Below are 55,443 nucleotides of genomic sequence, written 5' to 3'. Positions count from 1 at the left end.
TGTCATTTATTTTCTTATCTTATAAGTTGAACAAATATATCGAGTAATACAATTTTATTTATAGTAAAACAGTGTCAGGGTGATCTGCCGTGGCACTGTTTGTAAAACAGTGTCAGGGTGATCTGCCGTGGCACTGTTTGTATCTTCATCTGGGTTACTTTTAGTTGATAAATATATATGCTTTCTTTTTTTGCTTTTTCAAAAAGCTTTAGCAAAAATTTTTGGCTATCTTCAAATATCACTTTTTTTGTGTCTTTTTAATTTATTCTCTTTTTGTTATATTCCAGAAATCTGTATACTTTATGGATTGTGTATTATACAAAAGCACAGCTGTCCAAAATTGTTCACTTCAAAATTTGACAGGTCATTTTGATGTATGCTACAATATATTTGGCAAATTAATGTCAAAATGTAATGAAGTAAACATTATATAAAGAAAGGGTTTTTGAATGAACAATTATTGTTTAACAATGTGGCAGAAGAGCCGATAATATGCAGTGAGTGTGGAAAGGATATCGGGTGGGAAAAGGTAAGTATAGAACAAACACCTGTAAAGGTCGCTCCAGAGTTACTGCGGAGAGATATTGGTATAAAAGAGGGCGAAACTACCGAGATAACTTTAAGTGACAGAGAAATAGATGATATCCGAATATATTTTGAGGAACAACGCTCTTGGCATACTTTTGATATATATAGAATGTATGATTATAAAATGACACACCCTGGCAGCAGGATAAGAGCAAGGGTAACGTCTGTAAAAATGGAACTTGTCGAAAGACCAGACTTTGATAGGATACACAAGAGCATTTTAGTTATATGTTCAATATTAGGTATCTTATTTGTGGCATTGAAAGCAGAACGAATTTATTTTAGCTTATGGTGTTTTGACCGGCAGTATAGCATTTAAAATGTGTCTTAAATGTATAAGCACAATAAAAGAATCAAAGAATGTTCTTCTTTTTGGCGGTGAACGGCTAACGCTGTATGTGGATAAAAACATAAAATGTGAACACTGTGGCTGTGAAATAAATCATCAATATGATCATAAGCACTCTATTGCTTGGACAAGTGATCCTGAAATGAAGCTTATAAAACAAAAGATAAATAAGATATCAAAAACAAAGTGTACATATGGTATGCTGGATAGAAGAAATGATATTAAGCTTTTATCTTGTGAGGATATGGAGGATATAATAAAGCTCCAGCAGGATTTTTCTAAAAAAGAAAGAATAAAAAACGCTGAAGCTTTGAAAGACATAAAAGATATGATAAATAACAATGAGTGTTCGGCTTATCTTGTGTTTGATGAGGATATTAGTGAGTTTGAAAAAAGATGATCAAATAATATAAGATGCAGCTATTTATGTAAAATAAAAGGTATCACCGATGTTAAACTGACTTTCTTGAAAAGTGTTTGGATTAAAACTGTATCGTATACGCTAACTGCAAGCGAGTGAACATTAAGGAATACCACAGAAAACTCAGGCAGGCTCAGCACGAATTAAAGGTGTTCGTTGAGGAGCATAATGAGGTGCTGCATAGGGATCATAGCAGGGAGAAGTATTATGGCGGCGGTGTTGACAAAAACGAAAAATATGGTATAATGAATGTAGGAAGTGAAGCAATGTATAGAAAAGCCAGAGCAGGCTATATTGAGCCTATGCCGAAGAAACAGTTACATAAAATCGAAAAGGCGTTTAAGGCTCAGGGCGGTCTTATCCAGTATGGTGAAGAAACAGACGCTTACCTAAAAAGTAAGAATGCTGAGGCTATCACTTACAATGACAAGACCATATTGCTTAAACAAAATCCAGGGAGAGCCAGCGTTTTTGAAGAACTTATCCACGCAACACAATATCGCAACGGAGAAAATGACGGAAGTTATGTTTTAAGACTTAATTGCGAGATTGAGGCGCAGAAAAAGCTTTTACGAAACAACAAGGCTTATAAGTTGACAGAAGCTGAGGTCGAACAAACAAAAATTGCTTTGCAACAGTATGAAAGTGAATTAAAGGCATATAATGAAAAAGGAGGCGACTGATATGTTTAAAGTTCTTGATGTATTTAAAATCGGCGATATGTTGTCTGTTACTTTGGACGGCAAGTGTGAAATGCTCAAAAATGGTACAAAGTTGTACGATAAGAGTGGCAGGACATATGAAGTCGTTTCAGTAGCAATGACAAGATACAATGACCCGTCAGATATTGCAAAAAGTACAACTGTGCTGTTGAAAGCTTGCGATATCGAAACAGGTTCGGAACTCTTTATCGCATAAACAAAAAAACGGCATAAATAATTTTACCGCTTGACTAAGGTCGGGCGGTATTTTTATACCCCAATATCGGAACTAAGCACCTTAACAGGGTGCTTTTTCATACACAAACTAGCCATAAGGGATTTTCTCGACAAGGATATATATTTTCATTGTTACAAAAAATGTTCTGCTAGGTCAGATGCTATGAATATAATAGAAATCCACCAAAGGTGAGAATGAAATCCACCCCTATTTTGCGTGCTTTGCAGGCTAAAGGTGAGAATGAAATCCACCCCCTGTTTTACGTACTTTGCAGGCTAAAGGTGAGAACGTATTTCATGAGATGTGAAAGCGCATTCCACGAGATGTGAGAGTGTATTCCATGAGATGTGAGAGCGCATTCCACGAGATGTGAGAGTGTATTCCAACAGATGTGAAAGCGCATTCCACGAGATGTGAGAGCGCATTCCATGAGAAGTGAGAGTGTATTCCAACAGATGTGAGAGCACATTCCACGAGATGTGAGAGTGTATTCCACGAGATGAAATCCGCCCCACAAATTTCAACTATTTAGCTAAATATCAAACCATAGCAAAAATAAGAACAAATTCGTAAAGTATATCTAATAGTATTGTATTTTATACCGTCTTATAGTATAATGTACATATGACAAAAGCCGTAAACCAACTAAAAACAGGACGAATATATGAAGAAATTACTTATTACTATTTGTGTGGCAGTGGGCGTATATTTTGCATTTAGCAATACAATTGATGAATTTCTGTATCCAGAGAAAAGACCGGGATTGAATACATACGATACATACACCACAACAACACAGCAGACCACTACCGCAGTTACTCAGCAAACACCCATAGTCACTGATGAGGACGGATATGAGCCTCGTGACGACCGAAAGCCTGACTATGTTCAGCCTGCAGACCCCACATGGTCGAAAAGGACTTTTAACTGGACGAGCTATGACAAACGATATACCTTTGAAATATCAATGAATATTCAGGACGATATGTATGAATATTATCATAGTCTTTTGAGATACTCATATGTGAAAGATTATCATAACTATGTAAGTGACGACAATAATCATAAGCTCGTAAAACAGCTTGCAGACGAAATAAAAAGCCTTTGCGACCAATGCGGTTATGGCGAATCTGAGACTATAAGAGAAACTGCAAATTTCGTGCAGAGCATAGAGTATGTTGACGACATGACCTCAACGGGATATACTGATTTTCCAAAATATCCTCTGGAAACGCTTTATGACCAGTGCGGTGATTGTGAGGACTCGTCCATACTTTTGGGTGCTTTGCTCAAAGAGCTTGGCTATGGCTGCATTTTTATCGAGCTTCCTGAACACGTTGCAATAGGAGTAAAGGCGACAGACGATGCCCCCGGCACGTACTATGATTACAATGGAAGCCATTATCTTTACATAGAAACTACCAACTCCGGCTGGGATATCGGAACGCTTCCTGATGATTTCAATGAGGAAAAGGCTAAGATATACGATGTGTGGTAAAATTTCAAAAGCCCACAGATGCGATCAATGTGATCGGGTCTGTGGGCTTTTTTATTATATTAGGTATCTGAGATTTATCTAATTACAAAATAGAAATCTTGTGTCTGTTATTTTCTATCCTTAAAGAAATCCGCCCATTCGGGATTTTCTTTGTCAAAAATCTGTTTCTGCTCTTTTGTTAATTTATAAGGATAATCATGGAACATATTAAATTCAGTGGTTTTGTCAAAGCTGAATATCCAAACTCCGATAACTGTAGGGTCATCTTTCCACCAAATAGTATCGGTTTCTTTGTTTTTGTACCATATGTTTGGCATTGCACTTGACCTCTTTTCATAAATCACATTCTCTTGCAATTTCAGTACATTCAATCTCAAACTGAATTACCAAGTCTTAGATTATCAACGCTGAAATACGTGGCTTCAAAAATTCAAATGTCATATTAATTTTTGCAAACTATTTTTTCTATCCTGCAACAATGACTCTTATTATCATCATAACTGATCCTCTCTTCTTGTCGATTTTTTTGTTGCTTTTATTATATCATTTTTCTGTAGCAAAAACAAGGTGCAGAAAAGTTTATTGTATGAGAAATACACTATCAAATATCTCGCAAAAAAATATAAAAAAAAAGAATATATCATAATTGTGCCGAATTGGTTCAGTAAACTGTACTAAGTGGGTGCTATAATATATACAGAAGCTTGAAAAGGGAATAAAATCAAAAAAACACACCGCAGACCATTTTGGAACAGTAAACAGAACCTTAAAGGTGCTATAATAAGCACATAAGGTCAAGACAGAGTTGATACGGAGGTAAGGCTATGAAAAAGAACACAAAGATTTTTAACACAGAGGTCATTGAGAGATTGGCATTGTCAGATAACATTCCGCCATTTGACGAGCAAAGAAATGGTACTCAGGTCATCATGATCGAGGATGGCAAAAAGACGGTGATATATGATGATTATTCTATGTACTGTGACGCTGACGCAAGAAAGTGGAGAGTAGAGGCATACAACAGGACGGACGGCAGAAAGTATGATAGATTGTGTATGTGCGGAGGCGTTTATCCTACAAGAAAAAGGGCTATAGCTGAGATAGACAGATTTGCATACAGAGGTAAAAATCTGGTGTTCTTTGTCCTGCCAATAGATTTTACATATGACAAAAAGGCTATGATATGGCAGGGCGAGGAGCAGTACTCATGCGATGATAAGCTAGTCCTTGCAACTAAAAAAGAGCTTGTGGAAGAAAGCAAAAAGCGCATGAAATTTATGACAGACAGAATGGGGAGTGGAAGAATAAACAGAAAGAAGCTCACAAAAGCGGAAGCAGAGGCTCTGGCGGCGTTTGATGAGTTTCAGAAGTATCGTGAGGATAAGTGTTATCCATATGCTATCATAGGTGGCAATGCAGTGCTTTATGTTAGTCCGTACAAAAACGATTGGAAAGCCGAGCGTGAGTGCCTGGATATGAAAGGCGACGGCATAGACGGCTGTGTTTCAGCCTTTGTGTATAACAGTATCACCCCTGAAACAAGCGAGAAAGGAGATATTTTTTTCAAGATAATTTCAAATACTATAATTCGTGTGGCATAGCTGATTGACAGGGATATATTCCCTGTGATACAATATAATTATAGAGATAATTGTTATAGGAGGGCAAACTATGGCAGAAAAGGAAAATATAAAAGATAAGCTTGAAAATCTGAAAAAAATGCTCTACCTAGTTATGCGTAAGGTCAAAACAAGATCTGAGGACATGGAAAAACTGATAGCTAAATACGACCAAACTAATGATACAAAAGGAGAAAAGCATGAAAATATACTGCATGAGTGATATCCACGGCTGTTATTCAGCACTTTGCGACGCTTTGGAGCTTGTCATTGACCACCTTGACGAGCCTGACACAAAGCTTATCTTTCTGGGAGATTATATCCACGGCGGCGAGGACAATATAGCTGTGCTTAAAAAGATAATGGGCTTGCAGAATATATATGGTCATAGGAAGGTGGTGGCGCTTCTTGGCAATCACGAGGAAATGGTGATGAGCGGTTTTTCTTCGGTCAATGAAATGCTAGGCAGCGGTGAATATGATGACTCTGATGACTCGTATAGATATTGGTTTGAACGTCTGCCGAGATACCATGTTGAGGGCAACACTATCTTTGTCCACGCAGGCATTGACGAGGATTCGGGCAATGCTTGGGAATACTGCACCGAGGATTATATTTTTACAGAGCAGTATCCCCACAGGCTTGGCAAGATACACGGACTTGACAAAAAGGTGGTGGCAGGGCATGTCCACACCAGCAGTATAGCAGGCGACCGCAGATTTAACGATATCTACTATGACGGAGCGAGTCACTACTACATTGACGGAGATGTGCTCAGCACAGGAGATATAAATGTTCTTATGGTAGACACTGACACTGATAAGTATTATAAAGTAACAGAGAATTACAATATTCCTATTGAGCCTTATGACAGTGAAGCTTGGTAGACTATTGTATGCCGTCTTAAAACCCAATATAACACTAACGTCCCCAAGTTTTCCTCGGGGACGTTTTTTCTTTGTCAACTGCCATGAAAAGAGTTAATTAAAAATTCAGAACTTTTGTTCGATTTTCTATTGTAAAACAGAAAGTTTCGTGGTATACTATTATACATAAAGGAAAAAGGCGGTGATGCTATGGAAAAGACCTATGTTGCAATAGACCTGAAATCTTTTTATGCTTCGGTGGAGTGCGTGGAAAGGCAGCTTGACCCATTGAATACAAACCTTGTGGTGGCTGATGAGAGCCGAACGGAGAAAACTATATGTCTTGCAGTGTCACCGTCACTGAAAAGCTTTGGTATTTCAGGCAGGGCAAGGCTTTTTGAGGTCATTCAGCGTGTGGAGCAGGTCAATAAGGAGCGTTTGCAGAAAGCTCCTAAAAGACAGTTTGCAAAGAAAAGCTATATCTATTCGGAGCTGTCTGACCCTGCCTGCGAGCTTGATTATATCGTGGCAACTCCGCAAATGGCGAAATATTTGGCTGTGAGTGCAAAAATATACGGGATTTATCTGAAATATGTGTCACCAGAGGATATTTTCGCCTATTCTATCGACGAGGTCTTTATTGACGCAACGGGCTATCTCGGGCTTTATAACGTTGACGGACGTGGCTTTGCACAAATGCTCATTTTGGACGTGCTGAAAACTACAGGTATAACTGCCACAGCAGGCGTTGGAACGAATATGTATCTGTGCAAGGTGGCTATGGATATTGTGGCAAAGCATATCCCTGCGGATAAAAACGGCGTCCGTATCGCAGAGCTGAACGAACAGCTTTACAAAGAAACGCTGTGGGGGCATACCCCTATCACGGACTTTTGGCGTGTGGGCGCAGGCACAGCGAGCCGCCTTGAAAAGCTTGGTATTTACACCATGGGGGATATCTCACGCTGGTCGCTGGACCATTATCTTATAGGGAAGCTTTACAAGGTTTTCGGCAAAAATACCGAGCTTCTTATCGACCACGCATGGGGTATCGAGCCTACCGCCATACCTGACGTGAAGTCATACCGCCCCTCAAACAACAGCATTTCCTCTGGGCAGGTCTTGCAAGGGCCGTGTAATTATGAGCACACAAGGCTTATCCTGTGGGAAATGGCTGATATGCTGTCCCTTGATCTTGTGGATAAGGGCGTTGTAACAAATCAGATCGTTCTCACTGTGGGGTATGATAAAGAAAGCTTGGCAGACGGTCACTATACGGGCGAGGTGGTTTGCGACCACTATGGCAGGAAGATACCAAAGCACGCCCATGGCACTCAAAATCTAGGCAGGCACACTTCCTCGACCAGAAAAATAATAGACGCAACCATGGCTCTTTTTGACAGAATTATCGACAAGACTTTGCTTGCAAGACGGCTTAATCTGACTGCCTGTAATGTCATAAGAGAAGAGGATATCCCCGAAGCTGAGAGCTATGAGCAGATAAGCTTGTTTGATATGGCGGAAGCGGCAAATGCTGATAACAACGCAGAAGAAAAAGAAAGGGCATTGCAGGAAGCAATGCTCTTGATAAAGCACAAATATGGGAAAAATGCCATTTTGAAAGGCACGAACTATACCGAGGGAGCTACGGCAAGAGAGCGCAACCGCAGTATAGGCGGTCACAAGGCATGAAAGGTGGGGCTTACAATGTACGACAATTATTATGATATAAAGCAGTTTTCACGTCCGCACTATGACGATCATCCGCAAATGTCTATATCAGACAGGGCGGCGCAGTTCAGCCCTTTTGCAGCTTTGACAGGCTATGATGCTGCTGTTGATGAAACCGCAAGATACACCGAAATCAGGGAGGAGCTGACAGAGGACGAGGTAAACAGGCTAAATGACGATCTCAACCGCCTGCTTGATATGCTTGACGAACGCCCTGAGATAAGGGTGACATATTTTGTTCCCGATAAGAGAAAAAGTGGTGGCAGTTATCAGACCAAGACAGGCATAGTGAGAATTTATGACAGCTATACTAATGAGCTTGTTTTTATGGACAAGACTAGGATAGCTGTGGAGGATATGTGTTTGGTGGAGTTTGTGGAGGAGAGAGGGAAAATACAGTAGAATAAACATTATTTGCTGGTTTTTTTGAATTCAGATATTTGCCGTAATGTTTTTGCGTTCTTTTTTTGTGTAAAAATGCGGAATAAGAAACGGATAGCCGTATGTTTAGGACGGTCTATCCGTGTTTGGGTATATTCAGTTACTAAGCTAAATCAGAATTTGCAATACTGGTCTATATCATACTCACCATCAATGAGAACATAATCAAGTCCGAACATCCTGCATTGCTGAAGGTTATACTGATTAGCTTCTTTAATAGATTCAATCGTGAAGTCAGCATCATGCATTCTATTTTCTATTACATTCTCGTTTTTGATAATATCATCAAAATGACAGCTGATGTAATTATCGCTCATAATCAGACATATAAATCTGATTTGAGGTATATATTCTTCATCAAAGCTATCTTTCCAGTTGAACGGGATATAGCACCCCTCTACGATCATGTTTTGCTCGTTCTTAATTGCAGTCTTTATCATTTCTTTTATAATTTCCCATAGATAGTCTGTTAACTTATCATCATCATAAGGTGTTAGGTCTGTCTGTCCGCTTCTGATAAGTCCCATTTTCAGGTGGTCTATTGACAAATATGGGTATTGATACTTTTCAAGCAGCTTTTGCGCTAGCAATGTTTTGCCAGTATGGGAAGCACCTGTTATTAAAACAATCATTTTATACCTCTAAATTCCGATTTAAGCGAGGAAGCCGCATTGCCCCTCAATTATTCTTATTATACCAAACAGCCCCGAAAAAGTCAATTCGTAAGCCCTTTTTTTACGCCCTTTTCATTGCAATATACCGCCATTTGTGCTATAATCAGGATATAGGGCAGAGTGGAGGTGAATCGCAATGGATAACGAAAACGAAGAATTAGTAAACTGTGTATTATACAAGAAAATCAAACGGGTGGAGAGCGCAGAAATTTCTATCAGCAAGACCATGATAAAATCGGCTCAACAGGATAATGACGGCAATTGATGATCATATTAAATGAATAGGAGGGTTTTACTTGACCGTTGATACAAAAGAGGTAGTTACTACTATAGCCTATATGATAGGCGTCCGAATGTCAGCTCTGACCGTGAGTTACGGTGAATGTTCCGAACTTATCGAGAAGCTCCAAGCCGACAAAGACGCTACTACCATACGATATTTATGTAAGCTGCGAACCGTACTGATGCAGAAATTCAAAAAGACCGATGATCTGATGCGGTTTCAGCTCAAAAATTTGCATAACATAGAATGGTACGATACGGATAATATCAAACAGCTTGAAAAATGGGGATTTACCATTATCCAAGCGAATTGCCGTTCAGAGAAGTATATGCAGGAATTTACAAGGCTCATCAATGAAAATATCGACAAATGCTCTCAACTATTCTACGATTGGCTGAATTGGGAGTATATCAGAGATCTGTTCTTTGTCCCGAAATACAATAAGAACGGTGTAATGAAAGCCGAGTTCAATAAATATATGGCGAATATCGAACATTACCCATTTCAGATGTATATTCACTGGCAACCTGCCGAAGTCGGGAGCATCATCTATTCCGACCGTAAGTTTTTGAAGATCATCTACGGTCAGCATAATGACAGCTTCACCGATTATACGAAATATCGGGACGCAGATGATGAAACACGAAACAATATCTATAATTTTATTGACAGCACTGAGAAAACAGCTATAGCTGTCGATTGTGAGAACTCTGATCCATACAAGCTTTATAGTGTTCTGAAAGGCTTGAATCAGGAGGAGCTTGCTAAGATCGAGAAGATCACGCTATATGACGATCCGAACACTACCGCAGGCTGGGATTGGCTCCCTAAATTCACGCAGATACCCGTTGAACATATAGAGATCGACCGAGTGACAGACAGAAAGTCACTGGTCGATGTGCGAATGACCGCAAGCGTAGTCACGGACTTCTACCGTGACGGGATAACATCTTTTATTATTGTGTCAAGTGATTCGGACTTTTGGGGACTTATCGAGAGCCTGCCGAAAGCAAAGTTTCTCGTTATGTACGAATACGAGAAGTGTGGAACGGCGATCAAAAACGCCCTCGCACAGCATGGCATCTATTATTGTGCCATTGATGATTTCTGCACCGCAGGCACGGAGGAGTTGAAACGTGCTGTACTCTTTGCAGAGCTTGAAAAGCATTTGCCCTCACTCATTGGAGAGAATCCTCTGGAGCTTACTCACAAGATATATGAAGCCACAAAAGTGACCGCTACCATGAAAGAAATGGAGAACTTTTGCAATAGATATGTCAAGACATTGCGTCTGAAGGTGAACTCCGAAGGAAAATTCGTGATAGAGATCCAAACAATCTAAGGAAAACTCGCATGGCTTTCTATCAATATCATTAAGCTAATAAAATCAAGAAATAAAATTGCGTGAAAATATCTAAGCCCCACGGTGTATTTAAGGTCATCAGAAGAAAAAAAGATCTTCAGATAAATTTGTAGCAATTACTTCATAGCTGTCATCTGATATTTTAAAGCGAACAATCCGTACAGGCAACTCATAAATAACAGTAGGCTCTGATTTTTTTTGAAGGAAGAAAATCAAAGGTACAGTTAAAACTTTTTTTGCATAAAAAAGACTTCATACTGCTGTGAAACAGTATGAAGTCTGAAAAAAATCTTAGATCACCAGCAGTAGCATACAGAGTAGATCGTTACTGTGCCGTTTGCTGCACCTGCATGGATCTGATCCAGCTTTCCGCCGAAATCGGAAGTGCCGAATGCTGACTTGCAGTTGTTGTAAGAATACTTTGCGTAGTAGTGTCCGTTTGCTGTGCCTGTTTCGCTTGTTGAAACCTTTGCCCACTCTGCTCCGCCTGACCAGCTCTGAAGAACAAATTCTACCTGATTCTGTGTTCCTGAGTATTCAACGTAGAAGTAGCCGTTTGACTGAATGTCATATGCGTTGAAGCTTCCGCCATTCTTTGAAGTCATTGCTGAAACAGCCTGACCCCATGCTGCAGCAGTTGAAGAACCCCAGAAGATCGATTTGTAATTGCTGCCTGAGCTGCTTGAAGAAGATGAAGATGAGGAAGAACCTGATGTTGATTCAAGATACCAAAGCTGGCACTTTCCGCCCCAGTAGCTCCACTGGTTAATGTTTGCTCCGTCAGCTGTGTTCTGTTCGTAAACGTCAAGGCATGAGTAGCAGTCTGAGATCTTTGTCTTGATAGCATAAGCGTCGCCGATCTTTACAAGCTGGAATTTCTGACAGTCACCGCCGTGATACTGCCACTGGTTGATGTTAGCACCATTGTCCCTGCTCCAGTTGTATACGTCAAGACAGCTTTTGTAATTTGATGCACCTGTGTAAATAGTGTAATAGCCGTTTCCGTCGCTTACAAGCTTGAATTTCTGATTGTTTCCGCCTGTACCTCTGTACTGCTGAACGTTTGTGCCGTTGTCAGCTTTTGCCTTGTATACGTCAAGATACTTGCCGCTGAGTGCGCTCTTGATGTAATATGTTCCGTCAAGTCCGAGAACTCCGCCGTTAGAATCTGTTGAAGTTCCTGAAGAAGAACCGCCGGAAGAGCTTCCTGAACCGCTGTAAACTGAGCAAGTCTTAGAAGTTGCCTTAATTCCGTTTGAACCGTTGATAAGTGTATTTCCCCATGAAGAAAGGCTTGAGCCGTCCCATGAGTGTGCAATGTCGAGGTAGCTCATGTCAGAGTTGTTGCCCTTCCATGACCAGCCAAGATAGCCTACGCCCTTGCTTGTGCAGTAGCTCATGATAGTAGCCTCATCAACGTCGCCGTTTGTGTGCTGACCGCCGAACTCGCCGATAACAACAGGCACACCGATGTTGAGTGCGTTATCAATGTTGTTTCTTACAGTTGATGCGTTTCCGCCTGCGTATTCATACATATGAATGGAGAATATGGTGTTCTTCTGTGAGTCTGCGTTGAAAACAGACTTACCGTAATCCTTGATGCTGTCAGGATACTGTCCCCAGCCTGCGCAGTCTACCATAAGCATATTTGTAATGCCTGCGTTTCTTACAGATTGGATAGCAGACTTGTAGCCGTCAGCCCATGCACTTCCGTTCCATGTGCCGCACCACTCGTTTGCGATGTTTACGATAACATATTTCTCAGTACCGCTGAGAACGTTCTTCATTTCCTTCCAGTAGTCAACGCACTTGTTAAGATCATAAGTGCTGTCGCTGCCTGTTGCGTCATGTACTTCAAGAATGCATATCAGCTTGTTTGACTTGCACCAGCTGATGATGTTCTTTACTTCCTGTGCGCTTGTTTTTGTGTACTTTGAGCCGTTTGCAAGTACGACTCTTACGGTATTTGCGCCGTTGTTTGCAGCGCCCTTGATAGAAGTTTCAGTCTTCTCTGTGTACCATGCATGAGCAATGTTCACGCCACGCATAACGAACTTGTTTCCGCTAGCGTCATAGATACTAGTACCGCTTACATAAAATCCTGATGCCGCCTCTGCGGTCGGTGTTGTCATAAAACCGAAGCAGGTTATTACGGCAAACATTACAGCAACAAAAGTCTGTAATGCCTTTACAGAAAAAGTTTTGTTCTGTACCATAAAAAGCTCCTCTTATACAATTAATTTTTAAATACCGGTATTCTAAGGCAGCACTGTATTATCCTCGTGCGTTGCTGCCTTAACTCTGTCAACGTAAAACATTATATTATTAAAAGTATAATAAGTCAACTTAAATATTTGAGTAAAACGTTTACACAAATAATTTTCGTATTTTAGCACAACTTTTCGTAGGCTAATTGAACAATATGACTAATTTTTATCACATATGCAGTATAATATGTTGTATGTACACAAAACTCTGCTTTTAAATTTCAGAAAATTAAGAAACTTTTTGAAACAAAAATCGGTATATACGCTGCGTTGAGCATATATACCGATATAAAATTTACTTTATATTGATTCTCTCAAGCCGTCAGAATATATCTTTTTTTGTTCTCGTACAAATTCAGAGATCATAATCAGACCTCCTTATTCTTGTGTGGTATCACCGTATTTTACATCCTCCACTTCACGATCTAACTGAATGTCATGAGGCTTTCTATTTGTTGTATTTTATCTTGACATTGTCACATCTTTGTGATAAAATTAGTAATATATGAGAAAACTATAGTGGAAAGGAAAAATAATATGAAGTTATTTAAGCGGACGCTTACGACGGCAGTGGCAGTGTGTCTTGCACTGCAAAGTGCAGTGGTATGCTTCGGAGCTGAGGCAGAGGAGCAAATTCCTGCTGGCGGAGAGGAAGTCGGTCTTTATACGTCGGAGAACGATGAAGCCATTCAGTTGACTGAGGATATGTATAGCAGTTGGTATGAAGGCGATCAGACGTATGACGGCACGGAAAAGACGCTTTATGGCTATTCACTTATGGACAGCAACAATTATTACCGGCTCACTGAGGACGAGGACTATGTTGTTACTTATGAGAATAATATAAACGTAGGTACTGCGACGGCTACTTCACTGGTATAGGCAATTACACAGGAAGCTTTACAAAGAATTTCAATATCGTGCCAGCTGATATTTATAGTGCGGATATTGACTGCGAGTATGAGCAGAGCTACTGTGCCGGTAAACCTGTTCAGCCAAAACCTATTGTTACATACAATGATATTGTGCTTGCTGAGGGCGTTGACTATGAGATCGAATATGAGGACGACTGTGGCGAGCTTGGCGGGCATTATGCTTATATTAAAGGTATCGGCAACTTTAATGGAACCGATTCCTTTGAGTATAACGTTGTAGAGGCTGAAATATCCAGCGAGAATATTTCTGTGGATACTAGCTGCACCTACACGGGTTATGCTCAGACTCCTGCACCTGTTGTTACAGTTAGTGGTGCGGTGCTAAGACGTGGCGTTGATTATAATGTATCATACACAAACAATGTGAATGCCGGAACAGGCTATATGACCATAGCAGGAATGAACGGCTATACAGGATATGTGACAGTGCCTTTTACTATCAGCCCGAAAGCTGTTTCTGAGGTCGAGATACTAAAGATAGCTGATGTGGATTATACCGGCAAAGCTGTCAGACCGAGCCTTTTTGTCAAGGCGGACGGAAATATGATCAAGAGTTCCGACTATACTGTAACATATTACAATAACACAAATATAGGCACTGCGACCGCTGTTGTTACTCTTGGCGGAAACTACGAAAGCAGGTACCCTGTTTCGACAACATTCAAGATCATCCTTGGAAAGCCAAAGGGATTTAAGGCTACCGCTGACTCTACCACTTCTGTAAAGCTTAGCTGGAACAAGATCGGCAATTGCAAATACAGGGTTTATCGCTATGATCCAAAGAAAAAGACCTACAAGCGTCTGACGGTCACGAGTTCCACAAGCTATACTGACAAGAAGCTTTCAGAGGCAACGAGTTATACTTATGCCGTAAAGCTTGAATACAACTCTAAGACCGGCCCTTATATAACAGTAAAAGGCAACACGAAGTTATCCACACCGAAAATGACGGTAAAGGCTTATAATAAGAAAGTCACGATAAGCTGGAAGAAGAACACAAAGGCTGATGGATATCAGATATACTGGTGCAAGGGCGATGAGTGGACTATCCCACATAACGATTACTATAGTATGCCAAAGGATTGCTATAACGATTATGTTCAGCTCAAGAAGATAACAAAGAACAGCACAACCTCCTATACAAAATCAGACCTTTCAGGTTCAAAGAATTATCACTTCAAAATGAGGGCTTATAAGACCATAAACGGAAAGGTGGTTTACAGTAGCTGGACGGGTATCCAATGCAAGATAAACACTGTTTCAAGACTTAATGCGGCAACAAAGAAGAGCCACAGCACTTATAAGATCTACAACGTTCAGGGCAAGAAAACAAAGACCTCGACGCACACTCTTACAGCAGAGGAGAAGAAGATACTTAAAAACTTTGCCTCAAAGCATTTCAAGAAAGATTGGTCGGCGGCAAAGAAGGTCGAATATACTGCGGATTGGATAAGAAAGAATTTGAAATATGGCAGGATACCGACAGGCTCGCATAGCAAGAATATCTTTGTTTACAAAGAAGGTCAATGTTCTGATTACAATGGCGCACTGGTGGAAATGATGGTTTATCTCGGCTATGACGCAAACCTTGTTATGGGCAACCGCAAGGGCGGAGGACAGCACTTCTGGGGCGAGATAAAGATAGACGGAGTGACTTATCTGCTGGAAGTCGGAGAAAAGGTCTATGACAGTCCACAATGGAATTACAAGTGGCAGTTTATGTGCCTTAAATATTCTGAGGCTGACGGCGGTTACAAGAAAAACGGAAAGCTATACTAAAACGAAATGCTCTGCGGAGAGTGTGATTCCGCAGAGCATTTTTTTGCTTTAATAAATTTGTGATACCTAACTTTTCAGTCGCTCTTTTTTTGTTTTATGATGGCGAAAAAATCTTATGATACTTCTTGCCAAAACCCTTTCAATATATTATAATGTATTTAGAAGATCATATTTGAAAGGAACATATGGAAAATGAAAAACATTGTTACAGCCCTGATGCAGTTTGTGATACTTGTGGTCGCACTTATCATTGTGACCTTTGCTATACCTAAGATCGCAGGAAATGATGACAGATATGATAAGTACATAGCTGAAAACTCAAAGCAGACCGTCACTGTGGGAAGTGCCTTTGGCGTTGTCAAAGACGGTGAAAAGGCTTCATATACTGATATTGACAACAGCCTGAAAAATATATTTAGTAAAGTAACTCCACTGCAAAAGCCTGTGAATAAAGTCCTGAACAAGCAGATAAGCTTCAAGCAGGCACAATATTTTGAATACTATTGGCTCACTGCACTTATCTCAGGCGTACTTTGCTGGATATTTGCGGCAGGCTTTCCGTTTAGGATAGGGCGAAAGGGCTTCAATGTGTTTGGTTCTGTGTATAATAACTTTTCAAAAGTTGTCCTCCTTGAAGATGAGATGACCCGTGAGGAATATGAGGTCGATCTAGGTATGACTATATGGGGACCTTTGTGGATAATCCTTATTGCTCTGCGTGCGACCTTTGCTGTTACATGGGGCTTTATTCTGCCTTTTGTGATAGCCGCCAATCTTGCCATAGGCATTATAAGAATAGTTGGAAATGTTATTATCGTCAGCGTCCGTGGTGCTGCCGCCGATGCAAAAAGGCACAGCCTCTCGCAAAAGCTTGACAAAACGACCTTTTCTATTTATCCTGAGGGCGGATATTTCAGAGTAGAGCAGGATCAGGACAATGGTCAGGGCGTATATGTGAAAAATTATTGGAACGCTGTTGCGGCAAAGGCATTGTTTGAAAGCGAAGCCGGAAATAAGTCTTTCAGCAAGGAGGATTCTGAGGAGAATATTCTTCGTGGAGATATAAAAGAGAAGAAGTTTTATGAAACATATCGTTTGCTCAGCCGTATAAAGGGTCTTTTCAATAATGATATCAAGAGTAAAAAAGCAATTATCACCGCTTCATTAAAGAATAAAGAGGGTGGCTATGAATACAGATTTATTGCCGACTCAGAATTATATCATGTGTATATGGTGGGTGATGAAAAGGCAGAAAACCTTAGCCATAAGGATCTGAAAATAGATTTTAATGCCGCCATGCTTCTTGACCTGCTTGATTTTGACCGAAAGGGTCAAAGATATGATCATAATGATTTTCTTAATTTGTATTACGCTGATAGTGATGAATTTACGGCTAAGCTTATGAATTATAATCATAAGCTGATAGCAAAGTTTGGCAGAAACAGATATGACGAGTATTTTGAACAGCACAAACAGCAGATAATCGAACACCGCCGATATAAAAAGCTTTCGGCTGTGGGAGAGGACGATGAGTGAGATAATAAGTATTTGATATAATAATAAGCCTCCCACGGAATTGTTTCTGTGGGAGGCTTTGCTTTCCGTACACCAAATCACCTACCGCTTGTGCAAGTTTTTTGCCGTTTGTGCAAATATTATTGACTTTTTGTTAAGAATCATAGATAATTATTATAAATATTCATGCTGTTAATTAGAGATGCTTGTTAAACAATGAAAATGAGAGTAATAGAAAACTCAGCGAAAGTGCTTGTGCAGACGATGAGCTATGATACTGAAACAGTTGAGTGAGCAATGGCGGACACTATGGCGACTGTCATAATGTCAGATGAAGAGAGGTGAAATATGGATAAAAAGGTAAAAGCTTTTTTTGCAGCTATGGGAATTGCCACGGCGTTGTTAGTGTCTGTTTCTGCATCTGCGGATAATTCTGACTCAAAAGTGCAGGTGAGCATCGACATCACTTGGGACTCTTTGGAGTTTACCTATACAGACGGGCAGTGGGATCCTGAGACCCACTCATATAAAGGTGGCGGTTGGTCTGACAGCGGCGGAAATTTTACTTTGACAAACACAGGGAATGTGGGTGTTATGGCGGATTTTTCATACAAACAAGCAGAGGGCATGGACGAGATAAAAGGCTATTTTTCAAGCAGTGAGCTAATAGTGCCTATCTCAGAAAGTAAGAATTGTAAGTTGAGCCTGTCAGGTAAACCAACAGAGCATTTTGAAAGCAAGACTATCGGCACTGTTACAGTGAATGTCACTACCGATGATTCGGGAGATGCAGGCGACAGTACGATAACAGGCTGGTATAAGGATGAGGAAACCGGCGATTGGTACTATTATGATAAGAACGGCAAATTGGTCACAGGTTGGTTTAAGGACGGCGGAAATGAATGGTATTATGCCGATGAAGACGGCAAGCTTGTCAGAGGTTGGTTCAATGACGGTGGAAATGATGGGCGTTATTCTGGTGATGACGGAAAATTGCACTCAGATTGGGTCAAAGTGAATGACGATTGGTACTATTTTGACTGAGACGGTTCAATAGCAAAGAACACCACTATTGACGGACGGTATATTGGACTTGACGGCAGGTGGGACGGATACGGCGAAACACCAAATATGTAAGTAAAAAAAATCAATTATAAAAAAGGAGAACTCACTTATGAAAAAGACAATTTCTATCACAATGGCATTTGCACTTGTGGCAACACTCAGCACGGCGGCGTTTGCAGCGGCGGCTGATGACGCTGACATCAAAAAGGATATCGGCGTAAATGCAAAGTATGTTGAGGATATCAAGACTTCAAAAACTATCAGTGCCGACGTTGTGTGGGGCGAAATGGAGTTCACATACAGCGTGAACGGAACAAAGACTTGGAACGCTAAAACCCACGAATATGACATTGATACCAAGTGCGAATGGTCTGCAAAGGGCAATGATATAAGCGTTACAAACCATTCCAATGCGGCAATCGACGTTGATTTTACATACCAGCCTCTTGATGAATACAGCGTTGTAAAAGGCACATTCACAAATGACGAATTTACCATACCCACAGCCGAGGGCAAGGCTGTTAATGATGAAAGCCTTACAGTAAGCACGGCTCTTACCCTAAGCGGCGAGCTTCATCAGATGTTACCGCTCTTACAAAAGTAGGAAACGTAGCGGTAAATATTGCAGAAGCTTCGGAAAATGCAGATACAGATGTAAAAACAGTTTCATCATATAACGACCTTGTTAGCGCAGTGGCAGCAGGCGGAAAGATAAAGCTTGATGACGATATCACACTGAAAAGCCGCATAAACTGCAAAAAGAACACTGTTATCGAACTCGACCTTAACGGTCACACTATCACAGGACAGATAATGAACAATGGCGCAGATTGTACTATCAAAAACGGCACTCTTAACGGCGACGAAGGTCCGATAATGGTGCAGGGCGGCACAACAAATCTTATAGGCTGTAAGATATCCACAAAATATACTCCTGTTTATGTTTCGAGGGGTACTGCAAATATAACTGACTGCACTCTTACAAATGAAGATGCGAATAAAAGCGTAGTTATCAATAATACAGGTACAGTAAATATCAGCGGTACTACAAATATTTCAAGTACGATCTACAAAAATCCAAACAGCAAATATCTGCCTCACGTTCTTGCAGGCACATATAATTTTGACCCGACCGACTTTGTTGACAGCGAGAAGTTTACTATAACTCAGAGCGGTGAAAACTGGATAGTTGCGGAAAAATCGCAGAGAAGATAATAAGTTTTGACGATTCAGGGGTCTCATGATGAATAAGCAAAAAAGATGACGGCAAATTGATAGTATCTGTGCTGGCGGTTTGCTTTGCGGTGACGCTGCTTGTTATGATATATGCACTTTGCAGACCGCAGACAAAGCCCAAAGCAGAGTTTGTTCCACCCCCTTTTGAAAGCGAAGCACAGCAGGGCGTGCCTGATGTTCCGGAGGAGTTTGGCTACAGTTCTCCTGACAGGGACGATATGAGCTATGATTTCGCAGTGTGCGGAAAAAGGCTGGGATAGTATGAAGCCTGAAGAAAAATACGAACATATTTTCAAATGCATTTCCGAGATATGCTTTGATTATTTTCTGTCAACAAAGACGCAGGAACTTCTCAAGGTAAATATCAATAATACATTTTCACAGCTTATTGACGAAGTTGTCGAAGAAAGAAATCAAGAAATCCACGAGAGATTCAAGGAAAAGGCTGAAAAATATATTTCAGAGTAATAGCTTTTTGACAAAACGAGCGTATACCGATTTGGTATACGCTTGTTTTGATTATACCGTGATCATTATTACGGCACTATAAGTGCCGTTTGTTGAATTATAAATAGTTTGATATGTGACAAATAACGTACTAGACGTAACGGCGAAAGCGTGTTATACTATAAATATAGAGAAGATGAGTATGAAAGGAGTGGGCAACATGGAAAGCGGTCGTGTTCAGGTTAGCTTTTTGGGAATGTCTTTTAATCACCAGATGTCCTGGATAGATGAAACTGTCTCACATATAGTTACACATAATTTACAACCAAAGATAAGGGCAGAAGGTAGGAAAGCCTATGGTCAAAAGGGCTACACACACGCTTTGAAAAGAATATTTGAAGTAATAAAGAGCGACCCAAAGAATATAACGAACCTGGATGAGATTGTAAAGGCGGAAAGGAAGCTGAAGGACTATCTATATGACGGGAAGTTTTCAGATGATGAAATGCTAAGCTGTTGGGGTAAATACACACAAAACTATATGAATGAGTTGTAGGATATGTGATTATAAGAGGAGAGGTTATTTTAATGTCAAAGAAGAAGTTGAATATTCCATTGTCGGAGTTTATAAATTTAAAGGAGAAAAAACCAGAGGATATGACAGGCTGTGTCGTGCTATATAAGAATGGCGGGTTAGACGTAGCAACTTGGCATTCGCATGCCTACAACCCAGATGATGAGCCAGGGTATTTCAAACAGGGGTGTTTCTATATGGGGAAAGAAAATATAGTGGCGTGGCTTTCGATAAATGATTATGTTATTGACATGAATGATTCAGACTGATAATGGGGGAGATATGATGTACTTTTATCAAGTGCTCCAAAGCTGCGATGAATTTAAGGTTGTCAGCGAATTTTTAGCGATGATCAAAAGCTCTGAAAAATGCTCTGCCAATCAGAGGATAAGAGAGACTATAAAGGCTTTGCCTCAGATAACTCCCAACAAATCGGACAATGAAGTTTTATATATTGAGGAGCTTAAAGAAGCACAGGAAGAGGGCGAAAATTTTTATAATGTTTATCTGCTCGATAGATCGAATAACGAAACTTACAGCATAGAGGCGGTTCCTTGGGATGAGGTCTTAGGTTATACCGTCGATGAAGCAAGCATTGCAAAGTATGGTGATGTTAAATTCACAGCGTTGGTTTTATATGAGATGACGTATTTTGGTTTTTCTGAGAAACAGATACAGAATACTATCAAAGCTTTTAATGATGAGGATATTTTCTATTCACGTGCTTACCTTGAAAACGTTTGTAAAGAGATAAACTATATCACGGAAAAAGATATCGACAAGATGTATGACCTAGCCCAGACGATCGTCAGAGATCTGATGATATATCACACTTCCAGATATCTTCATAATGTTCCGCTGCTTGTATCTCTTTGTCGAAGAGACGTTATGATCACCGAGGTTGAAGAATATTCCTGCGCAGAGATACTCGAAGCGACTGAGCAGATAAACGATATCGCTGTCAGACTATTTAGAGATGGCAGACTGATCTTTCACCACGGTGTTCCTGCTGTATATGCCGCCGCACAAAGCGTTTGCGATGAGTATCTTTTGAAAATATTTGCAAGAGCCGTGAGAAGCGAAATGATGGTATATGCAGGAGTGCGCATTCACGAAGCAGATGAACATTATCTGGTATTCAGAGAAAACAATGGAAGTAAAGAATGGCTCGGCGTTTATTGGAACAAGGAAAGGTTTGGCAAAGACATAATAGCCTATACCACAGCGCCGAATTATGCGCAAGATATCAGTTTTTGCAGTCTTTAGGCAATACAATGAGGTGCAATGGCAAGTGAAATTTATTACTGAAACAGATATTGAGAAAATGCTGATCTTAGCAGAAGATGTGGCAGATAAACTAGATATGCGCTATATGTTCTATGATGAAGAGGGCAGGGAAGAAGTCGATAACGCCGTGCAAAGATTTATGAAAGACCCCAATGCTGAGCTTTTCCACAAGCTTTACAGAGAGCATTTAAGCGAGCGTGACTCATCAAATTTAACAGCTGAGGATATCCGCAAAAAGATCGAACCGAACGTTCATAAGGCTTTGGGGCTTTTTAGAAACGGCACAGGAACGCTTGGCAGATGTGACTATGCGGCAGCGAAAACTGTTTCTGACGAATATCTGCTCAACTTGCTTGCCTGTGAAGTCCGTGATAAAATGCGCATATTTGACGCACAACGCTTTTCCGACGCCTGCAAGATAAAAGGCTATCTGCTGGTTGAAAAATGTAACGAGAACGAGAAGCCTATATGTATAAAATTCTCTCTTGCCGACATCAGAGAAAAGTACAAAGAATATCTTGCAGATGAAGATAGTAAAGAGCTTTTGGTATACTGTTTTGAGACCATAAAAAACGATCACCGCCAGAAAAGAACGCTGCTTGATATCAGCGATCTGGGACTTTGATGAGAAAATTATAATATAGGAGGTCATATTTATTGAAAATATATGCAATAAGCGATATACACGGCTGTTTTATACCTTTTCTTTATGCGCTGGATATCATTTTGGAACATCTTGAAGAGCCGGATACAAAGCTTGTCTTGCTTGGCGACTATATCCACGGCGGCGATGAAAGTCGACAGGTGTTTGATAAGATAATGAATCTACAGGCGAAATACGGAACAGATAAAGTTATCACACTAATGGGAAATCACGAAGATTTTGTGCTGGAGGGCTTTTCTAGTATCGACAATGTGTATGTAGGCTATTTAAGTGATCAAGACCATTGCGATACTAAATATATCCGCTGGATGGAAAATTTGCCGAAGTATTATGTTGAGGGCAATACGATATTTGTCCACGCAGGTATCAACGAAGAAGCAGCCGATGAGTGGAAGTGGGAAACAAGCGAATATGAATTTTGCAAAAATATCCACATCAGCTTGGCAAGATAGCTGGGCTTGATAAGAAAGTCGTGGCAGGGCATATATACACCTCTGAGATCGCAGACGACAGCGATTTTCACGATATATATTACGATGGAGATAGCCACATTTATATTGACGGCGATGTGCTGACAAACGGCATACTCCCCATACTGCTGGTCGATACTGACAAAGATGAATATTATCAAGTAACGGAAAACTGGCAAATACCATTAGAACCATATGGTTATGAAGAGTGATATGAAAGGTGGATATGAAATTGGCAAACGTAAAAAATCAAGAATATACAAAGGAAATGTTTAAAGACATAGCGTTCTTTACTCTTGCCGAGCCTGGTGCTATGGGGGTCGGCAATCTTATGGAATTTATCACAGCCGAAGGTGAGGAGTTCTCGCTTTTCTTTTCTGAAGAAATGCCATATTCAAAGGTCAAGGAGTATTTTCCTGCGTTAGATGATTGCTATTGGAATGGTCCTGAATCAGATGAATCATGCAGAACTGAGTTCGTGTTCTACCTCAGTAAGGACGAAAGGAACTTCAAGCACACAAAGCCACCGGAAAATTATACGCACTTATATGAGGGCTTTGGCAATCACATATGCATACGAAACGATTATTATCCTGTGGTCAAGCCGATCATACGAGATCTTATAGAAAAGAATGAGCTTGTAAATTGGTACACGAGGACTGGAGAAATAATAGACGCAATAAAAACCCTTACGGCAGAAAAGAAAGAAGGAAAAATGCAATGCGATTAGAAGAATTTTTAGATTGCTTTGACATTAATTGTATAGTAGAGATAACGTGTGAAAGTGAACCTGTTAGGAAATGCACAGTGTCGGCCGCATTATCGGACGACAGATACCCGGCGGTGGACTATGTGGTCTTGCCCGGCAGTGTTACATTTAAGGATGATGTCGTACATATACCAGTGATTTGGAAATTGACCTGGGGGACGTTCAGAAAGTGTATAAATACTTATTCCGCTGAACACGAAGAAAATGGAGCAGTATAATGACCCAAAGCAGGTGGATGTTTTGTCAGAATCATCGAATATTTTAGCACCAAAAAAATTTTATACGTCAGACCTGCATATCGGACACAAGAACATAATAGGTTTTGATCACAGACCGTTCAGTTCACTTGATGAAATGACGGAAAAGATAATTGCTAATTGGAACAAGACTTTTTCTTGCGCACTGCTAATAATCTTGTTCCCATTGAAGTGAAATCTCAAAATGAAATCAATGAAAATACTTATATTCTCCGATAAATACGAAGATATAAGTTTTGGTATAAAGTTAAAGCATGGAAATATTGGGCATGACAGTGATGTCTATACCTTCCCCTATTCTTGTTCTTTTCTCGTTAAGTCTTTTCTTAAGCAAAGATTTTAATTTATCACAAGCAAAGTTGAAATAGCCAAAATTCCACAACAGTTGACAAAACTGCAAAAATATGATATAATTTTTAGGTAATAATTTAAGAGCAATGACGCTCCGTGTAATTTTCACGGGGCGTTTTTTATTTTTTTGTGGGGGTGTTTTCTGTGAAAGTCAATGAAAAGAAGGACAGAAGTGCGCTCAAAAGCCGCAATATCACCATTTGTGCAGTTGTGGTGTTTCTTCTTATTACGGCTCTTACTTTAATGAGCAGCAGATATATGACTCAGTGTATCAACAGAGAAAATACCGCACAATCAAACAGGGGAGAGCTTTCTGATCTTGGACAGGAGCTTGCGGACGCTTCCGATTATCTTACCGATGAAGCTAGAAAATTCTCCGTAACAGGGGATATCGAACACCTTTACAACTATTGGTATGAGGTCTATGAGGAAAAGACTCGTGATCGTGTTATAAACAGCCTTTCCGCCCTTGACCCCCCAGAGAACGAAACTGCGCTTCTTGCGGAAGCCAAAAAGTTTTCTGATACTCTCATAAAGACCGAAACAGTGTCAATGAAGCTTATGCTCACTGCAAAAGGCATAACAGCGAAACAGTTTGGCGACAGCAAGGGCGGCAGATTGGCTGAGTATGTTTCCATTGTGGAGGATACGCCCCTGCCTGAGGAATACAGCGGACTTAGCCCTGATGAAATGAAAGAGCGTTCCCGCGAGATACTTTATGACAGCTTTTATAACGATTCTAAAACCATGATAATGTCGCCTATAGAACGCTTTCGTCAGGCTCTTAATAAACGTCTTGATGCAGAGGTGGAAAGCGCTGCCGCAGGACGTGAAACTGCACTGGTGATACAGCTTGTGTGTTCAGCGAGCGTGCTAGTTATTGTGGGCATAGTACTGATAGTTTTTGAAAGCCTTTATGTCAGACCTATAAACGACTACTCTGAGAGCCTTTCAAAGCGTAATGAAAATTCTGCCGAATTTGACCTTTCAAACGTTCGTGTGTCACCAAAGGGAGCGTATGAGCTTTTTCGATTTGGCGAGCTTTTCAACCGCCTTTCGCAGATACTTCAAAATGAGCTTAAAAAGCGTGAAACAGCCGAGGCACAAATGCGGCAGGCTAAAGAAGAAGCAGACAGGGCGAACAGTGCAAAAAGTGATTTTCTTGCACAAATGAGCCATGAGCTTCGCACGCCGCTTAATGCTATCACAGGCTATCTTTATATGCTTTCAAATACCAGTCTTAATGATGCTCAGAAGAGATATTGCACTAATATAAACACAGCCTCAGAAAATCTTCTTGGTCTTATAAATAACGTTCTTGACTTTTCCAAAATAGAGTCGGGAAGCTTGCAACTCGAATACACCGATTTTGACCTGGTGAAGCTTATAAGCGACACCTATTCCATAATGGAAAGCACAGCCATAGCAAAGGATATCCCATTGCGTCTTGATATATCGGGGGATTTGCCGAATTGCATCAGCGGCGACCCTTTGCGATTGAGGCAGGTGATTGTAAATCTTATCGGAAATGCGGTGAAGTTCACCGACAGGGGCGAGGTGGCCTTTGACTGTAAATGTCAGGAAATAAAGGACAAAAGCGTTGTTATCAAGTTCAGTGTTTCAGACTCAGGGGAGGGCATACCCCAAGACAGGCTTGAGAGCATTTTTGAACCTTTTATCCAAAGCGACGCAGGAGTGACAAGACGTCACGGAGGAACAGGTCTGGGGCTCCCTATCTCGCAATCTATCGTCAAGGCGGCAAGCGGTGGTAAATATAGCATCGAGGTTACATCTCAGCTTGGAAAAGGCTCGTGCTTTAGCTTTCTTATGCCGTTTGATGTCGCAGAGCCGTCACAGGTGCAGAGCGAAAATGATACTTCTCAGGGCGTGCTTGTTGAAAAAACGGTAATTTTGTTGGTGGACGACAACAGTGTGAACCTGGATATCGAAAGCGAGATATTAGGTACATACGGCTTGCAGGTGGATACCGCCGACAGCGGCTCAAAGGCTATAGAATATTGCCTTGGTCATAGTCCTGATATGATAATTCTTGACCTTCATATGCCTGATATGGACGGCTATGAAACAGCAAGACACATAAGAGAACTTCCTGATTTCAGACTTACGCCAATAATCGCTCTTACTGCCGACGTTGTTTCGGGCATAGAGCAAAAAGCCTATGAAGCAGGCATGGACGGCTATATCTCGAAGCCTTTCCGACCTGATGATCTGAGAAAAATGATATACAAGCATTTGCACATAAGGCGTGAAATGCCCGAAATAACTGTTGAGCAGGGTGACGAAGTGTTTGACTGCGTTGCCTGCCTTGACGCTTTGGGCGGCAGCAAAAGCATACTTTTTGATATAATAAAGCGTTTTATTTCCGACCACGGAAACGACCAGAAATATATCTGCCAGCATATCGAAGCGGGAAGCTATATGAACGCACGGATAATTCTCCATGACATTATGGGGCTTTCGGGCAATCTCTGCTGCAGACGGCTTCATGAAAGCGCAAAGGCGCTAAACGATACTCTTAAAACTGATGCACTGCAAAATGCTGATACAAAAGATTTTGAGGAACAGTGGCATAAGGCTGTGAGCAGGCTTGAGAAATTTTTGCAGCTTGATGATGACAGCAGTCCGCAGAATGCAGATGATCAGAAAAACTCACAGCTTGTAAAAGGGCTTTTAGACCGTTGCAAAGCCTTTGATATCTCTGTGGCAGAATATTTTCAACAGCACAGGGCAGAGTTCAAGAAGTTTATGAAAAAGACGAATTTCAGGCGGCTTGAAGAATACATAAACAGATATGATCTTCTAAGCATCACACAGTCTGAGGATCTATGGAGGTGACAAGTGTGTATAAGATACTTTTGGCGGAGGACGACGCAGATATGCGTTTTATCTACTCACGAATGTCAGTGTGGAAAGAATGTGGCTTTGTTATAGCAAAAGAGGTGTCAAACGGCAAGGACGCTCTTGCTGTGCTTAGATCCGAAGATTTTGACCTTGTGCTGACGGATATAAGAATGCCGTTTATTGACGGCATAGAGCTTCTTGGAAAGATAAACGAGCTTGGCATAGATGTGGCAGTGGCTTTCATAAGCTCATATGACGAGTTTGAATATGCACGAAAAGGGCTTGTGCTTGGGGCGTTTGACTATCTTTTAAAGCCAGTCAATGAGCAAAAGCTTGGAGATATGCTAAGACGTGTAACCGAAAAGCTTGAAGAGAAGAAGGTTGAAAACACCTGCTCAGACTATGTGCTTTCGGCACTTGAAGCCGTGGGCAAAAGTAGCGGAGACAGCTTTACTCAGGATATCTGCACATATTTTTCAAATACAAGCTGTCGGGATATCTCAGTTGAGCAGGCGGCGGAGCATTTTGGCTTCAGCCGTGACTATTTCGGCAAACTTTTCAGGCGGCAGATAGGGGAAAGCTTCAGCAAATTCAGCACCCTTGTGAAAATAGAATACGCCAAAAAGCTTTTGCGGCAAAGCGGAATGAAGGCCTATGAGATAAGCGAGGAGCTTGGCTATTCAAGTGCAGACTATTTCACAAAGGTGTTTAAAGAGATAACGGGCGTTTCCCCTGCACAGTATAAACAATCATTGTGACTTGTCTGAAAAATATAGGATTTTCTCTGATTTTTAGTGTTTTTATCTTTTGACCCTTGTGCTATACTATAAGCACAGGAGGTGATAGAAATGGACAATTTCGTTATTACCATAGCAAGAGGTTTCGGAAGCGGAGGAAAGCAGATCGGACTTGCTCTTTCAAAACAGCTTGGGATACCTTGCTATGAAAGCCAGATACTCAGCATGGCTTCAAACTACAGCGGAATAAACAAGGATCTGTTTTTTCAGGTGGACGAAAAGCTGAGGGGCTACCACCTTATCAAAAGACTTATGAAGTCTGCGAACAAGGACGATATCGTTGAGCCGACGGACAAGAGCTTCATTTCCGACGTTAATCTTTACAATATTCAGGCGAAGATAATCAAGGAGCTTGCCAAACAGCAATCCTGCATTATCATTGGAAAATGTGCAAATCACCTGCTGCGTGACTATGAAAACACCGTAAGCGTGTATATAGAAGCTCCAAGAGCTTTCTGCGTAAAAAATGTTATTGAACGCCTTGGTGTCACCGAGGAAGAAGCCCACAGAATGATCTATCAGACCGACCGCTATCGTGCCGATTACTACAAGTATTACACAGGCGGTGAAACGTGGACAAATCCGGTGCTTTATGATATGACCCTTAATTCTGACCGTATGGGAATGGATAAATGCACGGAGCTTATCATTCAGTATCTGAAGATAAAGCTTGGTGAGGATATACTCGGTAAAAAAGGTACAGCGGAAAATGATAAGGCGCTTAAGCAGCTTGGTCTGTTTTAGGTAAAAAACTTAATATTACAACAATGAAGTTGGTTTATCTGTCAAGGGAAAATACCCTTTAGAGCAGAGAGCCAATTTTTTTATTGCATTTAGTATGGAAAAGTAAAATGAATTGGAGGAAAACACTATGAAAAAGACAAGAATGAAGAGATTTTTAGCGGTGCTTTCAGCAGCGGCTCTGGCGGCAACAATGCTCACAGCCTGCGGTTCAAGAGGAGGCTCAAGCAGTGGCGACGGCGACACAGTTAAGGTGGGACTTCTTCACTCCCTCACAGGCTCAATGGCTATCAGTGAAAAGTCAGTTCGTGACGCTGAGGTGCTTGCTATCAAGGAGATAAATGCCGCAGGCGGTGTAAACGGCAAGCAGATAGAATACGTCGAGGAGGACGGAGCTTCCGAACCGTCAACCTTTGCAACAAAGGCTGAAAAGCTTATTGACAGCGAGGGCGTTTCAACTATCTTCGGCTGCTGGACTTCATCGTCAAGAAAGGCTGTTAAGCCTATTGTTGAGGAATACGGCTCACTTCTTTGGTATCCTGTTCAGTATGAGGGCATGGAAAGCTCATCGAATATCGTATACACAGGCGCAGCGCCAAACCAGCAGATCGTTCCTGCTATCGATTATCTGCTTGATCAGGGCTATAAGAAGTTCTTCCTCCTTGGCTCTGACTACGTTTTCCCAAGAACAGCGAACATGATAATCAACGCACAGCTTGAAGCAAAGGGTGCAAAAGCCGTTGGTGAAGAGTATGCAGATATGGATCAGACGGATTTTGCAGCTATCATCTCAAAGATCGAAGCTGCAAAGCCTGACGTTATCATCAACACTCTTAACGGAACAGGCAACGTTTCATTCTTCAAGCAGATGTCTGAAAAGAACTATACAAGCAAGGATTACATGACAATGTCATTCTCTATCGCAGAGGAAGAGGTCGCTACAATTGGCGCTGATATCCTTAAGGGTCACATGGTATCATGGAACTATTATCAGACAACAGACACAGAAAAGAACAAGGAATTTGTTAAGGCATATAAGGACGCGTACGGTGAGAACAGAGTAACATCTGACCCTGCGGAAGCCGCATATGACGCAGTTTACCTTTGGAAAGCAGCCTGCGAAAAGGCAGACAGCTTTGAGCCTGAGGACGTTATCAAGGCGGTTGAATCAGGTGAGATATCCTTTGACGCACTGGAAGGCACTGTAACTATCCAGGGCGACAATCACCACCTTGTAAAGCCTGTAAGGATCGGTCAGGTGGGCGATGACGGACTTATCAACGAGATATACGCAACTGACCCTGTTGCTCCGGACCCATATCTCTCAACTTATGAATGGGCAGTTAAGGCAGGGATCCAGCCTCTTGAATAAGCATATTTCATAATAAATCCTCTGTAAGTATCCTTTAATGCACAGTCAGTAATTTGGCTGTGCATTATTAAGGGCACGAAAGGACGTGGCAAAAATCTATGGATCGTTTTATAAACACTATGTTCAACGGCGTAAGCCTTAGTTCTATCATACTACTTACTTCTCTCGGTCTTGCAATAACTTTCGGGCTTATGAGAGTAATAAACATGGCTCATGGAGAGTTTGTGATGATAGGCGCATATACGACATATGTCGTTCAGCAAATATTCGTAAAATACTGTCCCGTAAGCATTCGTGACGTTTATTATTTTGTTGCTATCCCTGCCGCATTCGGCGTTACGTTCATTCTTGGAAGCTTGCTTGAAAAGTTTATCATCTCCCGATTATACGGGCGGGAGATAGACAGCTTGCTTGCAACATGGGGCATAAGCCTTATTTTACAGCAGGCGGCAAGAAGCATTTTCGGCACACAGGGCGTAAACGTAACAGCACCGTCATTTCTGAACGGTGGAATAAAGATAGGCGGCTGTACATTCTCATACAACAGACTTTTCATCATTCTTCTTGTGGCGCTTTGTCTGCTTCTGGTGTGGTTTATTATGTATAAGTCAAACTTCGGCAAGCAGATGAGAGCGGTTATGCAAAACAGAACAATGGCAAAATGTATGGGCATAAACTCACGCAAGGTGGATAACATCACCTTTGCTATCGGCTCAGGTCTTGCCGGTATCGCAGGCTGCTCGGTGGCGCTTCTTGGTTCTATCGACTCGACAGTTGGTCAGAGCTACATAGTAAACAGCTTTATGGCAGTCGTTCTCGGCGGCGTTGGCAAGCTTCTTGGTACTGCTATCGGCTCTGTGATAATAGGCTCTGCAAGCATTTTCACAGAGAATTATACTTCATCAACTATCGCAAAAGCTATCGTTCTGCTTATCGTTATTATCTTTTTGCAGAAGCGTCCGCAGGGACTTTTCGTTATCAAGAGCAGAAATCTTGACGAGTAAGGGAGGTGTTTCGGTCAATGAAACTAAGCAGATTTTTCAAAAAGAGGGGAGCTGCTATAAGCTTCCTTATAATAGCAATAATACTTGGCATCATGCCGCTGCTTCTTAATGCCGGAATGCTCTCCGGTTCATCTACAGTTATATTTCTCGGCAAGTGTATGGCGTTCGCCATTGCCGCAATGGGTATCGACCTTATATGGGGCTATACAGGTATCCTGAGCCTTGGTCACGGACTTTATTTTGCCCTTGGTGGATACTGCATGGCAATGTATCTAAAGCTTCAAGAAACAGGGGGCAAGATAACAGACTTCATGCACATAGGCGGACTTGATGAACTTCCTCTTATCTGGAAGCCTTTCAACTCCTTTGCTCTGACCCTTATCCTTATTATAGCAGTACCCTCAGTGGTGGCGTTTATTATCGGATATTTTATCTTTAAAAACAGAGTAAAGGGCGTTTATTTCTCTATCATCTCACAGGCACTCACATGGGCGGCTTATTCTATCTTTATCGCACTTTCTACCTACACGAACGGAAACGTGGGTATCACAGAGATAAAGACCATTTTCGGAAGCATCAAGGGCAATCTTCACAGAAACGAGATGTTCAAGCTTTATTATCTTGCACTTATCCTTATGACACTTATCTTTGCACTGTCAAGATTTCTTGTTAGCCGTAAGTTCGGTAAGCTTCTTATCGCTATTAGAGACGGTGAGAACAGAACATACTTCTCAGGCTATAAGGTAAGCGCATATAAGAACTTTATCTATGTGCTGTCTGCGGCACTGGCAGGTATCGCAGGCGCAGTTTTTGTAAACTTCAACGGAAGCATTACTCCGTCACAAATGACTATTTCATATTCTATCACAATGGTAATATGGGTAGCTGTCGGAGGCAGAGGAACGATAATAGGCGCTGTTATCGGTGCATTTCTTATCAATCTTTGCGAGTATAACCTCAGCTCAGGAAGCATGGTTGAGATATGGCAGTATATAATCGGTGCAGTGTTCTGCGTGACTATCATATTCTTCAAGAGCGGTATCGTTGGTATCGTCAGCGAACAGCTCCCTGCGCTTTTCCGCAAGCTTAAAACAAAGGGCAAAGACAAGGCAAAGGAGGCGGCGTAAAATGGCTACAGCTACAAAGACAAATGACGTTGTTCTTGAAATAAACAATATTTCCGTTTCCTTTGACGGCTTTTACGCCCTCACAGAGGTGAGAACAAAGGTCATGCGCAACAGCATACACTTTTTTATCGGACCCAACGGCGCAGGAAAGACCACGCTTCTTGACATAATCTGCGCAAAGACCAAGCCCACCTCCGGCACTGTTATTTTCCACCCCAAGGGCAGAGAAGCCGTAAGGCTCACAGGCATGAAAGAGTATAAGATAGTGCAGGAGGGCGTGGGAAGAAAGTTCCAGGTGCCGTCAGTGTTCGTAAATCTCACAGTGGAGGAGAACATGATACTCTCCCTGAAGGGTCACAAGGGCATATTTGATTCCATTTTCAAAAAGCCCTTAAAGGAGGATATGGAAAATATCCGCTCTACGCTTGAACGTGTGGGACTTGAGGATAAAGCGTCAGAACGTGCAGGAAGTCTTGCTCATGGTCAGAAGCAGTGGCTTGAGATAGCGATGCAGCTTGTGCAGAAGCCTGAGATAATAATGCTTGACGAGCCTGCCGCAGGCATGGGCAAGCCCGAAACTTTCCGAACGGGCGAGATACTAAAGGAGATAAAAAAGGATTGCACTATTATCGTTATCGAACATGATATGGACTTTGTAAAGCAGGCGGCTGATATCGTAACAGTGCTTCACGAGGGCAAAATGCTCATGGAGGGCAACATCAGCGACGTGCTTGCAGACAAGACCGTTCAGGCTGTTTATCTTGGAAGAGGGGGCGAGTAAAATGCTAAGCTTGAAAAACGTTGACTCATATTATGGTGAGAGCCGTGTTATAGAAAACCTCAGCTTTGAGGTGGAAAAGGGAAAGATAGTGGGGCTTATCGGCAGAAACGGCGTTGGCAAAAGCACCACTCTCAAAAGCATAATGGGCATTGTAAAGACCCCAAAAGGCGAGATAATATTTGACGGGGAGAACATCATCAAAAAGCCTGTCTATGAGCGTGTAAAGCTTGGCATAGGCTATGTTCCACAGGGACGTGATATTTTTTCACGGATGACAGTTGAGGAAAATATCGAGCTTGGATTGCAGCCAAAGGGCGGAAAGGGCAAAGTGCCTGACTATATCTATGACCTTTTTCCAATACTGCCGAAGTTTGCAAAGCGTAAGGGCGGCGACCTTTCAGGCGGTCAGCAACAGCAGTTAGCAATTGCAAGAGCCCTCGCAGCAGAACCGAAGATACTTATTCTTGACGAGCCTACAGAGGGCATACAGCCGTCAATAATTCAGGATATCGGAGCGGCGATACAGAAAATAAACGAGTGGAAAGGCATAACAGTGCTTCTTGTGGAGCAGTATTTGGACTTTGTTCTTGAAAACACCAACAAGCTTTATGTAATGGAAAAGGGCGAGATAATCTATGCAAACGAAACAAAGCTTGCAGACAAGGACGAGGTACAAAGACTCATGACGGAATAGCATTTTTTAGGCAAGGCGGTGATGAAATGTTTGAAAAAGCGGAGATACTTATTGTTGACGATATGCCTGAGCATATCGCCTTTGCAGGCACTATCCTGCGAAATGAGGGCTTCAGGGTGCTTGGGGCGACAAGTGCAAAGGCGGCTCTAAAAATGATGGAAAATAGCAAGCCACACCTTGTTCTTTTGGATATCAAAATGGAGGGCATGGACGGTCTGGAGCTTTGCAGGCATTTCAAATCTGGTGAGGAAACAAAGGAGATACCTGTTATCTTCATGACTTCTGAATCCGACCCTGCTGTGATAAAAAAGGGCTTTGAGCTTGGGTGCTGTGACTATGTTGTGAAGCCGTTTACAAAGGAGGAGCTTTTGGCACGAGTTAAAACTCACCTTGAAATATACAGCAAGCGCAGAAAGCTTGAGGAGGCAAATAATGAGCTTAGTCTGTTTTGTTCGGCAATATCTCACGATCTGCGTTCGCCGCTGAATGTTACGCAGATGTTGGCAGACACGCTGAAAGAAGACATACGAGCAGGCAACACAGAGGACGCATTGAAGATAGCTTCAATGATAGAGGGCAAGACTGCAAAGCTTATCACAATGATAGAACGGCTTCTTAGTTTCTCAAAAATGTGCAGCATCGAGCCGGAATATGAAACGCTTGATATGAATGAATTAGTAAGTGATATCTTCGATGAGTGCAAGTCCGCTGAGCCTGAGAGAAATATAACACTTATTGAGGGTAGTTTGCCGCAAATAAGCGGTGATGATGTGCTGGTGAGAATGCTTGTGAAAAATCTTATGACGAATGCTTTCAAATTCACCCGACACAGGCAGAATGCTGTTATAACAGTGTCTGCGATACCTGACGAAAGCTATGGTGTGATATCCTTCAGAGATAATGGCGCAGGGTTTGACATGGCATATGCTGACAAGCTTTTCGGCGTTTTTCAGCGGCTTCATCTTGACGAAGAATACGAAGGCAGCGGCATAGGGCTTGCCACGGCAGACCGCATAATAAAGCGTCATGGTGGCAGGATAGAAGCATATGGCGAGGTTGACAAGGGTGCAGAATTTACTCTGTATTTTCCTAAATAGCTATAAAAGCTGTACTGTTTGTTTGATGCTCTCGGCTGTTTTTTTTCATACAAATGAGAAGGTTAGGCAGCTTTTTTCACGCTGCAATGAACGGCATGGCGGCAAGGGACAAGATGTTCGCTATATTTGACGAGCCGACAAGCGATCTTGACAGCCTTAACGAAGCGGTGATACTCAAAGTGCTCCGTGACGAAGGCGCAGGCAGAACAGTGGCAGTGGTTTGGGTGTGCCATGTGGTATATTTTGTTTTTGGCGTTACGACTATCCGCGAGGAAGAATAATATATAGCGGTACTCTCAGTGGGAGTGCCGCTTTCTGATATATTTTTAATAATTATTAACAAAATATCACAAAATTACTCTATAAATAGTTGTATTATTAAATCATATAATTATGACGGTAGAAAATGCCGTTAAAAATAACGGAGGAAAGAATATGTCATACAACGAATTTTTACCAAGCTACTCTATTGGCGACGACTGCTACAAAGAAATACCTTATGTTACCCGACGTTATGGAAAAACCGCTGTTGTTATCGGCGGCAAGACCGCTATGGAAAAGGCTAAGCCTGAACTGCTTGCGGCTCTCAAAGGCTCTGACCTTGAGATAACCGACTTCATATGGTATGGCGGCGACTCAAATTATGAGAACATTGAAATGCTTAAAGCTATGCCGGAAGTGCAAAATGCATATATGGTCTTTGGCGTTGGCGGCGGACGTGCCGTTGATACTGTAAAGACCCTTTGCGACAGAATTGACAAGCCGTTTTTCACTTTCCCGACCCTTGCTTCAAACTGCGCTTCCTGCACGGCAATATCTGTTATCTACAACGCTGACGGCACTTTCAAGGAATATGCTTACCTCAAAGCACCTGCACTCCATACTTTCATCAACACAAAAATAATCGCAGAATCACCTGAAAAGCTTTTCTGGGCTGGTATCGGTGACGCTCTCAGCAAAGAGTACGAGGTGGTCTTTGCCTGCCGTGATAAGGATATGACCCATACGCCTTTGCTTGGCAGAGTTCTTGCAGAGGCATGCACAAAACCGCTTGTATCCTACGGAAAAAAAGCACTTGAGGATTGCAGAAATAACGTTTCTTCAAAGAATATCGAGCAGATAGCTCTTGATATCATCATTACAACAGGTCTCGTTTCAAATTTTACTGTTCATCAGAACAACCCCGATCCAAAGGACGATTACTATTATAATTCATCTCTTGCCCACTGCGTTTACTATGGCGCTTCGCTGTTTCCAAAGTGCGAGCATGATCACCTCCACGGAGAGATAGTTTCATTCGGCGTGCTTTGCCTGCTTACATATGACGAGCAGTATGAAGAACGTCAGCGCATTTTTGAGTTTAATCGCAGTATAGGTCTGCCATGCACATTAGGAGAGATAGCCCTGACAGAAGAAGATGTCCCAGCCATTGCACATAAGGCGGCAAGCGTTGTTGAGTGGACTTATGTTCCTGGCGAGCTTCGGAAGAAAAGTTTATTAAGGCGATACTTGATACCGATAAGGCAGGAAAGGAATTTCTAGCAAAGGCATAACAACAAAGAACAACAGCATATATAAATGGTGACTGAGCCGTATGGCTTTGTTATAAATAATAAAAATAGGATAGTGCTTTTTGAATAAGTACAACACAATGGAGATTGCAGCGTAAACGGAAGGTTTACGTCGATCTTTAAAACCTCCCCGGTTGTCTTGAACATTATGTGCTTAGTCAGCTTAGAAATGACGCTGATTTTGTGCCGAAGCTTGACTTTGTGATGTTGCTTGACGGGCAAATCTTTTAAACGATAAAAAGCAAGGCTCTCTGCCATATAAACGGCGGAGAGCCTTTGTTTTATTTTTTCATCAAAGCCAATTGCCTGTCAACCCTCTCCTTGATTTTCCTGCGAAAATCATATGGCGAAAGCACCTCTACCACAGGTCCGAATGCCAACAAACGTATTATTATCTCATTTTCGTTCTGCTCGTCATATTTAATAGAAACCATACATTCACCGCTGTCCTCATCAAAGACCGACTCTTTTTCAAGCTCTGCAAATTCAAGCATAAAACGATTTACCGCATTTCGCTCGTTAAGTATCTTTATTTTTGCCTGCTTTTTCTTGTCTGTGACAGCTAAAAAGCTCTCAGGCGTTATATCCGTCAGCTTAGTGAGTGTTACCTGCGACAGGTTTATAATGCCACTGTCCACCATTCTGCGCTTTTGGTATCGGTTCACATATACCCTGAACTTGTTGTTTTTGGCAGAGTATTCTATCTTTGTGGGCAGAAAATAGTGTGTGATGCGGTTGTCTTTTCTTGTCTGGAAGCTTATTTTTATTAGCTTTTTGCCATGGATAGCCGAGAGTATATCCCGAAAATGCTGTATGTATTGTGGGTTATGAAAATCATCACCGTCAGAATATTGGTCAAAGCAGGTCAAAAAGTTTCTCTGATATAGCTTTTTCGCACCAAGCAGTTCCGCTAACTGCGACTTTTGCTCAGTGTCAAGAAACAGACCGCTTCTCGGGTCGCTTAGCACCGCACAAAGCCACGCTTTTTCAAGTGCCGTCAGCGGGATATGAGGCTCTTTTTTCAGGATAGACTTATATACGCTTTCTTCTTTTTTCAGCAGACCATATCCGCCCTCGCCTGTGAGCTTAGGTTCGAGGAAAAGAACGCTTTCAGAAAAGCCGTTTTGTCTGATGATATCTGCTATCTCAGCCTTTGTGACAGTGCGCTTTTTCAGTATTTTCTCCGTTATGCTGTAATAGGTGCTGTATATTTCCGAAAACAGTTTCATTCGTAAGCACCTCCGTATATCTCATAAAGCCTTGCGATATCCGAATCAAATTTATCCTGCAATTCCTCGTTTGTTGTTTCAAATGCCACTATCCTGCCGATGAACGTTTTTATCCATGGAAAGGCTTCGTTAGCGTCAAAAAGGTCAATGTCAAAGGAGTAAAGCCCATTTGATATCTTTGCGACAGTACCGCTTCTTTTTTCACGTTCCAAACGCTTCACAACATACATTTCTTTCGTTTCGTCTACCGCTATTTCCATGTGAATATGCTCTTTTTGTCCGTATCTGCGTGAATTTCCGAAGCTCGTTCCCCATAAATATCTGCGGTTGTCCTCATAATATCTGTAATATGTATCATAGTCAGCTACCACATCAAGGGGAGTAACTTTCACTATGGAATCCACCCTTACAGACATCAAACGTTTCTGCTTTGTGAAATACATGATAAGATAATTTCTTCCTGTCTGCACCGAGCAGTGTATCTTCAGCACAACGGCTGTTATCTCGTGCTTTTTGTCGTTCTTTCGGCTTACGCAGGATAGCAGAACAGCCTTTTTTTGCTCCATTGCCCCCATGATATCAATGAGTATCTCATCATCAAGAGTATGCACCATGTAAGCGTGCTTACGCACAAAAATATTATTTTTCGCACCCAGCTTATCCATGATAAAGCTGCCCACCACGCCAAAAGGATTTTCCTCAGAGAAGAATTTTATCATATCCCCCAAGCCCTTATACCTGCTTACAATATCATCTGCATAACAACCGGTTTGGTGTATAGGATATTTCTTCCGCTTTTGACCTCCGACACCAAGCCCTCTTTTACATATTCCTTTAGCTTGATACGGATTATCTGCACGTCTATTACCATGCCGTAGTTTGCAGAAATATAGTCTGCTATCTCCGACACTGACATGGCGTTATCTTCAAGAGCGTCCATTAAAATAAAGTGCAGACGGATATCATTGTCCGTAAAGGTCTTTGAACGATAGCACTGATACAGTGGGTTTTGAAAAATGTTCCCCGAATCCACCTGCACAGATACTTTCTTTTTGTGACCCTCTAAAGAGGTGTGAACGTGGTCTGAAAGCCAGCTTTCTATCCTGCGCTTTTCGTTGTCATAGGTGCGTTTGCTTTTTGCGTCAAAGCTTTCTCTTGTGTGAAATCCAAAGATATAGAAATCACGCACATATTCTCTTATCTTCTCAAAATTTTTTATAAGTTCAGAATATACCGCCATTCAGAACACCTCCTTTGATAACATTATACCAAATCTATACTCTCATTGCAATACATAACAAAACCTCGCACCTTTTTTTATATGATTATTTTGTATCTATCTGCTATAATACATACAACAGCAAAAGTAGGAGGTACACAAAATGTTTGAATATTATGATAAAGATAAAATGCTAGTACCGATCAAGATATGGACAGAGTCTATAGACGATATCGAGGAAAGTTGTCTTGAGCAGGCGATAAACCTTGCAAATCTTCCATTTGCCCATGACCATATCGCATTGATGCCTGATACTCATACAGGAAAGGGAATGCCTATAGGCGGTGTGATAGCCTGCAAAAATACGGTAATCCCAAATGCAGTTGGCGTTGACATCGGCTGTGGAATGGCATTCGTGCAGACAGATATCCCTGTGAACATTCTTCGTGACACTGTAACAGGGAGCGGCGAGCTTATAAAGGTGATAGTAGGAAATATACTCCGTACTATCCCGGTGGGCTTTAGTCATTATGGCAAGCCGCAGGCTTCTGCCGTGCTTGATAAGGCGCAAAGCGAGATAGAAAGATACAATGCTGACAGCGAATTGCTGAAATTTATCGAGCAGGGATATTATTCCGTTGGCTCACTGGGTGGTGGAAACCATTTTATCGAGATACAGGAAGACGAAAACGGCATGGCTTGTATAATGCTCCATTCGGGAAGCCGAATGTTTGGCAACATGATAGGGCAGTATTTCAACAAGATAGCCCATGAGATGAATGACAAGTATTTTTCAACTGTTCCCTCAGAGTATAATTTGTCGTTTCTTCCTGTGGATACAGACGAGGGTCAGAGATATCTCAACTGGATGAACCTTGCAATAGACTTTGCTTTTGAAAACAGAGAGGTAATGCTTGAAAAGGTAAAGCATATTTTCACAGAGCAGGTTGAGAAGTATACGGGTATCACACCGAACTATAGTGACGAGATAAACTGTCACCATAACTATGCCGCACTGGAAAATCACTACGGTGAGAACGTGTGGGTACACCGCAAAGGCGCTATCCATGCGGCTGATGGCGAAGTCGCTATAATCCCAGGATCTATGGGCTCAAACAGCTATATAGTGAAGGGCATGGGCAAGGCTGAAAGCTTTTTGACTTCTTCTCATGGTGCAGGCAGAAACTATTCACGCACAGGCGCAAAGGAGAAATTCTCCGTTGAGTCTGTTATGGTAGACCTTAGGCAAAGAAACGTGGTGCTTGGAAAGACCAGTAAGAAAGACGTGGCTGAGGAGTGCCGCTTTGCTTACAAGGATATAGATGTTGTTATGAAAAATCAAAGTGACCTGACCACGCCTATAAAGAAGCTTTTCACAGTGGGCGTTGTCAAAGGATAGGAGGTAATTTATATGAAACTTGCAACTGCATTGGCTGAGCGTTCTGATATCCAGAACAGAATAAACACGATCTCAGTAAGACTTGACAATAACGCAAAGGTGCAGGAGGGCGATGTTCCTGCGGAAGACCCAAAGGCTCTTATGGAGGAGCTTGACAGACTGATAGTCCGTCTTGAAGATCTGGTGGCACGGATAAATCTTACCAACAGCGGAACAGTATACGAGGGCAAGACTATCACAGAGCTTCTTGCACACAGAGATTGTCTGAAAAAGAAGGTAAGGGTATTGCGGGATTTTCTGAATACCGCAAGCGACCGTGTCACAAGAATGACAAGAACAGAGATAAAAATAGTCAGCACTGTGCCTGTGACAGAGATACAGAAAACGGTTGACGGTCTTGCAAAGAAACTGAGAAATGTGGACGAGAAAATTCAGGAGCTGAACTGGACAACAGAGCTGGTGTAATGAAATGGGTGGGATATCTACAGGGTGGATGTATCTCTATCAGCAGAGAATGTGCTGATTATGGACAGAAACTTCGGGCAGGTTTCAGAGGTTCAAGTCCTCATTTGACAACGCATTGCCAGCAACGTAACATGCGTATCGTAACAAATTTTTATTACCACCTTGCATCAACTGTAGATAGGGTAGGGATATGAAAACGGCATGACCTTGATTTGGTCGTGCCGATTTTTTTATGCAATGTAATCAGAACTTTTCGCGAAATGTGCAAATGCTCAAATTATTCCCTCATAAAATGTGCAGAGAGTGCCGCAATCGCCTATTTTACGCCACTTTACTCCTCGTGTGCAAGAAGCCTTTTATAGCTGCGGTCAATGCCTATTGCACCAAGGGGTGCGGTGATAAGGATCGCAAGCACAGCCACAGAAAGCACTATCTTTCCGCAGGGCAGACCAAGGGACATCGGCACTGAGCCGATAGCCGCCTGAACTGTTGCCTTTGGCATATATGCCGTTACACAGAAAAGCTTTTCTTTAATGGTCAGCTTCGTGCCGAGAAGACATATCCATACGCCCACGGCTCTGAAAATAAGTGCTCCGAAAATAAGAAGCACAGCCGCTGCACCTGCCGTAAGGGTGTAGCGTATATCCACCGCCGCACCCACGAGGACAAAAAGCACAGTCTCAGCGGCTATCCAAAGCTTGCCAAACTTTTCTGAAAGCCTTGCAGACACGCTTTTGTCAGCCTTTATTTTTATCACGCAAGCCATTGCCACAACTGCAAGAAGTCCCGATACAGCCACATAAGACTTAACAAATGTTTCCACTGACATAAGCAGGAACGCCAAGCCCAAGATAGCAATTACCTTTGTACTGTTTCTTATTTTGTTACCTTTGCGGTAGGATATCTCAAAAATATAGAAAAGCACAAACCCTGACAGCGAGCCGAGAAGCACTCCGAGGATTATTGACACAGGGATATTGAGAAGATCCGTCGCCTTTGCAGAGCCGCCCTGCGCCATTGTTACGAATGTGGAGAACAGCACGATAACGAAAATATCATCGCAGGAAGCTCCCGCAAGTATCATTTGCGGTATGCTTTTTTCAGTGCCGTATTTTTCTTCCATAAGCTTCACCATTCTCGGCACTACCACCGCAGGGGATACTGCACCAAGCACCGCACCCATAACAGCGGCTTCCGTGTGGTTTATCCCAAGAAGCAGCGGAGCAAGGATAAAATATCCCAGTATCTCAAAGCTTGCAGGCAGGAATGACATCATGACCGCAGGTCTGCCCACCTTTTTCAGGTCAGACAAATTGAGTGACAGCCCTGCTTTGATAAGGATAATGATAAGGGCTATCTGCCGAAGCTCTGAGGATATGCCAAGTATCTTAGGATCCAGCAGATCAAGAACGTAAGTGCCTGTGAGAATGCCCGTTGCAAGCATACCGATTATCCTCGGCAGACCGATAGTTTGAAAAATGGCGGCGGCTGACAGCCCTACAAGAAAGATCACAGCCAGTGAAAATAACATAGTTATACCTCCCAAAAATCAAAAAAGCTGACAACTCCTGCGTAAAAAACAGAAGTCATCAGCTTAATAAGCGGTTTAGGTTTCCCAGGGGAGAACATCATTCCCCTATATGAGATTTTACTATTGTATTTTACCACATTGCCGTGATAATGTCAAGACCTTAGCAGGTCTGTGGTTGGGCTTTTTTCATTTTTGTGGTCTGGCGCTGAGCCATAACAAGCTTGTAGTATACGCCTTTTTTCTGCATAAGTTCAGCGTGAGTGCCAAACTCTGCAAGTCTGCCCTTGTCAAGGACGATAAGCCTGTCGGCGTTGCTGAGGGTGGAAAGTCTGTGAGCAATGGCAATTGTCGTCCTGCCCTTTGTGAGCTTGCCCAAAGCGTCTTGTATCTGCTTCTCCGTCTGAGTGTCAAGAGAAGCCGTCGCCTCGTCAAGTATTATTATCTTAGGGTCATGGAGTATCGCTCTTGCAATGGCAATTCTCTGACGTTCGCCGCCCGAAAGCTGATAGCCCTTGTTGCCCACTCGGGTGTTGTAGCCGTCAGGGAGCTTTGTGATAAAGTCATGTGCATTCGCAATTTTCGCTGCCCTTATTACCTCCTCAAAGGTAGCGTCAGGCTTTGCATATGCTATATTTTCAAGTACGTTTCCGTCAAAAAGGAAAGTTTCCTGCAACACCACGCCCACCTGTGAACGCAGGCTGTGCTGTGCAATATCCTTTATGTTCACACCATCAATGAGTATCTCTCCCTGCGTGCAGTCATAAAGTCTGAGAATAAGATTTATCATTGTGGATTTTCCCACACCTGAGTGCCCCACAATGCCTATCATTTCGCCCTTGTTTATCTTGCAGGTTATGTCTTTTAGCACAGGATTGTATACCTTGTAGCCAAAATAAACGCCGTCAAATTCGATATCGCCTTGAATGTCAAGGTCAATAGGGTCATCACAATCACGAACGTCAGTGTCCTCGTCAAGTATCTCAAAGACCTTGCCTGCGGAAACTGAAGTGTCCGCAAGATTTCTCGGTATCTGTATGAGCCAGCGTATAGGTTCGTAAAGCATTGCAACGTAGGTGGTGAACTGTATAAGCTGACCTAATGTCATGGTGTGGTCAAGTATCATGTTTCCGCCGAAATACAGTACGAAGAAGTTACCAATGGTGAGGATAAATTCTGAGGCAGGAATGGTGAGATACCACATCATTTCCGCACGAACACAGCTTTTCGCCCAGCGTTCGGAACATTCTGTGTAGCGCTGTATCTCCCTTACCTCGTTGCCGTAGGACTTTACAACTCTTATGCCGTTTAAAATATCATGCAAAGTTTCTCCATGAGAAACGCCGTTTTTCCATACCTTTGTGTAGCGTATCGCCATGGCGTCAAAAAGCTTTTGCACAATTATGAAAACTATCGGCACAGGCAAAACTGTCATAAGCGCAAGCCGCCAGTCCATGATAAAAAGCAGTATGCCTATTATCACAAGGGATAGAATTTTTACTATTGCGTCCTTTCCGTTTGCAGTGATGAAGTCCTCAAGCTTTGCGGCGTCGCTTGAAACACGGTTGATAAGCTCGCCTGCTGTTCGCTTTGATATGGAGTTCATGGAAAGCTGCTGTGACTTTTCAAATATCTCCTGCCTAAGGTCACGTCCCAGGTTGAGTGCGACCTTGAAGCTGTTTTTCATGTTGAAAAACTCAAACACTCCTGCCAGAAGCAGCAGAGTGACGATAGTGATGATAACGCCTGCAAGGCCTGCCCAATGGGTGTTTTTCGGGGTAACATACTTGTCGATTATAACTCTGTCAAGATATGGTGCAAGCACCCAAATAAGCTCGGAAAGTATCGTGCATATAACTGCGATCGCAAAATATTTCTTGTATGGCGCAATGCGTTTTATGAGCTTGAACATTGTCTTGCCCTTGCCTGTGCAGTAGATACATTCCTTTGCGCCCTCCAGCGGCAGACCGCATTTCGGGCAGACAGGCTCTTCCGTGTCAGTTATCTCCATAAGCTCGCCTGTGCGCAAACAGTGGTCAAGAAGCTTCATAAGCTCGGCATATCTGAGGAACTGATCCTGTGAAAAACCGCAGAAGCAGATAGTTTCACCGCTTTTCAGCGTTCCCTGAGCCATTGAAGTGCCTATCTGCTGTTTGCACTCAAACTCGGAGAAATCGTCTATGCTGTATTCAAGTGTTATCTCACTGCCGTTGTAAATGTATATCTTTTCTTTTGTCACGCAGAAATGTCCGTCCATTTTGTCGCCCTTACAGGTGAAGTTTGCAGGCAGAGAGTAAACAATGTCTGCCGGGGCATTCTGTGGCAGGGAAGTTTTTAGATCCATATTTTCACACTCCTTTCAGTGTGGTCTAACACCTTTTAGGTGTACATTTCAAGCACCTGACGGCTTTTTCTGTCAAGCTTATGAATGTCAGGGCAGAAATATTTGTTGCCGTCTGCGTCGTTGACGTAGAGATAATCATAGCCTATCATTCTGAAATTCTGATACCAGTCACGGATACAGATAGTTTTCTGTCCTGAAGTTGTGTCAGCCTTTACAAAGATCGCACCACGCATATTGTCCTTTATGCTGTAGACCTTTGTTATCTCAGGCATATAGTATTTGTATTCAAGATAGCTGTCAAGAAGCTTGTATTGCTCCTCGTCAAGCTCTGCCATATCTTTTATCACGCCTATCTCACGGAACTCTTTTTCGGAATTTTCGTATGAAAGGCTTATGTAGGTGGTCTTTGAGTAAAATGGTATGAGCCTTGTGGGGTTTACCTTGTGATAAGTCCTGCCCTCATAATCGAGGGTAAGAAAACCGCTTTCTTCCTTTGCAAGGTGTATCTTTTTGCAGTCAAGCAAGGTCAGCTTATTGACCTCATAAACCTCCTGCTCAGCGGTAATATTTTCAGCCATTGTGTTCATCTCCTTACTATTCGTTTATGAACTGCAATGCTTCAGATTGCAGCTTGTAAAGCTCGAAATATTTGCCTTTTTCTTTTATGAGCTTGTCATGCGTACCCATTTCTTTAAGCTCACCATTTTCGATAACGCAGAGCATATCAGCGTCACGGAGAGTTGAAAGGCGGTGTGCGATAGAAATAATCGTCCTGCCCTGTTTCAGATTGTCGATAGCGGCTTGTATCTTTCGCTCTGTCCTTGTGTCCATGGAAGCGGTCGCCTCGTCAAGGATAAGTATGTTAGGCTTCTGAATGATAGCCCGTGCGATAGATATTCTCTGCTTTTCACCGCCTGACAAGGATATTCCGCCCTCGCCGACCTTAGTGTTATAGCCCTCAGGGAGCTTTGTTATAAACTCATGTGCGTTTGCGGACTTCGCCGCTTCGATAACTTCTTCCATGGTGGCGTCAGGGTTTGCGTAGCGGATATTGTCAGCTATTGACCCTATGAAAAGGAAAGTTTCCTGTGAAACTATGCCTATGTTACGGCGAAGATCGTCAAAAGCTATCTTCCTGATAGGCACGCCGTCAATGGTTATCTCACCACCTGTTACGTCATAAAGCCTTGCCATAAGGTTTATGATAGTGGATTTTCCTGCACCTGTTTTACCAACGATTCCAAACATATGTCCAGCCTGCACCTTGAAAGAAACGTTTTTTATGATAGGGTGTCCTGCTTCATATTCAAAGGATACATTTTTAAGCTCGATATCGCCCCTCATGTTTTCCATGTGAACAGGGTGTTCGTCCTCTTTTACAGTAGGCAGAGCGTCCATTATCTCAAACATTCTTGATGCGGCATCCATACATTTTGCCCAGCGGTCGCCTATCCATGTGAAAAAGTTGATAGGGTCCATCGCCATTTCGGTATAGGAAATAAGTGCTGAAAGTGCGCCGAATAGTATGTGACCTTTTATAACAAGCACTGCGCCAAGGCAGAAAACAAGCTTGTTCACTATTCTGTAAAACGTCCATATAACAGGGATAGTGTTTGCTATTCGTGAGTTTATCCTTGAGTTTATCAAAAATGCGTCAGTGTTTTTTACCCTATAGCGTTCTATCTCTCTGTCCTCACGGGCGAAAGCCTTTACCACACGCTGACCGTTCATAACGTCAGACAGCACCGAGTTTGCAGAACGCATAGCAACATCATATTTGCGGTAAAGCTTGCGCTGGCTTTTGTAAAATTGGTGCTGAACTATCTCTATCACCGAGATAGTGAGGATTATACCAAGTGACAGAAGTGGCGAAATTGTGAGCATTATCACCGCAATGCCCACTATCTTTACCACGTTTGTAAGACCATACGGCACTATATCCGTGAAAAACCAGTAGATGTTCTGACTATCTCTGTCGACCCTGGACATAAGCGAGCCTGTCTGCTTGCTTGTGAAAAAGTCAAGGGAAAGCCGCTGCATTGATGAGAATATCTTAACACGCAGTCTGTGAGTAACAACAGGCACGACCTTTGAGGTTATAATGCCTGAAATGATACGCATTATCATCCCTGCAATGTTTATGCCCACGATGAGCATTACTATCATGAGTATCTTGCCATAGTATTTTCCGTTTTCCGCAAGCACATCATCATAGAGTATCTGAGAGCCGAATATCGGCGAAAGTATGGCAAAAACGTTGCTTAAAACTATGGTGAGCAGTATGAGAAATACCGCACCCTTAAATTCACCGAACATAGAAAGCAGGCGTTTGAACACCGAGCGTCTGTCTACACATCTCGGACAGACAGGGAGGTTAGGGTCAGGATAAGGCTCACCGCAAGTAGGGCAGTGGGTCTTTACTCCTTCCAGCAGGCGGTCGTCGATAGGCTCGTTCTTGGCTGTGCAGTTCACACGCTGGCTGAATTTCTCAAATTTGTCAGCAAAGCCAAGCGAGAACCTCGCTATAGGGAATTCCTTGCCGGACTTGTCCTTTATCATAAGTCTTGCGGAATTTGCATAGCGGTCAACAAACATTTCTTCAATGCTGTCTATGGGGTATTCATCATAGCCTGATACTGTGAAGCTTACGAGATTTTTTCTCTTCTGCCCACGTTTCATTTTTCCGTATTCTTCATAGCCACGGAGTATGCAAAGGGTGTCTTTTGTGAAAGTTATGTATACGTCCACATATCCGCCCTCACCGTCAAGGTCAGCTTTTACGCAGTAAAGCAGCTCGTCAGTCATAACTCCACGCTTTAGCAGTTCGTTTTCTGCAAGCTGTGGCAAAACGTCAAAAAACTTCATGTATTCCCTCCTTTTCAGGATAAATTTCATATTCTTCCGATATAATTCTGTAAATTCGCATAATGTAACTGCCTATAACAGGTCAAAAAAAGACCTCTGATACCTGATATCAGAGGTCGCAATAGATCTGCAGTATAATATCCAGAAAGCTGATAAAAATCTCATTAGCTTTTGGTAATAAGGGCAGGTAAAATGACATCTGAAAGGCATATTGAACTTACATTATTTGTAAGATCTATATTCTCGTTAGTCTTTATAAGATCAAAAAGAATATTTCTCATTTCACCCACCACCTTTCAGCTTATTCTTATAGCGTTTATCATTATACGATTTTTCGTGAAACATCACGCAAGGTTTATTATATAACCAAACTTTCTATTTGTCAATAGGATTTTCCAAATTTTTTTTTGCTTTTTGAGAAAACTGCCCAGAATATCAGCACAAGAAGTATCACCGCAAAGCACATCCAACCAATAAGAACAGGCAGACTTCTGTTTGAGAATGTGTCATAGTATCCTTTGAGGTAGATGAAACAGATAAGTGCAGGCACAACGTAGGCCATGTAGCTGCGAAGTCCGTTAGGAATATGCTTTCCCTTGCCAGTGTTGGTTTCCTTGATGAAGTTCTCCCAGCCCCAGCCGTTTTTGCGAACGCAGAACAGCACTCCCACAAGAGAGCCAAGTGGAAGAAGATTCGATGATACCAAGAAGTCTTCAAGGTCCATGATAGTCGAGCCTGCGCCCATTGGCTGGATATTTTTCAGCAGGTTAAATCCAAACACAGCAGGCATTGTAAGCACAAGTATCATCACAAGGTTTACAATAAGGGATTTTTTTCTGCTCCAATCCCACAGTTCTACCGACATTGTGATAATGTTCTCAAACACTGCGATAACGGTGGAAAGAGCCGCAAATGACATGAAGATGAAGAAGAATATTCCCCACAAACGGCTTGAAGCCATATGGTGGAAAACGTTAGGCAGAGTAATGAAAAGCAGTGACGGGCCGGAGTCAGGCTCGATGCCGTATGCAAAGCAGGCAGGGATTATGATAAGTCCAGCAACGACAGCCACGGCAGTGTCAAGAACGATAACGTTCACAGACTCGCCTACAAGAGTGCGGTCCTTTTTCAAATAGCTTCCGAATATCTCCATTGTGCCTATGCCTATGCTTAGTGTGAAAAACGCCTGAGTCATTGCGGCAAAAAGCACTGATGTGAAGCCCTTTTCTTTAAATACGTCAAAGTCCGGCACAAGAAAGAATTTAAGCCCCTCAGAAGCGCCTTTCAGCCTGATAGAGTTCACCGCCAGCACCACCATGAGCGCCATAAGCAGTATCATCATAAATTTCGTTACCTTTTCAATGCCGTTTTGCAATCCCAGTGCGCAAACACCGATACAAAGTATGATAACGATAGCCGAGAATATGAGCATGAGCCACGGGGAAGCCTGCATATCCTTAAAAGCCTCAGCCGTTGCCGCTGTGCTTGAAGCGTCCAACGAGCCAGTGGCATATTTAAAAGCATAGTATAACATCCAACCTGTGACCATGGTGTAAAACATCATGAGCAGATAGTTCCTGCAATGCTCGTGTATTTTGTGCAGTGATATCGGCTACCGGGCTTTTCAAGTCGGTTGAAAGCCTGAGAAAGACTTCGGTTGCTTCCTCTGCCTATGGCAAATTCGCATATGAGTATTGGAAGACCCAACAGCACAAGGCAGATAAGGTATAGGAACAGAAAAGCTCCGCCGCCGTTTTGTCCGCAAATGTATGGAAATTTCCACACGTTGCCAAGACCAATGGCACACCCTGCGGACACAAGTATAAATCCCAATCGGGATTGAAAGGTTGCTCTGTTTTTATTTTCGTTCATAATAATTCTCCTGTAAAAATAGTCATACAATCTCTATTATATAGTATATCTTATCTTTTGTCAAATTTTCACAAAGTATCATGTTACTATGCTAAAACGTGTTAAAACGAGCCTTTCAAAAACGCAAAAGCGGGACGTCGAGAACGCCGTCCCCAACACATACTGCAAAATGTTTTGTGAAATTATGCCGAAAACAAAAACCCTCCCGAAAATGGGAAGGCTTTGTTTTAAGGAAATTGATTATAGGAAGGATAACTATTTTACAAAATCTATTTTTCTGTAGGAGTCGATAGCGCCCTGATGTTTAACGCTTTCACCACAGAATTTATTTGAAAACGCTATACAGCGTTCTAGCTGTGCATTGTCAAGGTCACAAAGACCTTCGGCGGTCACATTGAGAGTTTTCAGTGCATATAGGAACGAGCCTATAAATCCGTCTCCTGCGCCTGTTGTGTCAACAGCTTTCACCTTTTCGCTCTCTGCAAATGCCTGTGCGTTCTTTGTGAAAGCATATGCCCCCTCTGAGCCACAGGTGTATATCACAAGCTTCACATTTCCTGTGAAAAGCTTTGGCAGGGCGGCTTTGATGTCGCTTTCACCTGTGATAAATCCAAGCTCTTCGTCTGATATCTTCACAATGTCAGCCATTGGGATAAACTCATTCACGGTATCATGCAGAGCTTTCTTGTCGTTCCAAAGAGGAAAACGCAGATTAGGGTCAAAGCTTATCATTGCGCCTTTTTGACGTGCATAGGCGATAGCCTTTTTGTGTGCGTCTTTCATCGGAAAATCTCCAAGGGAAACACTGCAAAAATGCAGTGCGTATGCGTCCTCAAACCATTCTTCTTTTACCTGCTCCGCTGAAAAAAGCATATCTGCGGAGGGCTTTCTGTAGAATGAGAACGTCCTGTTGCCGTCATTTTCAAGGCTCACAAAAGCCAAAGCTGTGTTCGCCTTGTCGGTGAAGCTCACAAGGGAAGTGTCGATTCCAGCCCTTGCAAGGTCGCCTGCTATCTTTCTTCCGAATGGGTCATCACCAAGCTGAGTGATAAATTTCGAGCTGCCGCCAAGGATAGTGAACGCTCCGCAGACGTTTGCAGGTGCTCCGCCGCTTTTAGGGCTGAAAGCCGTTACCTCCTCAAAAGCACAGCCTGTCTGTGCAGGGATAAAATCTATCAGTGCTTCTCCTATGGCAAAAAGTGTGTTTCCCATTGCAGTTCCTCCTCTCAGATGTCCCAGACCTGTGCCTCAAAGCCGTTTACTTTAAGCTTTACGCTGTCATTATCGGGATATATTCTTGTTGACATCACAGTTTCGCCGTCATTGATATATACCTCGATGCTTGACATATCTGCGATAACTCTTATATTTCTCACGCTGTCTATCTCTGCATTTCTTACCGTTCTGCCACAGCCGTATTTTTCATCAGTAAATTTCATTGTAAAGAGCTGCTTTTCTTTATCAAAGCTAAGTTCAAGCTTGCCGTCAAGAGATATGCTGAAGCTGTCAGCAGGCTCACCGTCAAGTTCAAATGGCAGAGGATATTCTGCAGATTGACCGCTGCTTTGACGGCGTGCGTTGCTTTTAAGCTCGTCAAATTCAGCTATAGGCTGCTGTCTGAGCTTGCCGTTGGGTGCAATAGTTACAACTCTCGGTATGGTAAGGCAGTGCTGCCAGCCAAGCTCAGTTGTGGCATTGCCGTAGACCTTGTTATCCATGCCAAGCCAACCTATGAGTATTCTCCTGCCCTGTGGGTCAAGAAATGTCTGCGGTGCATAGAAGTCAAAGCCCATGTCCCACTCGGTGAAGTCACCGAGAACGCTGTCCTCAAGCCTGCCCTGAACAGGGAAGTAGCCTGACTGGTTAAGGTTCTGCCACTTTGTTTCATAGTGAGGCATACCCTGCGGACAGGTGCTTAAAAAGCCCTTGCCGTCTATCTCGAAATAGTCAGGGCATTCCCACATATAGCCGTAGCCCTCTTTGTATACCTTGCCGTTGTATTTCCAGTTTATAAGATCGTCAGATTCGTATACAAGCACACAGCCCTCGTCGTCAAGAGTTCTTGCACCGAGCACCATTTTCCATAGGTAGCCCTCTTTCCACACCTTTGGATCTCTCACATGGCATGAGCAGAAATCAGGGTAGTCGCTGTTTCTGAGAAGTACCTGCTTTTCACTCATTTTGCTGCCGTCTGTGGTGGTGACGTGGATAACGTTCGCACCTCTGCCGGCTTTGACATAATCATAATCGCCTATCATCTTCACATTACCTGTGTAGAAAATATGCAGAACACCATCATTTTCAATGGCGCTTCCTGAGTAAACGCCATGGCTGTCCTCAGGAATGTCAGGCATCATAACTGCTCTGTCATAAGTCATGTGCATAAGGTCGCAGCCGTGATAATGTCCCCAGCCTCTTGGCGTGTGACCGTCAGCGGCAATTGGGCTGTACTGAAAATAAACATGATATTCGCCCTTGTAAAAGCTCAGACCGTTCGGGTCATTGAGCCAGCCGTCAGGCGGTTCGATATGAAATCTCTGACGCCATTTTGCGTTCTTTATTCTTTCTCTGTTTTCCAGTTTTTCTTTGTTATCCATTTATATCCTCTCCTTTTGGCTCATTGACTATGATTATTGACGGTTTGTCTGTGCTTTATGCGTTTACCTTTATTAGTTTATCTCCTATAGTCACTTCTGTGCCTTCTTCTGCAAGCTCCTCAACGGAGGCAAATTCGTCTGAATTGCCCACAAGAACAGGTGTGATAGTCTGATAGCCCTTGCTCTTTATAAAGTCCATATCGAAAGTGAGAAGCGTCTGTCCCTTTGTTACTCTGTCGCCCTCAGAAACGTAAGCCTTGAAGCCCTCGCCTTTAAGCTCAACAGTGTTTATGCCAACGTGGATAAGAAGTTCCTTGCCGTTGTCAAGTGTCAAACCAACTGCATGGAAAGTGTCAAAAAGCGTTTCGACCTTGCCGTCGCCAGGTGCAACGACCTTGCCCTCAGTAGGTTCTATTGCCGCACCAAGACCAAGTATGCCCTGCGCAAATGTCTGGTCAGGAACGTTTTCAAGCTTTACAGCTTTGCCGCTAAGCGGAGCTGTGATAATGCCGTCATCTGCTGCGTCTGCATTTTCAGCCTTTGCTTCGATAGCCTGTGCAGGCTGTTCAGCCTTTTCTGTCTTGTTTTCGGAAGTCTTGTTCTCGTTTCTTATCTGCTTGTTGTTCGTGCCGAAAAGCCAAGTAAGAGTGAATGCAACGCCCATTGCTACAGCCATTGAGATTATATATTTCACTGGGTGGTTGAGTGTAAGAAGTATTGCAAATATTCCTGTTACACCTGTTGCAGTTGCGCCAAGGTGGAGGATAGAAGCGACCATTGCTCCGCAAGCGCCGCCGATAGAACCGAATATGAAAGGCTTTACAAATCTAAGGTTTACACCGAATATTGCAGGCTCTGTGATGCCAAGCATACAAGACAGAGCAGATGGATAAGCCATTGATCTGATCTTATTGTTCTTGCTTCTTACTGCCACTGCAAGGCAGGCAGCTCCCTGAGCCATATTTGCGGCAGATGCCAGAGGCAGCCAATATGTCGCACCATATTTAGCAAGCTGACCAATGTCGATAACAGTGTACATATGGTGTATACCGCCAACAACTGTTGTTGAATAGAAACCGCCCATTATGAACGAACCAATGCCGAATGGGATAGTGATAAGCTTCTGAACGCCTGTGATGATGCCATTTTCAAGGGCAACGAATACAGGACCGATAAAGGTGTAAACGAGAAAAGCTGTTACTGTAAGGCTCACAAGAGGTGTAACGAAAAGGTCGATAATGTCAGGCACTTTCTTGTGAAGCTTTTTCTCCATAGTCGCAAGAATGAATGAAGCGATTATGATAGGTATTACATGACCCTGATAACCTACCATGTGAACGTTGAACAGACCAAATATGGAGAACGTCTGCTCATATCCGTTTGTGGAAACTGTCCAAGCGTTTTGCAGGTCAGGGTGGATAAGGAACATTCCTATTACCGCACCAAGATAAGGGTTGCCGCCGAACACCTTAGTTGCAGAATAGCCAATAAGTATCGGCAGAAATGTGAACGCTGCATTTGAAAGCAGTTTGAATATTGTGAAAACATATCCATTGGTGTCAAGGGAGATAAAGCCGTTTGAAGCCATGAAATTCAAGGCTTCCATTATTCCCATGATAAGACCGCCTGCAACGATAGCAGGGATTATAGGTACAAATACGTCGCCGAGAGTTTTGATAAGCCTTTTGAACCAGTTCTGCTTCTGGGCCACCTGAGCCTTGACTTCGTCCTTTGAAGAGGCTTCCACGCCTGCCTCTGCGATAAATTCGTCATAGACCTTGTTTACCGTTCCGGTGCCTATGATGATCTGAAGCTGTCCTGAAGCTTCAAAAACGCCCTTTACAACATCAATGTTCTCCAATGTTTCTTTCTGTATCTTTGAGTTGTCTGCGATTATAAGTCTTAATCTTGTGGCACAGTGTGCGGCACTGACCAGATTTTCCTTTCCACCTATAGCAGAAAGTATCTCACGAGCTGAACTTCTGTGATCCATAATATCCCGTCCTTTGCTTGTTTATTATTATTTTGTCCGAACTATGTTATTTTATTGGTTTCATCATTTATGTGATACCGATTTCATTAACTATATTATAACCCATAGAGGTGCATTTGTCTATTGACAAATAATATAAACTTACAAGACGGTATTACAAGGTTTCACACAGTTTCACATTATTTCTCTGTGGACTCACGTTCTTCCAGCTCAAAACCGAGCGTCAGCGTCCTTGGTATAGAGCTTTCTCGTTTAAGTGAATTGAGCAGCATTTGTGCCGCTTCTATGCCTGCGGTGCGATAATGAAAATGCACAGAGGTCAGGGGAGTGGACGTGACATTACAAAGCTGAGAGTCGCCAATACCTGCTATCATTATATCCTCTGGTACTTTCAATCCCTGCTCACGGCAGGCAAGGAGTGCGCCTGCGGCAAGATTGTCGGTGGCACAGAAAATGTGGTCGTACCTTCTGTCGCTTCTCAGTAATGTCAAAGCCCTTTTGTAGCCTGAGTCCATTTTAAATTCAGCCGTTTGCATATCAGACTTTTCAATGTTGATGCCGTTATCAGAAAGGGCGTGGAGAAACCCGTCTTTTCTTGCCTGACCTGCCGCCTTGTCCTGCTCGGTAACACCGATAAAAGCGGGCTTTTTGCAGCCTTTGTCAAGCATAAGCTTCTCTGCGGTATAGGCGGCTTTGTAATCGTCATGACAAACGCAGTTTGCACCCTTGTACTCCTGTCCCACAATTACCACCGGCACACGCATTTTTTTCAGCACAGCGTCATGGAGCGGAGTGAAAACAGAAGCCAAAAAGATAACTCCGTCAACACGATTGCTTCGGAAAAGCTCCAGATATTCCACTTCTTTCTTTGGGTCGTTGGCAGAGTTCACAAGCAAAAGCTGATAGCCCTGCTCACTGAGTACCTGACTTATTCCCTCCACCTCTCTTGCACAGCTCTCACTTGAAAGCTTCGGTATAATAACTCCCACAAGCTTTGTCACCCTTGTTCTCACGTTCTGCGCCTGAACGCTTGGGGCATAGCCTGTGGCTTCTATGGCGGCTTCAATAAGCCTGCGCTTTTCTTCGCTCACATAGCCGTCATTGAAATATCTGCTCACAGCAGATTTTGATACTCCTGCGGCTTTTGCAAATTCGGTAATGTTCATTGCTCGTCACTCCTTTTATTATATTATACCACTGCACTATGAATTTTCAATATGGTTTCATATGAATATTTCATATATAATGTGAAACTGTTTCAACTAAAAAAACTGCCGCACCGAAAGCGTGATACCCTTAACGAAGAAATAACAGTCAAAACGAATAAGTACAAAATCCGATACTACTCGTTTTAAGCATCGGATTTATTTGTATATATGTAGCAGAAGAAGAGCAATATTAATGAATTTATAATGTTCTAAATCTATTTAACGTTTCATATGTCAAATCTATTGATATATCGCCCCAAAATGCTATATATATCGCCCCAAAATGCTAT

At 42.5% G+C, this 55,443-nt stretch carries 55 protein-coding genes, 1 pseudogene and 1 riboswitch; of the genes and pseudogenes, 40 read left to right on the top strand and 16 right to left on the bottom strand.

Annotated features, from left to right (window positions below; genetic code table 11):
- Positions 1–445 precede the first annotated feature (445 nt).
- The 5 genes from DW793_RS06880 (at position 446) to DW793_RS06860 (ending at position 3,795) form a co-directional block, all read left to right on the top strand.
- On the top strand, positions 446–907 hold the full coding sequence (locus DW793_RS06880; protein WP_118157457.1) for a hypothetical protein: 462 nt from the start codon (positions 446–448) through the stop codon (positions 905–907).
- A gap of 1 nt (position 908) precedes the next feature.
- On the top strand, positions 909–1,337 hold the full coding sequence (locus DW793_RS15280; protein WP_118157456.1) for a hypothetical protein: 429 nt from the start codon (positions 909–911) through the stop codon (positions 1,335–1,337).
- A 116-nt stretch (positions 1,338–1,453) separates the two neighbouring features.
- On the top strand, positions 1,454–2,041 hold the full coding sequence (locus DW793_RS06870; RefSeq protein ID WP_147342174.1) for a hypothetical protein: 588 nt from the start codon (positions 1,454–1,456) through the stop codon (positions 2,039–2,041).
- 1 nt (position 2,042) lies between these two features.
- On the top strand, positions 2,043–2,276 hold the full coding sequence (locus DW793_RS06865; RefSeq protein WP_117865378.1) for a hypothetical protein: 234 nt from the start codon (positions 2,043–2,045) through the stop codon (positions 2,274–2,276).
- 685 nt (positions 2,277–2,961) lie between these two features.
- A complete protein-coding gene (locus DW793_RS06860; RefSeq protein ID WP_118157454.1) occupies positions 2,962–3,795 on the top strand; it encodes a hypothetical protein in 834 nt (277 codons plus the stop codon).
- Positions 3,796–3,902: 107 nt separating this feature from the next.
- On the opposite strand, the gene DW793_RS06855 is transcribed toward DW793_RS06860, so the two are convergent.
- On the bottom strand, positions 3,903–4,112 hold the full coding sequence (locus DW793_RS06855; RefSeq protein WP_117865383.1) for a DUF7675 family protein: 210 nt from the start codon (positions 4,110–4,112) through the stop codon (positions 3,903–3,905).
- A gap of 507 nt (positions 4,113–4,619) precedes the next feature.
- On the opposite strand from DW793_RS06855, the gene DW793_RS06850 reads away from it, so the two are divergent.
- From DW793_RS06850 to DW793_RS06835, 5 genes are all read left to right on the top strand, one after another.
- Complete coding sequence (locus DW793_RS06850) at positions 4,620–5,396, top strand: hypothetical protein (RefSeq protein WP_118157453.1); 777 nt, start codon at positions 4,620–4,622, stop codon at positions 5,394–5,396.
- Positions 5,397–5,466: 70 nt separating this feature from the next.
- Positions 5,467–5,637, top strand: a complete 171-nt coding sequence (locus DW793_RS14595; protein WP_181988308.1) for a hypothetical protein — start codon at positions 5,467–5,469, stop codon at positions 5,635–5,637.
- On the top strand, positions 5,615–6,301 hold the full coding sequence (locus DW793_RS06845; RefSeq protein ID WP_117923225.1) for a metallophosphoesterase: 687 nt from the start codon (positions 5,615–5,617) through the stop codon (positions 6,299–6,301). The genes DW793_RS14595 and DW793_RS06845 overlap by 23 nt, the downstream gene beginning before the upstream one ends.
- Positions 6,302–6,490: 189 nt before the next feature.
- Positions 6,491–7,972, top strand: a complete 1,482-nt coding sequence (locus DW793_RS06840) for a Y-family DNA polymerase (protein ID WP_118157452.1) — start codon at positions 6,491–6,493, stop codon at positions 7,970–7,972.
- A gap of 15 nt (positions 7,973–7,987) precedes the next feature.
- The gene (locus tag DW793_RS06835; RefSeq protein WP_118157451.1) at positions 7,988–8,413 is read left to right on the top strand and encodes a hypothetical protein; all 426 of its coding nucleotides are present in this window, start codon (positions 7,988–7,990) and stop codon (positions 8,411–8,413) included.
- A 152-nt stretch (positions 8,414–8,565) separates the two neighbouring features.
- On the opposite strand, the gene DW793_RS06830 is transcribed toward DW793_RS06835, so the two are convergent.
- Complete coding sequence (locus DW793_RS06830) at positions 8,566–9,084, bottom strand: AAA family ATPase (protein WP_117865394.1); 519 nt, start codon at positions 9,082–9,084, stop codon at positions 8,566–8,568.
- A gap of 178 nt (positions 9,085–9,262) precedes the next feature.
- On the opposite strand from DW793_RS06830, the gene DW793_RS15625 reads away from it, so the two are divergent.
- The gene (locus tag DW793_RS15625; protein ID WP_256321323.1) at positions 9,263–9,391 is read left to right on the top strand and encodes a hypothetical protein; all 129 of its coding nucleotides are present in this window, start codon (positions 9,263–9,265) and stop codon (positions 9,389–9,391) included.
- A gap of 31 nt (positions 9,392–9,422) precedes the next feature.
- Positions 9,423–10,751, top strand: a complete 1,329-nt coding sequence (locus DW793_RS06825) for an NYN domain-containing protein (RefSeq protein ID WP_118157450.1) — start codon at positions 9,423–9,425, stop codon at positions 10,749–10,751.
- Positions 10,752–11,068: 317 nt separating this feature from the next.
- On the opposite strand, the gene DW793_RS06820 is transcribed toward DW793_RS06825, so the two are convergent.
- A complete protein-coding gene (locus tag DW793_RS06820) occupies positions 11,069–12,988 on the bottom strand; it encodes a cellulase family glycosylhydrolase (protein WP_118157449.1) in 1,920 nt (639 codons plus the stop codon).
- 588 nt (positions 12,989–13,576) lie between these two features.
- On the opposite strand from DW793_RS06820, the gene DW793_RS06815 reads away from it, so the two are divergent.
- The 26 genes and pseudogenes from DW793_RS06815 to DW793_RS06685 all read left to right on the top strand — a co-directional run bounded on the left by DW793_RS06815 (position 13,577) and on the right by DW793_RS06685 (position 36,405).
- Complete coding sequence (locus tag DW793_RS06815) at positions 13,577–13,921, top strand: hypothetical protein (RefSeq protein ID WP_118157448.1); 345 nt, start codon at positions 13,577–13,579, stop codon at positions 13,919–13,921.
- 38 nt (positions 13,922–13,959) lie between these two features.
- Positions 13,960–15,753: a transglutaminase domain-containing protein gene (locus tag DW793_RS06810; RefSeq protein ID WP_118157447.1), complete on the top strand. Its 1,794-nt coding sequence runs from the start codon at positions 13,960–13,962 to the stop codon at positions 15,751–15,753.
- A 192-nt stretch (positions 15,754–15,945) separates the two neighbouring features.
- Positions 15,946–17,289, top strand: coding sequence for a hypothetical protein (locus DW793_RS06805; protein ID WP_117927746.1), 1,344 nt, complete (start codon positions 15,946–15,948; stop codon positions 17,287–17,289).
- 327 nt (positions 17,290–17,616) lie between these two features.
- The gene (locus tag DW793_RS06800; protein WP_118157446.1) at positions 17,617–18,312 is read left to right on the top strand and encodes a hypothetical protein; all 696 of its coding nucleotides are present in this window, start codon (positions 17,617–17,619) and stop codon (positions 18,310–18,312) included.
- Positions 18,313–18,442: 130 nt separating this feature from the next.
- Complete coding sequence (locus DW793_RS06795) at positions 18,443–18,937, top strand: hypothetical protein (protein ID WP_118157445.1); 495 nt, start codon at positions 18,443–18,445, stop codon at positions 18,935–18,937.
- A gap of 89 nt (positions 18,938–19,026) precedes the next feature.
- Positions 19,027–19,548 (top strand): hypothetical protein, encoded by a 522-nt coding sequence (locus tag DW793_RS06790; RefSeq protein ID WP_118157444.1) that lies wholly within the window; start codon positions 19,027–19,029, stop codon positions 19,546–19,548.
- 56 nt (positions 19,549–19,604) lie between these two features.
- Positions 19,605–19,829, top strand: a complete 225-nt coding sequence (locus tag DW793_RS06785; RefSeq protein WP_118157443.1) for a hypothetical protein — start codon at positions 19,605–19,607, stop codon at positions 19,827–19,829.
- Positions 19,795–20,037: a hypothetical protein gene (locus DW793_RS06780; RefSeq protein WP_147340424.1), complete on the top strand. Its 243-nt coding sequence runs from the start codon at positions 19,795–19,797 to the stop codon at positions 20,035–20,037. The genes DW793_RS06785 and DW793_RS06780 overlap by 35 nt, the downstream gene beginning before the upstream one ends.
- A 199-nt stretch (positions 20,038–20,236) precedes the next feature.
- A complete protein-coding gene (locus DW793_RS06775) occupies positions 20,237–20,572 on the top strand; it encodes a hypothetical protein (RefSeq protein WP_117876758.1) in 336 nt (111 codons plus the stop codon).
- Between the two features lie 32 nt (positions 20,573–20,604).
- The gene (locus DW793_RS06770) at positions 20,605–20,859 is read left to right on the top strand and encodes a hypothetical protein (RefSeq protein ID WP_118125292.1); all 255 of its coding nucleotides are present in this window, start codon (positions 20,605–20,607) and stop codon (positions 20,857–20,859) included.
- 16 nt (positions 20,860–20,875) lie between these two features.
- The gene (locus tag DW793_RS06765; protein ID WP_118125294.1) at positions 20,876–21,856 is read left to right on the top strand and encodes a DUF6557 family protein; all 981 of its coding nucleotides are present in this window, start codon (positions 20,876–20,878) and stop codon (positions 21,854–21,856) included.
- A gap of 25 nt (positions 21,857–21,881) precedes the next feature.
- Positions 21,882–22,502, top strand: a complete 621-nt coding sequence (locus DW793_RS06760) for a hypothetical protein (protein ID WP_118125296.1) — start codon at positions 21,882–21,884, stop codon at positions 22,500–22,502.
- Positions 22,503–22,534: 32 nt separating this feature from the next.
- A complete protein-coding gene (locus tag DW793_RS06755) occupies positions 22,535–22,993 on the top strand; it encodes a metallophosphoesterase (RefSeq protein ID WP_252969714.1) in 459 nt (152 codons plus the stop codon).
- On the top strand, positions 22,960–23,223 hold the full coding sequence (locus DW793_RS15275; protein WP_252969713.1) for a hypothetical protein: 264 nt from the start codon (positions 22,960–22,962) through the stop codon (positions 23,221–23,223). The genes DW793_RS06755 and DW793_RS15275 overlap by 34 nt, the downstream gene beginning before the upstream one ends.
- Positions 23,224–23,243: 20 nt before the next feature.
- On the top strand, positions 23,244–23,741 hold the full coding sequence (locus DW793_RS06750) for a hypothetical protein (protein WP_118125300.1): 498 nt from the start codon (positions 23,244–23,246) through the stop codon (positions 23,739–23,741).
- Positions 23,742–24,532: 791 nt separating this feature from the next.
- Complete coding sequence (locus DW793_RS06735; protein WP_118157441.1) at positions 24,533–27,244, top strand: response regulator; 2,712 nt, start codon at positions 24,533–24,535, stop codon at positions 27,242–27,244.
- 5 nt (positions 27,245–27,249) lie between these two features.
- Positions 27,250–28,008, top strand: coding sequence for a response regulator transcription factor (locus DW793_RS06730; protein ID WP_181982532.1), 759 nt, complete (start codon positions 27,250–27,252; stop codon positions 28,006–28,008).
- Between the two features lie 90 nt (positions 28,009–28,098).
- Complete coding sequence (locus DW793_RS06725) at positions 28,099–28,791, top strand: cytidylate kinase-like family protein (protein ID WP_118157440.1); 693 nt, start codon at positions 28,099–28,101, stop codon at positions 28,789–28,791.
- Between the two features lie 127 nt (positions 28,792–28,918).
- Positions 28,919–30,160 carry an urea ABC transporter substrate-binding protein gene (urtA, locus tag DW793_RS06720; protein WP_118157439.1) on the top strand — a complete coding sequence of 414 codons (1,242 nt, stop codon included), beginning with the start codon at positions 28,919–28,921 and terminating at the stop codon, positions 30,158–30,160.
- Between the two features lie 98 nt (positions 30,161–30,258).
- Positions 30,259–31,164, top strand: coding sequence for an urea ABC transporter permease subunit UrtB (gene urtB, locus DW793_RS06715; protein WP_118157438.1), 906 nt, complete (start codon positions 30,259–30,261; stop codon positions 31,162–31,164).
- 17 nt (positions 31,165–31,181) lie between these two features.
- Positions 31,182–32,291: an urea ABC transporter permease subunit UrtC gene (gene urtC, locus DW793_RS06710; RefSeq protein WP_118157437.1), complete on the top strand. Its 1,110-nt coding sequence runs from the start codon at positions 31,182–31,184 to the stop codon at positions 32,289–32,291.
- 1 nt (position 32,292) lies between these two features.
- The gene (gene urtD / locus DW793_RS06705) at positions 32,293–33,072 is read left to right on the top strand and encodes an urea ABC transporter ATP-binding protein UrtD (RefSeq protein WP_118157436.1); all 780 of its coding nucleotides are present in this window, start codon (positions 32,293–32,295) and stop codon (positions 33,070–33,072) included.
- Position 33,073: 1 nt separating this feature from the next.
- On the top strand, positions 33,074–33,766 hold the full coding sequence (urtE, locus tag DW793_RS06700) for an urea ABC transporter ATP-binding subunit UrtE (RefSeq protein ID WP_118157435.1): 693 nt from the start codon (positions 33,074–33,076) through the stop codon (positions 33,764–33,766).
- 26 nt (positions 33,767–33,792) lie between these two features.
- Entirely contained in the window at positions 33,793–34,863 is a 1,071-nt protein-coding gene (locus DW793_RS06695; protein ID WP_117876787.1) for a hybrid sensor histidine kinase/response regulator, read from the top strand.
- 41 nt (positions 34,864–34,904) lie between these two features.
- Positions 34,905–35,144, top strand: a pseudogene (locus tag DW793_RS06690) (hypothetical protein); the annotation flags it as partial.
- A gap of 154 nt (positions 35,145–35,298) precedes the next feature.
- Complete coding sequence (locus tag DW793_RS06685) at positions 35,299–36,405, top strand: iron-containing alcohol dehydrogenase family protein (RefSeq protein ID WP_390624654.1); 1,107 nt, start codon at positions 35,299–35,301, stop codon at positions 36,403–36,405.
- Between the two features lie 310 nt (positions 36,406–36,715).
- Here DW793_RS06685 and DW793_RS06675 read toward each other — a convergent pair whose 3' ends face one another.
- From DW793_RS06675 to DW793_RS06665, 3 genes are read right to left on the bottom strand one after another with little or no spacing between them, the layout of a single operon-like run.
- Complete coding sequence (locus DW793_RS06675; RefSeq protein WP_118157434.1) at positions 36,716–37,663, bottom strand: WYL domain-containing protein; 948 nt, start codon at positions 37,661–37,663, stop codon at positions 36,716–36,718.
- Positions 37,660–38,382, bottom strand: coding sequence for a WYL domain-containing protein (locus DW793_RS06670; protein ID WP_147342172.1), 723 nt, complete (start codon positions 38,380–38,382; stop codon positions 37,660–37,662). The genes DW793_RS06675 and DW793_RS06670 overlap by 4 nt, the downstream gene beginning before the upstream one ends.
- A 23-nt stretch (positions 38,383–38,405) precedes the next feature.
- Entirely contained in the window at positions 38,406–38,903 is a 498-nt protein-coding gene (locus DW793_RS06665) for a hypothetical protein (RefSeq protein ID WP_118157432.1), read from the bottom strand.
- A 142-nt stretch (positions 38,904–39,045) separates the two neighbouring features.
- Between DW793_RS06665 and DW793_RS06660 the strand changes: the two genes are divergently transcribed.
- A complete protein-coding gene (locus tag DW793_RS06660; RefSeq protein ID WP_118157431.1) occupies positions 39,046–40,281 on the top strand; it encodes an RtcB family protein in 1,236 nt (411 codons plus the stop codon).
- A 12-nt stretch (positions 40,282–40,293) separates the two neighbouring features.
- Positions 40,294–40,746 (top strand): DIP1984 family protein, encoded by a 453-nt coding sequence (locus tag DW793_RS06655; protein WP_118157430.1) that lies wholly within the window; start codon positions 40,294–40,296, stop codon positions 40,744–40,746.
- A 331-nt stretch (positions 40,747–41,077) separates the two neighbouring features.
- Here the strand turns inward: DW793_RS06655 and DW793_RS06650 are convergent, their stop codons facing one another.
- From DW793_RS06650 to DW793_RS06610, 10 genes are all read right to left on the bottom strand, one after another.
- Positions 41,078–42,277 carry a cation:proton antiporter gene (locus DW793_RS06650; protein WP_118157429.1) on the bottom strand — a complete coding sequence of 400 codons (1,200 nt, stop codon included), beginning with the start codon at positions 42,275–42,277 and terminating at the stop codon, positions 41,078–41,080.
- 42 nt (positions 42,278–42,319) lie between these two features.
- A riboswitch (Fluoride riboswitch) is annotated at positions 42,320–42,391 on the bottom strand.
- 46 nt (positions 42,392–42,437) lie between these two features.
- Entirely contained in the window at positions 42,438–44,618 is a 2,181-nt protein-coding gene (locus tag DW793_RS06645) for an ABC transporter ATP-binding protein (protein ID WP_118157428.1), read from the bottom strand.
- Positions 44,619–44,653: 35 nt separating this feature from the next.
- Positions 44,654–45,196: a DUF1854 domain-containing protein gene (locus DW793_RS06640; protein WP_181988307.1), complete on the bottom strand. Its 543-nt coding sequence runs from the start codon at positions 45,194–45,196 to the stop codon at positions 44,654–44,656.
- 16 nt (positions 45,197–45,212) lie between these two features.
- A complete protein-coding gene (locus DW793_RS06635) occupies positions 45,213–47,483 on the bottom strand; it encodes an ABC transporter ATP-binding protein (RefSeq protein ID WP_118157426.1) in 2,271 nt (756 codons plus the stop codon).
- Between the two features lie 382 nt (positions 47,484–47,865).
- Positions 47,866–49,047 carry a sodium-dependent transporter gene (locus tag DW793_RS06630; protein ID WP_390624652.1) on the bottom strand — a complete coding sequence of 394 codons (1,182 nt, stop codon included), beginning with the start codon at positions 49,045–49,047 and terminating at the stop codon, positions 47,866–47,868.
- Complete coding sequence (locus DW793_RS15895) at positions 49,044–49,355, bottom strand: hypothetical protein (protein WP_390624651.1); 312 nt, start codon at positions 49,353–49,355, stop codon at positions 49,044–49,046. Before DW793_RS15895 ends, DW793_RS06630 begins: the two co-directional genes overlap by 4 nt.
- Before the next feature lie 255 nt (positions 49,356–49,610).
- Positions 49,611–50,567, bottom strand: coding sequence for a carbohydrate kinase family protein (locus tag DW793_RS06625; protein ID WP_118157425.1), 957 nt, complete (start codon positions 50,565–50,567; stop codon positions 49,611–49,613).
- A 14-nt stretch (positions 50,568–50,581) separates the two neighbouring features.
- A complete protein-coding gene (locus tag DW793_RS06620) occupies positions 50,582–51,952 on the bottom strand; it encodes a glycoside hydrolase family 32 protein (protein ID WP_118157424.1) in 1,371 nt (456 codons plus the stop codon).
- Between the two features lie 55 nt (positions 51,953–52,007).
- Positions 52,008–53,945 (bottom strand): PTS beta-glucoside transporter subunit IIBCA, encoded by a 1,938-nt coding sequence (locus DW793_RS06615; protein ID WP_118157423.1) that lies wholly within the window; start codon positions 53,943–53,945, stop codon positions 52,008–52,010.
- Between the two features lie 179 nt (positions 53,946–54,124).
- Entirely contained in the window at positions 54,125–55,111 is a 987-nt protein-coding gene (locus DW793_RS06610) for a LacI family DNA-binding transcriptional regulator (protein ID WP_118157422.1), read from the bottom strand.
- Positions 55,112–55,443 lie beyond the last annotated feature (332 nt).

This window comes from Ruminococcus sp. AM31-15AC (assembly GCF_003462045.1).
In the GTDB taxonomy this organism is placed as follows: domain Bacteria; phylum Bacillota; class Clostridia; order Oscillospirales; family Ruminococcaceae; genus Hominimerdicola; species Hominimerdicola aceti.
This window is presented reverse-complemented; position numbering and strand designations above follow the sequence as displayed.

Coding starts and splice junctions, on each gene's coding strand:
- DW793_RS06865 (WP_117865378.1), top strand. CDS start 2,043: ATGTTTAAAGTTCTTGATGTATTTAAAATCGGCGATATGTTGTCTGTT.
- DW793_RS06780 (WP_147340424.1), top strand. CDS start 19,795: ATGATTTCGCAGTGTGCGGAAAAAGGCTGGGATAGTATGAAGCCTGAA.
- DW793_RS06805 (WP_117927746.1), top strand. CDS start 15,946: ATGAAAAACATTGTTACAGCCCTGATGCAGTTTGTGATACTTGTGGTC.
- DW793_RS06725 (WP_118157440.1), top strand. CDS start 28,099: ATGGACAATTTCGTTATTACCATAGCAAGAGGTTTCGGAAGCGGAGGA.
- DW793_RS06615 (WP_118157423.1), bottom strand. CDS start 53,945: ATGGATCACAGAAGTTCAGCTCGTGAGATACTTTCTGCTATAGGTGGA.
- DW793_RS06650 (WP_118157429.1), bottom strand. CDS start 42,277: ATGTTATTTTCACTGGCTGTGATCTTTCTTGTAGGGCTGTCAGCCGCC.
- DW793_RS06670 (WP_147342172.1), bottom strand. CDS start 38,382: ATGATAAAATTCTTCTCTGAGGAAAATCCTTTTGGCGTGGTGGGCAGC.
- DW793_RS06840 (WP_118157452.1), top strand. CDS start 6,491: ATGGAAAAGACCTATGTTGCAATAGACCTGAAATCTTTTTATGCTTCG.
- DW793_RS06645 (WP_118157428.1), bottom strand. CDS start 44,618: ATGGATCTAAAAACTTCCCTGCCACAGAATGCCCCGGCAGACATTGTT.
- DW793_RS06640 (WP_181988307.1), bottom strand. CDS start 45,196: ATGGCTGAAAATATTACCGCTGAGCAGGAGGTTTATGAGGTCAATAAG.
- DW793_RS06855 (WP_117865383.1), bottom strand. CDS start 4,112: ATGCCAAACATATGGTACAAAAACAAAGAAACCGATACTATTTGGTGG.
- DW793_RS06860 (WP_118157454.1), top strand. CDS start 2,962: ATGAAGAAATTACTTATTACTATTTGTGTGGCAGTGGGCGTATATTTT.
- DW793_RS06820 (WP_118157449.1), bottom strand. CDS start 12,988: ATGGTACAGAACAAAACTTTTTCTGTAAAGGCATTACAGACTTTTGTT.
- DW793_RS15895 (WP_390624651.1), bottom strand. CDS start 49,355: ATGAACGAAAATAAAAACAGAGCAACCTTTCAATCCCGATTGGGATTT.
- urtC (WP_118157437.1), top strand. CDS start 31,182: ATGAAACTAAGCAGATTTTTCAAAAAGAGGGGAGCTGCTATAAGCTTC.
- DW793_RS06835 (WP_118157451.1), top strand. CDS start 7,988: ATGTACGACAATTATTATGATATAAAGCAGTTTTCACGTCCGCACTAT.
- DW793_RS06630 (WP_390624652.1), bottom strand. CDS start 49,047: ATGATGTTTTACACCATGGTCACAGGTTGGATGTTATACTATGCTTTT.
- DW793_RS06830 (WP_117865394.1), bottom strand. CDS start 9,084: ATGATTGTTTTAATAACAGGTGCTTCCCATACTGGCAAAACATTGCTA.
- DW793_RS06655 (WP_118157430.1), top strand. CDS start 40,294: ATGAAACTTGCAACTGCATTGGCTGAGCGTTCTGATATCCAGAACAGA.
- urtD (WP_118157436.1), top strand. CDS start 32,293: ATGGCTACAGCTACAAAGACAAATGACGTTGTTCTTGAAATAAACAAT.
- DW793_RS06795 (WP_118157445.1), top strand. CDS start 18,443: ATGAAAAAGACAATTTCTATCACAATGGCATTTGCACTTGTGGCAACA.
- DW793_RS06625 (WP_118157425.1), bottom strand. CDS start 50,567: ATGGGAAACACACTTTTTGCCATAGGAGAAGCACTGATAGATTTTATC.
- DW793_RS06765 (WP_118125294.1), top strand. CDS start 20,876: ATGTACTTTTATCAAGTGCTCCAAAGCTGCGATGAATTTAAGGTTGTC.
- DW793_RS06850 (WP_118157453.1), top strand. CDS start 4,620: ATGAAAAAGAACACAAAGATTTTTAACACAGAGGTCATTGAGAGATTG.
- DW793_RS14595 (WP_181988308.1), top strand. CDS start 5,467: ATGGCAGAAAAGGAAAATATAAAAGATAAGCTTGAAAATCTGAAAAAA.
- DW793_RS06775 (WP_117876758.1), top strand. CDS start 20,237: ATGGAAAGCGGTCGTGTTCAGGTTAGCTTTTTGGGAATGTCTTTTAAT.
- DW793_RS06695 (WP_117876787.1), top strand. CDS start 33,793: ATGTTTGAAAAAGCGGAGATACTTATTGTTGACGATATGCCTGAGCAT.
- DW793_RS15280 (WP_118157456.1), top strand. CDS start 909: ATGTGTCTTAAATGTATAAGCACAATAAAAGAATCAAAGAATGTTCTT.
- DW793_RS06770 (WP_118125292.1), top strand. CDS start 20,605: ATGTCAAAGAAGAAGTTGAATATTCCATTGTCGGAGTTTATAAATTTA.
- DW793_RS06635 (WP_118157426.1), bottom strand. CDS start 47,483: ATGAAGTTTTTTGACGTTTTGCCACAGCTTGCAGAAAACGAACTGCTA.
- DW793_RS06660 (WP_118157431.1), top strand. CDS start 39,046: ATGTTTGAATATTATGATAAAGATAAAATGCTAGTACCGATCAAGATA.
- DW793_RS06800 (WP_118157446.1), top strand. CDS start 17,617: ATGGATAAAAAGGTAAAAGCTTTTTTTGCAGCTATGGGAATTGCCACG.
- urtB (WP_118157438.1), top strand. CDS start 30,259: ATGGATCGTTTTATAAACACTATGTTCAACGGCGTAAGCCTTAGTTCT.
- urtA (WP_118157439.1), top strand. CDS start 28,919: ATGAAAAAGACAAGAATGAAGAGATTTTTAGCGGTGCTTTCAGCAGCG.
- DW793_RS06665 (WP_118157432.1), bottom strand. CDS start 38,903: ATGGCGGTATATTCTGAACTTATAAAAAATTTTGAGAAGATAAGAGAA.
- DW793_RS06610 (WP_118157422.1), bottom strand. CDS start 55,111: ATGAACATTACCGAATTTGCAAAAGCCGCAGGAGTATCAAAATCTGCT.
- DW793_RS15625 (WP_256321323.1), top strand. CDS start 9,263: ATGGATAACGAAAACGAAGAATTAGTAAACTGTGTATTATACAAGAAA.
- DW793_RS06675 (WP_118157434.1), bottom strand. CDS start 37,663: ATGAAACTGTTTTCGGAAATATACAGCACCTATTACAGCATAACGGAG.
- DW793_RS06815 (WP_118157448.1), top strand. CDS start 13,577: ATGAAGTTATTTAAGCGGACGCTTACGACGGCAGTGGCAGTGTGTCTT.
- DW793_RS06685 (WP_390624654.1), top strand. CDS start 35,299: ATGTCATACAACGAATTTTTACCAAGCTACTCTATTGGCGACGACTGC.
- DW793_RS06845 (WP_117923225.1), top strand. CDS start 5,615: ATGAAAATATACTGCATGAGTGATATCCACGGCTGTTATTCAGCACTT.
- urtE (WP_118157435.1), top strand. CDS start 33,074: ATGCTAAGCTTGAAAAACGTTGACTCATATTATGGTGAGAGCCGTGTT.
- DW793_RS06620 (WP_118157424.1), bottom strand. CDS start 51,952: ATGGATAACAAAGAAAAACTGGAAAACAGAGAAAGAATAAAGAACGCA.